The organism is Flavobacterium orientale (genome assembly GCF_014638005.1).
In the GTDB taxonomy this organism is placed as follows: domain Bacteria; phylum Bacteroidota; class Bacteroidia; order Flavobacteriales; family Flavobacteriaceae; genus Flavobacterium; species Flavobacterium orientale.
Genome location: NZ_BMFG01000001.1, coordinates 495,106 through 552,776 on the forward strand (window position 1 = coordinate 495,106; position 57,671 = coordinate 552,776).

Below are 57,671 nucleotides of genomic sequence, written 5' to 3' on the forward strand. Positions count from 1 at the left end.
ACACATGCCAGAGAAATACAATCGCAACGCTTTGAAAATTTGGAAAATCTTCATTACAATGCTCAAATGGGAAGCAAACACATCAGAGAATTTTGTGTGTTGGATGATGCTTCATTAAGCTTGTTAAAAACAGCTATGGAGCGGTTGAATTTATCAGCCAGAGCGTATGACCGAATTCTGAAAGTGGCACGAACTATTGCAGATTTAGAAGCTTCGGAGCCTATTAAACCGAATCATATTGCTGAAGCAATTCAATACAGGAGTTTGGATAGAGAAGGGTGGTTGGGGTAGTTTACTTTACATATTCATAATACCTTGCTCCAACCAAAACAGGATTATCTCTTTCAATCGATTTTAAAACAAATTCATTTTTTGGTTCTAAAACAGAATGTTGTACTTCTTTTTTATGCAGTTTTTCATAAGTTTCAAAATCTATAGAATGACATCGTTCTAAAGTTTCAAAAAAAAGAGTTTGGTTGATGACTGATTTCCAGTTTTCGCCCATTGTAGCTTCAAATACTTTTGATTTAGAACCGCTACCATAGGCTATGAAACCCACTTTTTTATTTGCAATATCATTATTTTGTTGATAATGATAGCATAAGGTTGAAAGTAATCCAATAAAAATGGAACCGGTATAACAATTGCCAATTTGACCCGAAGCTATTTCTGAAGGGTAGATTTTTTGGTTGATGAGTTCCAAATATTCAGGACTTTTAGTCAAGTTTTTTAATTTGTCTTTTATAGTTTCACCGATTTGATTGTTTAGCAATTCAGGATTTTCTTTAGCAAAAATTTCAATAAAAGTTCTTCTACCTTGAAAACAGTAAGGGAGATGCATCAGGATTGCTGCCCAGTTTTCATAAACTTTACCGGATTGTTGACTTTCTTTTTTAAAGTGATTGTAAGCTTCGGTAATTCGATTGATGTAACATTGGTTTGAATACTGTCCGTCAAAAACAGGTTGTTCTTTGTAGATTGAAACTTCATTTTCTAAAACACCAAACCATTCCGGGTTTTCGGTTGAATTGGTAATTTCAGCTTTTGAAAAAGTTCTTCTGGGTTTAAAAAAGTCAAAAACACCTTCTGTTGAAACACCAACGTTATTAGAAAAATTTAAAATTCTTGGATTTGAAGTAATTAACATGGCAACAGCACCGGCTCCTTGCGTATATTCTCCTGTTGATTCTAAATCATATTTGGCATTATCGGAAGCAATAACAATTGCCTTTTTGTTTGGGTTTAATCGAATATAATCCAAGCAATTTTGCAACGCATCCACACCACCAATACACGCAAAAGTTAAATCTACAACGTCACAATTTCGAAAAGAACCTTCACCTAATTTACTTTCCAATAACGATAAAACATAAGAGGCAATTGGTTTAGAACTATCCACGCCACTTTCTGAGCCAATATAAATTCGAGCAATTTCTGAAGGATTGATGTTTTCCTGTTGAATTAATTTCAGGCCTGCATTGGCAGCAAAAGTCACCACATCTTGGTACTTGTCGGGAAAACTCATTTTATGCAATCCCAAACCTTTAATTAATTTATCGGGTTCAATATTTCTATGGATTGCAAGTGTTGATATAGGTAAGTATATTTTAGGAATATCAAAAGAAATGCTATCGATGCCAACGTTCATTTTTTATGTTTTAGGAAAACAAATGTATAAAAGTGATCTCCAATATGATATGAACATTTCATAAAAAATCCCTCAAATAAAACGAATTATGAATGTTTTATAAAAGGGAACTTTTAATTTAAAAAAAGATATTTTTTTATTGAAATACTGAATTTAATTCAACGCTGCAAATGTATCACCTTGTCTGATGTCTCCGGTTTTGAAACCTTTTCCAAACCATTTTACACGTTGTTCTGAAGTCCCGTGTGTAAATGAATCCGGAACTACGTGACCTTGCATTTTCTTTTGAATCGCATCATCTCCAACAGCTTGAGCGGCACTTAAAGCTTCTTCAATGTCACCTTCTTCGAGATATTTACTGTTGTAATGCGTCCAAAGTCCGGCATAAAAATCAGCTTGTAATTCTAATGCTACTGAAAGTTTATTTCCTTCCGTTTTACTCAAATTTTGTTGTAACTGTCTTACTTTACCTGAAGTACCTAAAAGTGTTTGCACATGATGGCCAACTTCGTGAGCTATAACATAAGCAATAGCATAATCACCACCTTGAGCTCCAAAACGAGTCTGTAATTCATCAAAAAAATCTAAATCCATGTAAATTTTTTGATCTGCCGGACAATAGAATGGACCGGAAGCTGAAGTGGCTCCGCCACAAGCTGATTGAACAGAACCTCTAAATAAAACCATTGAAGGTTCTTTATAGGTCATTCCGTTTTCTTTAAAAATTTTATGCCAAACATCTTCGGTATCTGCTAAAACAGTGGCAACAAACATTCCCATTTTTTCATCTTCTTTGCTCAGAGGTTGAGCCGGAGCACTTGTAGATTGTTGCTGTTGTAATTGTTCTAATATAGGTGTTAAATTTTGAGCACTTTCTCCTCCAAAAAGATTCAGTAGAAGTACAATTATACCAATTAAACCACCGCCTGCTACAACTTTGCCTGTTGTTCCCATGCCTCTTCTGTCTTCCATATTGGAACTTTGTCTTCTACCTTCCCATTTCATAATTGAAGTTTTTAAGAATTGTTTTATAAAGATAATAAAAAAATTATTTTACCCAAGTAGAAATAATATGTTCTAACGAACCTTTTATGATTGGTTTAGACAAATAATCATTCATTCCCATTTCTAAACATTTTTCTTTCTCTCCAATTACGGTTCCTGCAGTTAGGGCAATTATGGGAACAGATTGATAATTTTCAATTTTTCTGATTTCCATTGTTGCTTCATAACCATTCATAACCGGCATTTGAATGTCCATGAAAATAATATCAAAAGTGTTATTTTGGCAATTTTCAATGGCTTCAATTCCGTTTGAAGCTACATGGATTTTGCTGTTTGGTATTATTTTTTTGATTAACGTTTTTGCAAGAAGTGCGTTAATGTTATTGTCTTCAACAATCAAAACGTTGGCATCTTTATCGGAAACAAAAATGATTTCTTCGCCTTCAACGATTCTAAAATTGATATCCGGATTGTCTTTTGAAGACGATTGCACTACTAAATCAAAAAAGAAAGTGCTTCCTTGATTTGGTAAACTTGTCAATTGTAGTTTACTGTTCATTAAAGCCAATATTTTATTGGAAATACTCAATCCCAAACCTGTTCCTCCAAATTGTCTTGTTGTTGAGCTGTCTTCTTGTGAAAATGCTTCAAATATTTTGGCTTGGTTTTCTTCTTTAATTCCAATTCCGGTATCAATTACTGAAAATCTTACTACCGATTGATGTGTGTCAATTTTATTTAAGGTAGTGATTTTTAATTTGATTTTTCCGGTAGCCGTAAATTTTACTGCATTTCCTAACAAGTTTATTAATACTTGTTTTATCCTGATAGGGTCAATCCAAATTCGAATAGGAACATCGGCATTAAGATGTAAATCTACGTCGAGTTTTTTCTGAATGGCTTCATATTTTACAGTATCAATCACTTCATTTGTTAAATCAGATAATTTTACTTCTTCAACATTTAGTTCAAGATTACCTGATTCAATTTTAGAAAAATCAAGAATATCGTTTATTAAACCCATCAGCGATTTTGCAGACTGGCTAACGGTTTTCATGTATTTGTTTTGTCGCTTATTCAATTCAGAATGCATCAAAAGCTCTGTAAATCCAATAATTCCGTTTAGTGGCGTTCTGATTTCATGACTCATGTTAGCTAAAAACTCAGATTTAGCTTTGTTTGCTGCAATCGCCATTTCCTTTTCTTTGATTGCATCTTCTTTGAGTTTTTGTTCTGTAATGTCAATAAAAATTCCTTCAATGAAATCAATTTCATCTCCTTTTTTAACGATGTCACCAAACTCTTCAACCCAAGCTATTTCTCCGTTTTTCTTTATGATTCTATATTCTTGATGAATTTTTTGACCTTTTTCTAACGCTCTTTTTTGGTCATAAATCACTTTTACTCTGTCATCAGGATGAATTAAATTTATAAATAGAATTTCATTACTTAGGAATTCCTCTTTAGAATAACCGGTTAAATTTTTAACTTCATCATTGATATAGAGTTTTGTCCATTTTTCATCGTTTTTTGATAAATAGACGGTTCCCGGAATGTTTTCTGCCAGCAATCTAAATCGTTCTTGACTTTCATGAATGATTGCTTCGTTTTGCATTCTTTCAATTGAAGATGAAATATAATTGACTAAGGTTTGTAAAATTGAAATTTCATCATCAGACCATACTCGTTCGGTTGTACAATCATCAAAACCAATAAATCCGATAGTTTTGTTTTGAACTTGGAGCGGAATTATCAAAACCGATAGTATATCTTGTGATTTTAATAATTCTTTATAGTCACATTCATAAATATCTTTAACTAGTTTTTTGTATAATTTTTTCGCTTTTAGAGGAACAATTATATCTAATACTAATTCATAAGGAACATTTTGTAAATTTTGATTGCCAATTTGAGGGGCGATGTTTTCATTTACCCATTCAAATTTTTGATTGGTTGTTCTGGTAGTTTCATTATTTTCAAAATAGTAAATTCTGTCAATGTTTGTGACTTTACCTATTGCTTCAAAAATGTCATCAAACTCATTGTAGATATTTTTTGAAATTAAAATTTTCTCAGAAATTTTACTAACTACAGTCAAGAATTCACTCTTGTATTTTAAATTAAATTCAATTTCTTTTCTTTTTAAAGTTTCAAGACCTATTGAGATTATTTCTGAGATGGAACGAGCAAAGTTAATATCTTCATTATCCCAAAAACGAATTGAATCTGTGATTTCCATACACAAAATACCATAGAGTTTTCCTTCAATAAAAACAGGATAATCTAATAAAGATTTAATGTTGTGCTTGTTGAAATAGGTTTTGCTAAATTCTATTGTTTCAAAGTGATTTATGGCATCTGAAGCAATAATCATTTTTTCTTTTTCAATACTCTCAAAATAGATAGGATAGTCCTTTTTATATATAATGGTTTCTTCTTGTTGTTGAATTAGATTTAAAGTATGCAAATGAATACACTTTAAATAATCATCATTATATTCCCAAAAACTGATTCGATTACAATTTGAAGATTTTGCTGCATTTTCTAAAACGATTTGAAGCAAAGTAAGCGTTGTATCAAATTTTGAAAATTTTAAAACCGATAATTTTGTAGTAACATCATTATATTTTTTAATTTTTTCCTGACGTTGAATATTTTCAATTTCAATTGTTTTTACCAAGGTAATATCTCGGCTGATTCCTGAGTATCCAATTATTTCATTATTGTCATTTCTTTTGACAGAAATTTTTTGAGAAATCCATACAATTTCCCCGTTTTTCTTATAAATTGGAAATTCAACGATTGATAGATTTTTCAGGTTTTTAATATCATCGGTATAGTAGGCAACAATTTTATTTTTATAATCTTCATGAATTAATTCGCCAAAATAAATCTCTTTTAATTCCTCAACTTCATAACCTAATAATTCACTGGTAAAACTATTTATGTATATAAATTTACCATCAGAATCTGTTTCAAAAATAATATCTCTGGCAGATTCAATCAGGTTTTGGTATTGATTTTCAAGATTGATTTTTTCGGTTACATCATGACCAATTCCAACAAATAAATTTTCACCAAATTGTTTGTCAACCCATTGAATGTATTTATAATCACCATTTTTACATTTTAATTTTCTGGTATACAATCGATCTCTGACAAATGTTGTATGATATGATTCTCCAATAAATTCAGGGTCTTCTGTTAATTCCCAAAATTTCATACCTAAAACTTCTTCACTTGTATAACCTAAAATTGAAGTAATTGTTTCGCTACAAAACACTACATTTCCTTTTTTTTCAGTAGCAATAATCAATGAATTTCCTTTATTTACAATTTCATTTGTAAACAAAAATTTATCTTTTCTTCTTATAGATGAAATAAATCGGGTGTAGTTAACAGACAGAATTACTAAACTAAAAACAACAAAGATAATGGTTACTTTTTGTGGTAAATAGTCTAAAAAATAACCCAAAATTATAGCTAAAGTTGCTAGAAAAACATAAACGAGATAATGGTAGAAATTTTTAAAAACGATGTATGCTAAAAATAATGTGGTAATGAATCCTGTAAAAGTTACCAATTCAAATTCTCTTAAAAATAGGTTTTTCAGAACTGATAAATTGAATAAAATGAAACCAAAAATAAATATTTCATAGATGTATTTATTAACCCAATTAACAGTTAAACTCAAGTAGTAAATTGATAAAAGAGCAATTCCCATTAAACAACTTTGAAAAAAAATAGAATGACTTCTTACTTCAAAAATCTCGAAGAAAAAATCAGCAAAGGGAATAATAATTCCCAAGAAGAGAAAGTATAATTTATAATGTTCTCTGTTTAAGTAATTCTCAGAATAATAACTTAAAATGGATTTGTTAAACGTAACAATTTTCAAATAAATTAAATAGAAAAACAAAGAGAAGAGAGCAAAGAGAATAAGTATCAACCACCATTTCTCTAAAAAGATGTTTAAGAACAGGGAAGCCAACCCGTTTTTAGAAACTAAAATTGTTTGAAAATTGTCTATCCTTAAATCATAATTTAATTGAAATACAACCCGTAAAATAAAATCGAATAAATGTTGCATTAATTGGTGTAATTGAGATGTGAGGTTTTTAGTTATATAAAAATATATTAATAGGATTGGATTTGGTTAATTGGATCTTCTTCTTCAGTCGAATCCGGTAAAATGGCATCATAAATCATATAAATCATCGAATAATAAAAGGGCAGTGTGAAAAATATACCAATACAAATAGCTATCAATCCTACCATGCTAAAAATTATTGAAACAATTAACAATCCTAGTATAATCAAGGGTTGTTTAATGACCAATTGTATGCTGTAATGAATGGCATCTGTGCCACTTAAATTAGAAAAAACAATGAGAGGAATGGTTAAAAAGGTGAAAAGACTTAATAATAATGAAAATATAGTTCCATAGATTTTAACTCCATTATACTCCAGTAAGGTAGTTACTCCAATGCCAATAAATGATAGTATAAAAGCAGCTGCAAAAAGTTGGAGAAAGTGATTTGTTTTGTAATAATCAAAAGCATTACCAATTGAAAAAGGCTTGTTTTTTTCTGCTAAATGAATAATTTTAAATAAACCTGCAGTTATTGGACTTGCTAATCCTGAAATTAGGCTGATTCCAAAAATATAAATAAGTATACTTATAGTAGATTCATATATAGGATTAGATTCTATTGTCATATTTTCAAGATCATCAAATTCAACGAACATAGACATAGTTGATAGAGCCGCAATAGCTGCAATAACTGTAATTATAATAAACAAAAAACCTCCGGTAACAGCAATTTTTTTATAATTTTCAAAAGCTTTTTCTATCAGCTTACCAAAATCAAGTTCGTAGCCATTTTCTAAAATTTTATCAATTGAATTTTTATGATTATACATGCTTTTATAGTGTGATTTTTAAGTAAGCCAAGATATAACTTTTTTAATAAAATTTGATTTTTTGTTATAAGGTGCATATCGTATCGGATTGTCACCCCAATTGGGTCGTTTTACTATGGTTTTTTTATGAGAAAAAGTGTCAAAACCTAACTTGCCATGGTAAGCTCCGATACCACTATTTCCAACTCCGCCAAAGGGTAATCTTTTATTGGCAAAGTGAACCATACAGTCGTTCACACATCCACCTCCAAATGAAAACTCAGTTATCATTTTTTCGGCAAATTTTTTATTATTTGAAAAAACGTAAAGAGCGAGTGGTTTTTCAAATTTATGGATAATTGATTGCAGTTCATGTTCGGTAGAATAAGAAATAATTGGCAATATCGGACCAAAAATTTCATCTTTCATCAACTCACTTCTCATCTCAGGTTCGTCAATAAGTGTTGGACTAATATACTTATCGTTTTCTATAGTAATTCCACCAAAAATCACTTTTGAAGGTTCAATTAAATCGGAAAGTCGTTTCCAATGTTTACTCGAAATTATTCGAGGAAAATCCTTTGATTCTTCTTGATTTTCGCCATAAGCTACGATGATTTCTTTTTTTACTAATTCTATAAAATCGTATTTTTCTTTCGCTTGAATTAAAATATAATCGGGAGCGATACAGGTTTGACCTGCATTGACAAATTTACCCCAAACTATTCGTTTTGCGGCGACTTCCAAATTAGCTCCTTCATCAATTATGCAAGGGTTTTTCCCACCTAGTTCTAAAGTTACGGGTGTTAAATGTTTGGCTGCAGCTTGTGCTACAATTTTACCAACGGCAACACTTCCTGTAAAAAAAATGTAGTCCCATTTCTTTTCAAGAAGCGATTGTGCGAATTCCGGACCGCCATGAACTACCACAGCTTCTTTAACATCAAAAACTTCTTCTACAATTTTTGTAATAATTTGAGAAGTTTGAAATGACAATTCAGAAGGTTTTAAAACAACCGTGTTTCCTGCAGAAATGGCAGCTATCAAAGGACTAAATGCCAATTGAAACGGGTAATTCCACGGAGCAATTATTAAAACTCTTCCATAAGGTTCAGAATAAATAAAATCTGACGAAGGAATTGTCATAATTGAAGGCCAAACACGTTTTGGTTTTGTCCATTTTTCTATGTTTGAAATGGCATATTTTAAATCGGATACCACATAGTTGAACTCTGTCAAAAAGGTTTCAAATGACGATTTTTTAAAATCTTTGTACAAGGCATCCGTTACTTCATTTTCATACTTTTTGAGGGTAATCAAAAGCTTTTTAAGTAGTAACTTTCTTTTATTTACAGGAATAATTGAGCTCATTTTTCTCGGCTTGAATGTATTCAAATGTAGTGAGAAAAATTAACTTTTTCCAATTCCAAATCGAAATCCAAAATAAAAATCGGCATGTTTACTATCGTTAATCAATGTAGTAATCACTGAACCAGAACCAACAAAGAATCCACCGGCTCTGAAACCGATACCGCCATTAAAACCTGAAATTTCATTTTGAGTCCATGGTGAAAAAACTTCAAAATTTTTGAGGGAAAATCGAGGTGTAACAGTAAATGTGTTTTGAGTGGTAACCTGATCATTCAAATTGTCATCATTCAATTTTTGTTGCCAAAAAAGCGAAACATAAAGGGTTGGAATAAGTCGAACATCAGCATATGCATTTAAAACAGTTGGCAATTTTACTTTAAAATCGCTATTTGAAGAGGTTGAAGTTAAAAACCCACTATCAATTAAAATTTGCTCCACTTCTTGTAAACTATCAACACCATCAAATTGGCCCAAGTCTAAACTTTCATTTCCTTGAATTACGAGAGCATAATTTGTAGAAGAATTGTTGTCATCTTTGAATGTCATGCTTCCAATATTTCTAACTGACAATCCGGAATTGAATTTATAACCTTTATCAGGATCACTATCTTTTATACTGAAATTAGCTCCAAAATCTACTCCAATTCCATTTAAACCACCAAAAACAGAATCACTATAACTATCAAAATCTGAAAAACTATTTCCTAAATTACCAGAATAAGCAATATTAAGAGTAGCATTTGTATTTGATAAATAGGAACTTCCGGCAACGGTTGTGATGGTTCCGTTCATTTGATCGGCACCAAAATTGGCATACGAACCAGGAAATAATAATTTAATTGTTGCCCCTCCGTTTAATTTGTAATTTTCAGTTTCCCAAAGATTTCTTCCTGCCGAAAAACCAAGTTCACCATAGGTTGTTCCGTTTAAACGTTGGTTGTAATTTCCGTTTAAAGTAGTAGAATTTAGCAATGAATTAAGTCCACCATTACTGATTGCATCTCCAATATTTACATCAATATCTACTAAGTTTAATTTCCCATAGGCTTTTGAACTTACGGCAAATCCCCAATTTTTATATCGAAAAGCGGCACTTGGACCCAAAATTTCCACATCAAGTCGAAGGTTTGCCGGTTCAGAACCCACAAAAATGAGTTCTTCGAGATTGGTGTCACCTGTTAAATCACTAAATCCAATTTTATTGTTAGCAACTGTTGTGCTTAATGCAAAAACGTGCACTTCAACTTTTGAAGTCAAATTTGCCAATTCTGCCGGATTGATTGTTCCATTTAATACCCCAATTCGTTTGGAAGTACTAATTCCTGAGAAATGATCTTGAGCAAAAAAAGCAGTAGAGTTCAGTAGTAAGAATAGAAAAATTATTTTTTTCATAATCATTGAGTTTTTAAGTAACAAGTGAAATGGTTTTTTACTTCAAATACATAAACGAAAATTATGTGATTTTAGTTTTTAAATAGAATTCCAAATTACATCATCGGGTAGTGGTGCAATCAAATTAATTTTTTCTTTAGAAACAGGATGTATGAATGCTAAATTTCTGGCATGTAAATGAATACCACCGTCGGGGTTACTTCTGTCAAATCCATATTTTAAATCGCCTTTGATAGGACAGCCGATAGCTTGTAATTGTGCTCTGATTTGATGGTGTCTTCCGGTATGTAACGCAACTTCTAGAACATAATAGGTGTTTAAAGTTGCAATTATTTTATAGTTTAAACTTGCTTTTTTGCTATCAGGAACTTCTTTACTATGAGCTTTGGAAGTGTTGTTTTGTTGGTTTCTTTTGATAAAATGAACTAATGTATCTTCTTCTTTAGGCGGTTTGTTTTTAACCACAGCCCAATAGGTTTTTTGCGTTTCACGTGAACTGAACAAATCGTTCATTCGAGTTAATGCTTTACTAGTTTTGGCAAAAACGACGATTCCAGTTGTAGGTCGGTCAAGCCGATGAACCACACCTAAAAAAACATCCCCGGGTTTGTTGTATTTTTCTTTGAGGTATTCCTTCACAATATCAGGCAGTGGTTTATCTCCGGAAGTATCGCCTTGTGCAATATCTCCAACTCTTTTGTTTACCACAATCAGATGATTATCCTCGTGAAGAATCTGTAAATTATCTTTAGTAGTAACTATTTTCATCTTCAAAATTGACTCATTGACTCATTGATAAATTGCCGCATTAATACTGTTCGTTCGCATTAGGAAAATCTACCGATTTTACATCCGTTACATATTGTCCGATGGCTTTGGTCATGTCTTCGTATAAATTCATGTATCGTCGCAAGAATCGAGGACTAAATTCGTGCGTCATTCCAATCATATCGTGTAAAACCAATACTTGACCATCAACTCCATTTCCGGCACCAATTCCAATTACCGGAATCGAAATACTTTCTGCCACTTTTTGAGCTAATTTGGCGGGAATTTTTTCTAAAACTAAGGCAAAACAGCCAATTCGTTCTAATAATTTGGCATCTTCTACTAATTTCTCAGCTTCAGCTTCTTCTTTGGCTCTAACTGTGTAGGTTCCAAATTTATAGATGGATTGTGGTGTTAATCCCAAATGTCCCATCACAGGAATTCCGGCATTCAATATTTTTTTAATCGAATCTTTAATTTCACTTCCGCCTTCTAATTTTACGGCATGTCCGCCACTTTCTTTCATAATTCGAATGGAAGAACGCAAGGCTTCTTTTGGATCGGATTGATAGGTTCCAAAGGGTAAATCAACCACAACCAAAGCACGTTCACAAGCTCGAACAACTCCACTGGCGTGATAAATCATTTGATCTAACGTTATAGGCAAGGTAGTTTCATGTCCGGCCATTACATTACTGGCAGAATCACCCACTAAAATGACATCAACACCAGAAGCATCAACAATTTTTGCCATAGTAAAATCATAAGCTGTAAGCATAGATATTTTCTCGCCATTGGCTTTCATATCAAAAAGTGACTTGGTTGTAATGCGTTTGTAATCTTTTTTTGCTGTTGACATAATTATAAATTTATTGGAACGAAATACAAATGTAAGCAATGTTTATTTGTGACTTAAAATATTTTGGATAAAGATGTTTTCGGTTACAAAAACTTACTACTTTAGCTAAGGATTTTTAATCTTATAGAAATGACTTCAATCCTTTTGGCTATTGCAATTTTAGGATATCTATCGATTATTTTTGAATCGCCAATCCGAATCAACAAAACAATTACATCCATTCTAACAGGTTCTTTGTGTTGGATTGTTTATGCATTATTGTACACGGGTGATAAAACTGATGTTTCAGAAAAATTAATTCTTCATTTTGGAGAAATTTCAGGATTGTTAATTTTCCTTTTGGGTGCGATGACAATTGTTGAATTAATTGATATTCACAAAGGTTTTTCAGTTATTACGAATCGTATTCGAACAAAATCTGTTTTAAAATTGTTGTGGATTGTAGGCGGAATTACCTTTTTTATGTCAGCGTTATTAGACAATTTAGCCACAGCAATTATAATGATTACGTTGTTGCGAAAATTGATGCCCAAAAGTGAAACTCGAATGATTTTAGCCGGAATTGTAGTCATTTCTGCCAATGCCGGTGGAGCTTTTAGTCCCATTGGAGATATTACCACCACTTTACTTTGGATTGGCGGACAAGTCAGTGCTTTTGGAATTGTGAAAGTGCTTTTTCTTCCTTCTGTGATGTGTATTTTGGTTCCACTAATAATTGCCAGTTATCGAATGAAAGGATTTACGATGCTAAGAGTTCAACTTTCTATGGATGAAGTGATTAAGGAAGAAAAAATGCGAGGCAGTTTAAGTGTGTTTTTAGCCGGTGTTTTTGGATTGGTAATGGTTCCGGTCATCAAATCAATTACAGGATTGCCACCGTTTATTGGTGTTTTAATGGCTTTGGCATTTGTTTCATTGGTTTCGATAATCTATCATCGTAATAAACCACAAGAAGTGAAAGAAAAATATTCGGTTGCGTATGCGTTGTCAAAAGTGGATGTGAGTTCGATCCTTTATTTTATGGGGATTTTACTTTTGGTTTACGTTTTGCAAGAAGTTCAAATTTTGAGTAAGTTATCTGTCTTTTTACAAGAAAGTTTACCTAATAATAATGTGATGGTTATTGCCATTGGCGTTTTATCGTCCATCGTTGATAATGGAAGTTTAGTTGCCGCTACGCAAGGAATGTTTTCACTTACCGATTATCCGATGGATGATTCACTTTGGGAATTCATCGCTCTTTGTGCAGGAACAGGTGGAAGTATGTTGATTATCGGTTCAGCGGCCGGAATTGCCATTATGGAAAAAGAAAAAATGACATTTTTGTGGTATTTAAAGAAAATCACACCGTTAGCCATTGCCGGATATGCGGCCGGAATTGTAACGTATTTGATTTTAAACCTACTAATTCATTAAACTATTGACTTATGAAAAAAGGTTTACTTTTCATTTTAGTATTATTTTCTCAAATTTCTTTCGCTCAAGAAAGTGAAATTCAAATGACAATTGGAAATTTTTTTAATGCTTTTCATCAACGAGATTCAATCGCTTTAAAGAAGGTCTGTTCCGAAAATTTGGTTTTACATTCTATTTCTGAATCGGAAAAAGGACCTAAATTTTCAATTCAAAAAGCGTCGGATTTTTATAAATCCATCGCAACAATTCCTTTATCTATGAAATTTGAAGAGAAAATTCTAACCTTCAAAGTTCAAATTGATGGTTCAATGGCTCACGTTTGGACACCGTACGAATTTTATGTGAATGATAAATTGAGTCATTCCGGAGTGAATTCTTTTCAATTATATAAAGACAATGAGGGTTGGAAAGTAGTTTATATCATTGATACGAGGCGGAAATAAATTTGTTGTTTATTTTTTCTAATTTTTTCGACTAAGAATTATAAAAATGAAGAAGATTTGGCAGTTTAGTTTACCGTTACTATTAGTTTTTTCTTTTACAGGAAAAGCCCAAACAATTGATTCATTGAAAATTGATTTTTCAGGATTTATAGAAAGTTACTATGCGTATGATTTTAATCAACCGTCAGAAAATCAGAAGATTCCTTTTCTATACAATTACAATCGACATAACGAATTCAACATCAATAATGCGTTGTTTCGTGTGAAGGCAAATTATGAAAATATCTATGCTTCTTTCGCTCTTCACGCTGGTTCATACGTTGAAGATAATTATGCTTCCGAAGATATAAAATTGATCAGTGAAGCCATTGTTGGAATTTATTTAGATGATAAAAGAAAGCACGCCATTGAAATGGGAATTATGCCAAGTTTCATCGGTTTTGAAACAGCTACTTCATCTTCCAATTTGACATTGACTCGATCGATGTTGGCTGAAAATTCACCTTATTTTATAACAGGGATAAAATACCAATTTCAACCTTCTGAAAAATGGACTTTCGCCACACTTTTAACCAATGGTTGGCAACGAATTTCTAAACCTGACAAATCAGCTCTTCCGGCTTTTGGTTCGCAAATTACATTTAAACCAACAGTAAATGCAACATTAAATTGGAGTACTTTTATTGGAGATGAACCAACTGAATTTGGTCTAAGAACACGTTATTTCAGTAATTTATATTTTGATTATCGTTGGAATGAAAGTTGGCGAACCATTGCCGGTTTTGATGTTGGAATGCAAAAATCAAGTGTTGGCGAAAATTATGAAAATTGGTTCAGCCCGGTTTTTATCGCTCAATATTCTTTCAATTCTAAATGGCAAACCGCTTTTCGAACAGAATATTATCAAGATGAAAATAATGTAATAATTAATGTAAATGATATGGCCTTCAAAACTTTTGGAAATTCGCTCAATGTAGATTTTTTACCTTCTGCTAAAGTAAAAATCCGAATGGAAGCTCGTTGGTTGAAATCGCAAGAACCTATTTTTATTAGAAACAATCAGTTGGTTGACGATAATTTCTTTATCACTGCAAGTATGAGTTTTGAGTTTTAATTAACAATCTGCCAAATTCACTCCAACCGCCAATCCACCTTCACTGGTTTCTTTGTATTTGGAGTTCATATCTTTGGCGGTTTCCCACATGGTGTTGATTACTTTATCTAACGGAACTTTTGCATTATTGGCGTCTGTTTCTAAGGCTAATTCTGCCGCATTAATTGCTTTTATCGCACCCATCGTATTGCGTTCGATACACGGAATTTGAACCAAACCTCCAATTGGGTCACACGTCATTCCTAAATGATGTTCCATCGCAATTTCGGCAGCCATCGTCACTTGAGCAGGAGTTCCGCCCATCAATTCACATAATGCTGCTGCAGCCATGGCACTTGATACGCCAATTTCGGCTTGACAACCACCCATTGCGGCAGAAATGGTAGCTCCTTTTTTGAAAATACTGCCAATTTCTCCTGCTACAAGTAAAAATTGTTTGATTTCTTTTTCACCAGCTTCGTGGTTTTCAATTACTAAATAATACATCAAAACAGCAGGAATAACACCGGCACTACCATTGGTTGGAGCAGTGACAACCCGACCTAAAGCGGCATTCACTTCATTGACGGCCAATGCAAAACAACTTACCCATTTTAGAATTTGACGAAACTTAACTTCTGTTTTTCTGATGGTTTCCAACCATTCCTGCGGATTGGAATAAGGAAGATTTCCTTTCAAACCTTCGTGCATATCAAATGCTCTTCGTCGAACGTTTAATCCGCCGGGCAAAATTCCTTCGGAATGACAACCGATATAAATGCATTCTAACATTGTATCCCAAATTCGCATCAACTCGTGGTTAATTTCTTCTTCGGAACGCATCGATTTTTCGTTTTCATACACAATTTCAGAAATCGATTTGTTTTCTTTTTTACAATAGTCTAATAATTCATCTGCTTTTTGAATAGGATAGGGGAAAGCACATTTTATTTCTAATTTCTTCTTCGCATTGGTTCGTTCTTCTTTTACCACAAATCCGCCACCAATAGAAAAATAGGTTTCACTAAATTCTTTATCAGATGTGAACAAAGTAAAAGTCAATCCATTAGCATGAAAAGGGAGGAAATTTCTATTGAAAACAATATCTTTTTCAAAATCAAAATCAACCAGGATTTCATTTCCTAAATTGATTTTATGAGAAGATTTTACGGTTTGAACAATCCCATCAATGTCAGCAATCGGAATAGTTTCCGGATCTTGTCCACTTAATCCTAATAATATTGCTAAGTCGGTGGCGTGTCCTTTTCCCGTTAAGGAAAGCGAACCATATAAGTCTGTTTTTATTCTAACAGCTTGATTCAGCATATTTCCTGCTCTACATTCGGCCAAAAAACGTTCGGCCGCCCTCCACGGTCCGAGCGTGTGCGAACTCGATGGTCCAACACCAATTTTAAGCATATCAAAAACAGAAATACATTCTTCCATAACGCAAACGATTTAGTAGAGCAAATATAGTATTTAGTTTGTACTAAAACTAAGGGATGTAAAGTTGAAATTACAAATCGCTTTAGTTCTATGGTTTAGAAAATACCTTATATTTGGGTTCTAAAATTTTAATTATGAATAGAATTCTGTCTATACTTTTGCTATTGGTTTGTACTTCAGTGTTTTCTCAATTGCAATCGCCAACAGATTATTTGCCAAATTATGGGAAGCAAGTAACTTTTTATCACCAAGTTGAAGATTATTTTACGCATTTAACTAAAAATTCAGATTGGATAAAACATCAAAAGTATGGTCAGACTACTCAAGAGCGTAATTTGAATGCCTATTTTATTTCTACTCCTGAAAATTTAAAGAATTTAGAAACCATTCGAAAAAATCATTTGAATGAAATAGGTTTGTTTCCTTCAAAATCATCCGGCTACAAAGAAGTTAATGTAATTTGGTTAAGTTTTAATGTTCATGGCAATGAAATCGGAGCTATTGAAAGTTCGCTTGCCATTGCATTCGAATTGATTAACCCAAATAATGCAACTACAAAAAAATGGTTAGAAGACACCGTTGTCATATTAGATCCGTGTTTGAATCCCGATGGTTTTTCGCGATATGCCAATTGGCTTCGTGATATTTCAGGTAAAAAAACACATCCCGGATTAACCGATCGTGAACATATGGAACCTTGGCCTGGCGGTCGACAAAATCATTATGTGTATGATTTAAATAGAGATTGGGCTTGGCAAACACAGTTAGAGACGCAATTGCGAATGAATTTGTATCACGAATGGATGCCAATGGTTCATGTTGATGTGCACGAAATGGGATTCAATGAGCCTTACTTTTTTCCACCGGCAGCCGAACCTTTTCATGAACAAATTACACCGTTTCAAAGAGATTTTCATAAAAAAATAGGGGAGTTGACTTCCAAAAAATTTGATAAAGAAGGCTGGATGTATTATTCCGGAGAACGATTTGATTTGTTTTATCCGAGTTATGGCGACACCTATCCAAGTTTTAACGGAGCCATCGGAATGACCTATGAACAAGGAGGTATTGGAGCAGGCAGAGCTGTTTCGCTTAAAAATGGCGATATTTTGACCATTCAAGATAGAATTGATCATCACAAAACAGCCATTTTAGCAGCAGTAGAGTTATCGTATGTATTGAAAGAAACGTTGCGAAAAGAATTTAGAAATTATTTTAAAGACAGTCGTTCAAAACCTAAAGGAAAATACCAAACCTATGTAATTAAAAATAATTCGAAGAATTATGAATTACTAACATTATTAAATAGAAACAGAATTGAAAGCACTTTTGCCGATGAAACCCGAAAAGTATCAGGTTATCATTATCAATCCAACAAAGAGAAAGCATTTACTATTGAGCCCAATGATATAATTGTTTCTGTAAATCAACCTCGTGCTGTTTTAACTCAAGTTTTGTTTGAACCACATCACAAATTGTCCGATAGTTTGTCGTATGATATTACCGCTTGGGCACTTCCTTTGGCATACGGAGTTGAGAGTTATGCATTAAAAACACCTTTGTCTTTAAAGACTAAAAGTAAGATTGATATAAAATCTAAAGAACCAAAAACTTCTGTTTATGCGTTTTATGTGCCATGGAATGATAGAATATCGGCTAGAGTTTTGAGTCAATTGCATCAAAATAAAATTAAAGTACGTTATGCCAAAAAAGACATTTTATTTGGAAATCAAAAAATTGAAAGAGGCGGACTAATTATTACCAAAGGCGATAATTCTAAAGTTGAAAATTTTGATAGTGTTGTTGCAAAATTAATACAAGAAAAATCAGATTATGCCTTGTTGGAAAGTGGTTTTGGAGAAAAAGGAGGTGACCTTGGAGGCGAAAATTATCCTTTGTTAAATGCACCGAAAGTTTTGGTTTTAGGAGGAACTGGTGTTAGCAATATTGATTTTGGACAAGTTTGGTTTTATATGGATCAAGTGGTGGAATATCCGTTGAGTATTGTTGAGGTAGCTAATTTTAATAGAATTAATTTAGCTGATTATACCACTTTAATTATGCCTGATGGTTGGTATAATTTAACAGATACTCAGAAAAAACGAATTGATGATTTTGTGGATAGAGGCGGCAAAGTAATTGCTATTGATGGAGCTTTGAACTTTTTTGAAGATAGAGAAGGTTATGGTTTGACGGCTTTTGCAACAGAGGATGAAAAAACAGCAGCTCAAAAAGCCAAAGAAGAGGAACAATTAAAAAACCGTTATTTAGATTTTGAAGGTTATGAAAGAAGGTCTATTTCTAGTTTTATTCCGGGTGCCATTATTGAAAACATATTGGATAAAACACATCCTTTGGCATTTGGATTAGGAGATAATTATTTTAGTTTGAAAACTTCCTATAGAAATTTCAAATTATTAAAAAATGCTCAAAATGTGATTTATGTTCCTAAAAACTACTTGAGTTTTGGTTTTATTGGAAACAAGCTAAAAAAATCGATTGAAGATTCAGTCACATTTGCCATTGATTATAAAGGTTCCGGAAAAGTAATTTATATGATAGACAATCCTTTGTTTAGAGGATTCTGGGAAAATGGAAATTTATTATTTAGTAATGCGTTGTTTTTAGTGGATTAATTTTAATCTAAAATTTATGAGAAAGAAAACACTATGTTCTTTAGGATGCTTTTTTTTGTTTTTATTCGGATTTTCGCAAACCGTTCAAGAGAGAATAGATCAAGGTGTTGCTCTGCACGAAGAAGGTAAATATAAAGAAGCCATACAAGTTTATGAGAGCATCTTAAAGGATGATTCCAAAAATGCTGATGCAAATTATGAAATAGCTTTAACTTATTCATCAATAAAAGAATATGAGAAAGCAATTAAACATTGTGATGTTGTTATAAAATCCAAGTCTGAAATAAGTCATTTAGCATATTTGGTTAAGGGAGCTTGTGAAGATTACCTCGGTAAACCGGAAAAAGCAATAAAAACTTTTCAACAAGGAATAAAGTTCAATTCTGATTATCATCAACTATATTATAGTTTAGCTCTGACATCCTATAACCTTCGAAAATTTGACGATGCGGAATTGGCATTAATAAGCGGAATAAAAGTAAATCCTTTTCATTCCAGTAGTCACATGTTACTGGGTTATTTGAAAAATGATCAAAAAGAAATAAGTACATCGTTACTTTCCTTATTTTACTTTTTGATTTTAGAGCCAACGGGTAATAGAGCTGAACAGGTATTTAAACTGATTAAACAACAACAAAATCGAACTATTCGCAGAGAAGACAGTAAAAACATTACTATAAATATCAATTCTAATTTTGATAAAAATGATTTTGGAACTGCAGAAATGATGTTGTCCTTATTAGAAGCAGCCAAAACAACAGAAGTCAATGAAAATAAGTCTGAATTTGAAATTTTTTCGGATTCAAATGCTTCTTTTTTTAAAATTTTAGGCGAGCAACGCAAAGATAAAAAAGGGTTCTATTGGGATTTTTATGTAGATTTTTTCTACGAGTTAGTTCAAGATAAACCGATGTATGAAGCATTTTCAAATCAAATTTATCAAACTAAAAATGATCCTGATAACAAACAATGGTTGATTGATAATCCAATTCAAATTGAAAAATTATATTTTTGGTTGAAAACATATAAAGTGAAGATTTGATTATTTGATTACTCGTTGAGTTGTCAATTTTTACATCCAAAAAAATGTCATAATGTCATATTTTTTCTGATGCGTCAGTTAAAATATGACATTTGTTTTTGATTTCCGTAGTTGGCACAATCCTTGTCGTTTAGCAAAACAAGTTGTAAAAAACGAATTAAAAAAAGACATCAAATAAAAAAATTATGAGTAAAATAATTGGAATCGATTTAGGAACTACCAACTCTTGTGTATCCGTTATGGAAGGTGGAGAACCGGTAGTAATTGCAAATGCTGAAGGTAAAAGAACAACCCCGTCAGTTATTGCATTTGTGGAAGGTGGCGAAATTAAAGTAGGAGATCCTGCAAAAAGACAAGCGGTGACTAATCCAACCAAAACCATTGCGTCTATCAAACGTTTTATGGGTAATAAATATTCTGAAAGTGCAAAAGAAGCCGGAAACGTTGCTTACAAAGTAGTTAAAGGTGACAATGATACACCACGTGTTGATATTGACGGCCGTTTGTATACGCCACAAGAATTGTCAGCCATGACACTTCAAAAAATGAAAAAAACAGCTGAGGATTATTTAGGTCAAACAGTAACCGAAGCGGTTATTACTGTTCCTGCTTATTTTAATGATGCTCAACGTCAAGCTACAAAAGAAGCAGGTGAAATTGCAGGCTTAAAAGTTATGCGTATTATCAACGAACCAACAGCTGCTGCGTTAGCTTATGGTTTGGATAAAGCTGGTAAAGATCAAAAAATTGCAGTTTACGATTTAGGTGGAGGTACATTTGATATTTCTGTACTTGAATTAGGTGATGGCGTTTTTGAAGTATTATCAACAAATGGAGATACTCATTTAGGTGGTGACGATTTTGACCAAGTAATCATCGATTGGTTGGCAAATGATTTCAACAGCGAAGAAGGTGTTGATTTACGTAAAGACCCAATGGCATTGCAACGTTTGAAAGAAGCAGCTGAAAAAGCTAAGATTGAATTATCATCTTCTACGCAAACAGAAATCAACTTGCCGTATGTTACGGCTACAGCAAGCGGACCAAAACACTTAGTAAAAACATTAACCAGAGCTAAATTTGAGCAATTGGCTGAAACTTTAGTAAGACGTTCTATGGAACCTGTTGCTAAAGCATTGAAAGATGCAGGTTTGTCAACATCAGATATTGATGAAGTAATCCTTGTAGGTGGTTCAACAAGAATGCCGGTTATTCAAGAACAAGTTGAAAAATTCTTCGGAAAAAAACCATCAAAAGGTGTAAATCCTGATGAGGTGGTTGCAGTTGGTGCAGCTATTCAAGGTGGTGTTTTAACCGGTGATGTAAAAGATGTATTGTTGTTAGACGTTACACCTTTATCATTAGGAATTGAAACAATGGGAAGTGTAATGACCAAATTAATTGAGTCGAATACAACTATTCCAACCAAAAAATCACAAGTTTTCTCTACAGCGGCTGATAACCAACCATCGGTTGAAATTCACGTGTTGCAAGGAGAAAGACCAATGGCAAATGACAACAAAACAATTGGTCGTTTCCATTTAGACGGAATTCCGCCAGCTCCAAGAGGTGTTCCGCAAATTGAAGTAACGTTTGACATTGATGCCAATGGTATCATCAAAGTTTCAGCAACAGACAAAGGAACCGGAAAATCACACGATATTCGTATTGAAGCTTCTTCAGGATTAACTCCGGAAGAAATCGAAAGAATGAAAAAAGAAGCGGAAATTAATGCAGAAGCAGATAAAATCGCTAAAGAAAAAGTGGATAAATTGAACGAAGCAGACGGAATGATTTTCCAAACTGAAAGTCAATTAAAAGAATACGGAGATAAATTGTCAGATGCTAACAAGCAATCAATCGAAGCAGCTTTAAACGAGTTGAAAGCAGCTTATGAGACAAAAGAAATTACCATGATTCAACCAGCTTTAGACAAAATCAACGAAGCTTGGAAAAATGCTTCAGAAGAAATTTATAAAACACAAGATGCTCAAGGAGCTCAGCAAGCTGAACCGGCAAATGCAGGTGGTGATCAAACACAAGATGTTGACTTCGAAGAAGTGAAATAATTTCTCTATTATAAAGACAAAAAAGCGAACTAATTTAGTTCGCTTTTTTTGTTTTTAAACATTGTCACAATCACCCAAACATGCGGAAAAGTGATGGCTGCTAAAATTGAAAAAAATAAAGCATCAAAAAAGTAGTCGTTTCTAAAAATAAAGTATAGTGTAAAAATTCCTGCAATTGAAATAATCCAATATACGAATGCAGACTTTAAATAGGCTTTAAAATTCTCAAATGAAAAAGAGCCATACAGAAAATCAATTTGATCTTTCATCGATGGAATGCTATGCCATAATATAAAGTACAACGTAAATCCCCAGATAAGTGTCGATGTTTTAAAAATGATAGCAAAAACTAATAAGAACAATAATTCTTGCAATATAGTCTTTTGAAATTTTTTTAAACTTATAAATTTCACAATGCATAGTGTTAGAAAGCAACCTAATGAAAAATAAAAAAAGCTTGTGATGAATTCATGAGGAATAGTTATGTTAGAAATAGCAGAAACAATTCTTTGGACTTCATTGATGTGAAAAATGAATAACATACTTAATATGAGTAATCCATAGAAAAGATGAAATAATAAGTTAATAGGTTTGTTCCCATCAGACAATTCAATTTGCCAATGTTGCTCTCCAAAATGATAACCACTAACTAAAATGAATAAGAGCAAAGCTATGATTGGGATAAAATAAAATAATAGGGCACCAATCAAAACTACAATTGCATAATATGACAAAATTTTATAGAAAGTAACACCATTATTTCTTGATTTTGATTTGTTAATAAGTAGTATGTCATTAGCTCCATGAAGTATCCCAAATGAAAAAATTAAAATAAATCCTATAATTATTTGAATTCGATTATCAAAAAATGAATTTATCCATAATCCCAAAAAGCTTGCAACAATTGAGAAATTAGTAATTTTTGACATAGTTATTAAATTTTGTTTAAAATTAATCAAAAAAAATTAAACAAAAAGTATTATTATTTGTTTAATGTTTTATAAATTTGTTTAAACAAAATTAAAAAACAAAATTCTATGAAAAATTTTATGTTAGTTGCGGACTTAGTTCCGAAGTTGGACCCTACTGATTATGTGGGCTTTACTTTTTTTGTTGGCTGTATGGCTATGATGGCTGCATCAGCTTTTTTCTTTCTGTCATTGAGTCAATTTGACAAAAAATGGCGTACTTCAGTTTTAGTTTCCGGCTTGATTACATTCATTGCCGCAGTTCATTATTTTTATATGAGAGATTATTGGGCAGCACACATGGAATCTCCTACATTTTTTAGATATGTAGATTGGGTGTTAACTGTGCCATTAATGTGTCTTGAGTTTTATTTAATTCTAAAAATTGCAGGAGCTAAACAATCTTTATTATGGCGAATGATTGGTTTTTCAATCATTATGTTAGTAACAGGTTATTTTGGTGAAGCAGTAGATAGAGACAATGCAGCTCTTTGGGGATTCATCTCAGGTGTGGCTTACTTTGTAATTGTATATGATATTTGGTTAGGTTCTGCTGCCAAATTAGCCAAAGAAGCCGGAGGAGATGTTTTAGCAGCTCATAAGATTTTATGTTGGTTTGTATTAGTAGGATGGTCTATTTATCCATTGGGATATATGCTAGGAACAGACGGTTGGTATAGCGGTTTACATGGTTTAAATTTAAATATTGATGTAGTTTACAACATTGCCGATGCCATCAATAAAATTGGTTTTGGTTTGGTAATTTATTCACTTGCAGTTAAATCAAGTAAGTAACTAACAATTTTATCGTTTGAAAAACCGAGTTATTCTGTAACTCGGTTTTTTTATTCCTATTTATTTTTAATATAATTATTAAAAATTTTATAACTTTATTGTGAAAAATAAAGGAAATGAATAAAGATAAAATCCTTTTACAACTTTTTTTGATTGTTGCTTTGATAGAAATCACAGCAGAATATTTTAGGATTTTACCTTTAATTTATATTTTCAAGCCTGCAATCTCTATTATCATAATTTTACTTTATTGGAAGAATTCTCAAAAAAGAGAACTACTCTTTTTTCTAACAATTGGAACTTCTTTAGTTACTAATGTGTTATTCATTCCCAATCAATACAATTTGATTTTTATAGCTTTAGTTGTTTTTGTGCTGCATCGAATAATTACTATTTATTACATCCTAAAAGTTAAAGCAATAAAAGATTATGTTCCAATTATTTTGGCATCAATACCTTTTATGTTTCTGTTTTTTTATATTTTTTTTGATACCGAATTAGTTTCTAAAAAAATATACATCATTCTCATAATTCACAATATTTTAATATCTCTTTTGGGAGGCATCGCTCTTGCTGATTATATTATGAATCATTCCACATTTAGTTATTGGTTGCTAATATGCGTTATTTCATTTGTAACGCTTCATTTTATTATATTTTTGGAGAAATTTTACATTGATCTTTTGATATTCAGGCCAATAGCTATGTCGTTGAATATCTTTGCTTATTTTGCTTTTTATAAATTTATTATTGATATAGAAAAATCAGAATCTATATATTTAAAAGGATAATATTTTGCCTAAAAAATCAAATAATTATTGATTTTCCATTACTGGTTTTCGTGTCGTTATTTAAATGAAAATCAATTCGTCCTAAATTGATTCCATAACAACCTACTTGATTTACCAGTACTTTTTCTCCATTTAAATTGTCAAAAACAGAAGGTTTGTCCAAAAATGTATGTGTATGGCCGCCAATAATTAAGTCAATATCTTTTGTTTTTTGAGCCAATAAAGCATCACAAATTTTATTGGGTTCATTTTTATATTGATAGCCAATATGAGAAAGGCAAATTACAATGTCGCACTTCTCTTGGTTTTTTAAAATGGAAACCATGTCTTGAGAAATTTCAACAGGATCATTATATATGGTTTCTTTGTATAGTTTTTTATCAACCAAACCTGCCAATTCCACTCCTAATCCAAAAACGCCTACTTTAATTCCGTTTTTATGAAACACGTGATAGGGTTTCACAAAACCGTCCATTATAGTGTTTTTAAAATCATAATTAGCAGAGATAAATTTAAAATTGGCATGCGGAACTTGAGCTGCTAAGCCTTCAATGCCATTGTCAAATTCGTGGTTGCCAATTGTTGTAGCATCATATCCCATCCGACTCATGAGTTTAAATTCTAATTCGCCACCAAAATAATTGTAGTAAGGTGTTCCTTGAAAACTATCACCGGCATCCAGTAACAATACATTCGGATTTTCTTTTCGGATGTTTTCAATCAAAGCAGATCTTCGGGCAACGCCACCCATATTCGGATTTTTAGGATGATCCGCCGGAAATGGATCGATGTGACTATGAACATCATTGGTGTGAAGTATAGTGAGGTGTTTCGATTTTAAAGAATCAAAACTGCATAAACTTGGTCCTGCAATACTAACCAATGCTGAACTTGCAATTGTGTTTTTTAGGAATGTTCTTCTTTTCATAGCCAATTTTAATTAATGATAATTCTGTTTTCAGATGAAACTTTAAGCGTGTCAACTTCTTTAAAATAATCAATCAAAATATTTCTGATTTTATAATCCAAGTCATAAACGTCTTCGTTTTTTTGAAAAAAGGCCATATTATCTCCACCATTAGATAAATAATCAGATGTTGCAACATAATAAATTGCGGATTTATCAAGAGGTTTATTTTGAATTAAAATTCGTTGTATCAAATTGTCTGAATCAATATAAATTTTGACTCCTGAAATGGGATGTGGTTTTTTTTCTGAAATAAAATAAGAAGCCATTTCTTCAATTTGCTCGCCTTTTAGAGCAATAACAACTATGCTGTTTTCAAAAGGCATTACTTCAAAAGCTGTTCTGGTTGTGATTTTTCCTTTTGGAATTATAGACCGAATGCCACCATGATTTAATAAACAGACATTCAGTTTTTTTTGATGTCTTTTTTCAAATAATAAGGCTGCTTTTTCAAAACAAATATCAGCCATAAAATTGCCAATATTGGTTTGCCATTGTCCTTTGCTTTTGTCTAAAGTTTCTGAAGAATAGGCCAAAACACTATCCAAATCTTTATTGATATGATCACGATAAGGTTTTATATAGTCGTCATAAGATGAAATAGTTGTAATTTTATCGTTGATTTCAATTTTGCTGCCTTCAATTTTTGAAACTTTATAAGAAGAAGAACTACAAGAAATTAGCACTATAAATGTTATAAATAACACAAAATGTTTTATTTTCATAGTATTGTTTTTTATTTTTACAGTCGAAAAACAAGTTAATTTAAATAAATTTGTAACCAAGTAAAGATACTATGTTTTTAAAGGATTTCAAGAATTTTTATGCAAAAAGAATCATTAAAAAAAGGCTAGATAATTGTGATTCGGAAGTTCCAAACACAAAAATTACTACCATTGGATTATTGGTTGATGAGACTGATTTTGCATTTAAAGATAACTTAATAAAAGCATTACTTAGTAAAGGATTTGAATCTCAAAACATTAAAGTGTTGTCTTTTAAAAACAGCTATAAAAAGAAAGAAGAAATTCAATATCCCCATTTTAGTAAAAAGGATATCAGCTGGATTGGTTCAGTCGAAAATAAAATTGTAAAAGAGTTTAAACAAGAGCCTTTTGATTTGTTGATTAGTTATTATGACCAAAAGAAAGCACCTTTGGTTGTGGTTTCTAATAATTCAAAAGCAAAATTCAAAGTTGGATTTTCAAATATAGATAAAAGATTATTTCATTTGATGATCGACACGCCAATGGAGAATTATGTTGTTTTTATTGATGAATTAGAAAAATACCTTAAAATACTTAATAAAATTTAAATATGCAGTCATTAATTGGAACCGGTGTTGCACTGGTTACTCCCTTTAAAAACGATTTTTCAGTTGATGTAGAAGCTCTGAAAAGAATTGTAAATTTTCAAATTGAAAACGGCATTGATTATCTTGTTGTTTTAGGAACAACAGGCGAACCGGCAACGTTAACTTCCGAAGAAAAAGAAGTAGTTATTGAAACTGTTATTACAACAAACAACGGCAGACTTCCACTGGTTCTTGGAGTAGGAGGGAACAATACACATCAAGTTGTTGAAGAATTAAAAACCAGAGATTTAACAGCATTTGCAGCAGTATTATCAGTTTCACCTTATTATAATAAACCTACGCAAGAAGGAATTTATCAGCATTTTAAAGCAATTGCTGAAGCTTCGCCGTTGCCAATCATATTATATAACGTTCCAGGAAGAACAGCTAGCAATATGTTGCCATCAACTGTAATTCGATTGGCTAATGATTTCAAAAACATTGTTGCCATTAAGGAAGCAGCAGGTGACATTGTTCAAGCCTTGACTATTATTCAAAACAAACCCAAAGACTTTTTGGTTATTTCAGGTGATGATATGGTAACATTACCAATGGTGTTGGCTGGTGGAGCAGGAGTTATTTCTGTAATTGGCGAAGGGTTTCCTAAACAATTTTCCACGATGGTTCGTTTGGGATTAGAACGTAAAGTTGATGAAGCGTATCAATTGCATTATCAATTGGCAGCTATTATTGATATGATTTTTGAACAAGGAAATCCAGCTGGAATTAAAGAAGTTTTCAAAGCATTAGGTTTAGCTGACAACAATGTAAGATTGCCATTGGTTGCTGTTAACGAAGATTTAGCAAATAGAATTAAAAAATTTGTAGATAAAATTGTAATTTAGCTGAATAATTCAGAAAATTTATACTATGTTATCAACAAAAGTTTTAGACGCGTTAAATAAGCAAATTCAAATGGAAGGCGATTCGTCGCAAGTATATTTAGCAATGGCTTCATGGGCAGAAGTTCAAGGTTATGAAGGAATATCTACCTTTATGTATAACCAATCTGATGAAGAAAGATTGCACATGTTAAAGTTAATTAAATATGTAAATCAAAGAGGCGGACAAGCAAAAGTTTCTGCAACTGTTGAACCTTCTTTAGATTTAACACATTATAAAACCTTGTTCAAACAATTGTTAGAACACGAAATTAAAGTATCAGAGAGTATCAATAATCTAGTTGGAATCACTTTAGATGAAAGAGATTTTGCAACACACAACTTCCTTCAGTGGTATGTTGCAGAGCAAATTGAGGAAGAAGCAAACGCCCGTTATATTTTAGATAAAGTAAATCTAATTGGAGATGATAAAGGCGGATTGTATCTTTTTGACAACGAAATGAAAAACTTTGTGAGTCCAATACCACAAGATAAATAATAAATGATGTTAATCATTACTTAAAAGATGCGAAGTTATTCGCATCTTTTTTGTTTTTTTGACCTAGAAATCGAACAATTCCCAAAAATGTTTTGTAGTCTGCTATTTATGACTAAATTTGCAGTTCGATTTTTAGAGAAATAATACCTTAAAAATCAGACAATCTGTAGAATAAAATGAATAGATTTATTGCGTTAGTATTACTTGTTTTTCTTGCTTCTTGTAGCGAATATCAAAAAGCATTAAAAAATGAAGATGTTGCTGTTAAATATCCAATGGCTGAAGCCAAATATGAAGCCGGAAAATATAACAAAGCAATTCGTTTATTTGAACAAATAGCTCCAAGTTACAGAGGTAAACCTCAAGCTGAAAAGATGTTTTATATGTATTCTCAAAGTTTATATAAAACAAAACAGTATTATTTGGCAGGCTATCAGTTTGAAAGTTTTACATCTTCTTATCCTAAAAGTGAAAAAGTTGAAGAAGCTGCATATCTAGGAGCATTTTGTTATGCACAATTATCTCCGGTTTACAGCTTAGATCAAACAGACACTAACAAAGCGATTGATAAATTACAGGCTTTTATTGATAATTATCCTAATTCTGACTATTTACCTAAAGCAAATGAATTGGCAAAAGAGTTAAGAGAAAAGTTAGAAAAAAAAGCATTTGAAGTAGCAAAACAATACAATACTATTCGTGATTATAAAGCTGCATTAGTAGTTTTGGAAAATTTTATTAATGATTATCCGGGTACGCCTTTTAAAGAAGATGCTTTGTACTACAAATTTGATTCAGCCTATTATTTGGCAATTAACAGTATCGAATCAAAAATGAAAGAACGCATTGAAGTGGCTAAAGAAGCTCATGATAAGTTGATGAAATTCAATAGTAATACAAAATATAAAAAAGAAGCCGACGAAATGTTGAGCCGATTAAATACTGATTTAACACAATTTTCAAAATAAAGAAGCGAACATGGATTTAAAGAAAACCAATGCAACTGTAAATACAATCACTTACGACAAAAGTGCAATTGAAGCTCCAACTGGAAATGTTTATGAAGCTATTACAATAATGGCAAAAAGAGCCAATCAAATTAATTCTGAAATTAAAAAAGAACTAATTGAAAAATTGGAAGAGTTTGCAACATATAACGATAGTTTAGAAGAAATTTTTGAAAATAAAGAACAAATCGAAGTTTCGAAATTCTACGAAAAATTACCAAAACCTCACGCTCTAGCGGTTCAAGAATGGATGGACGGTAAAATTTATTTTAGAGATACTACACAAGACTAAATTTATGTCAGTTTTAAAAGGGAAAAAAATACTACTAGGTGTTTCTGGTGGAATTGCCGCCTATAAAACTGCATTTTTAGTTCGATTGCTTATAAAATCAGAGGCAGAAGTCAAAGTAATAATGACTCCTGCCTCTAAAGATTTTGTAACACCCCTAACGTTGGCAACACTGTCAAAAAATCCTGTTCATTCTGAATTTTTAAATGAAGAAGAAGATGGAAATCCTTCCTGGAATAACCATGTGGATTTAGCTCTTTGGGCCGATTTAATGCTTATTGCTCCTGCAACTGCAAATACTTTGTCCAAAATGGCTAATGGTAATTGCGATAATTTGTTAATTGCAACTTATTTATCAGCAAAATGTCCGGTTTATTTTGCTCCTGCAATGGACTTGGATATGTACAAACATCCATCAACGCTTTCCAGTTTCTCTAAGTTGAAATTATTTGGAAATGCTATGATTCCTGCCGAATCAGGCGAATTGGCAAGTGGCTTATCAGGCGAAGGTAGAATGGCTGAACCTGAGAATATTGTTGCCTTTCTTGAAAAGGATTTGTCTGAAAAATTGCCATTGAAAGGAAAAAAAATACTAATTACTGCAGGTCCAACATACGAAGCAATAGATCCGGTGCGTTTTATAGGAAATCATGCAACCGGAAAAATGGGTTTTGATATTGCAAATGAAGCTTCAAAGTTAGGTGCTGAGGTTGTTTTGGTATCAGGACCAACATCGTTGAAGCCAAAGTATCAAAACATTAATTTGATAGCTGTGACTTCTTCATCTGAAATGTTTGAAGCTTCAAAAAAACATTTTGACAATTCAGATGTTTTTATTGCAGCTGCAGCGGTAGCAGATTATAAACCAAAAGTGGTAGCCAATCAAAAAATAAAAAAATCAGATGTTACTTTTGTTATTGAATTAGAAAAGACAACTGATATATTGGCAACTTTAAGTTTGAATAAGAAAAAGCAATTGGTAATTGGATTTGCATTAGAAACAGAAAATGAAATTGAAAATGCTAAATTGAAAATACAGAAAAAAAACTTAGATTTGATAGTTTTAAATTCGTTAAATGATGAAGGAGCCGGTTTTGGTAAGCCAACCAATAAAGTTACATTCATAGATAAGAATTTTACTATTGAGCCAATGCCACTCAAATCAAAAGAAGACGTTGCAAAAGATATTTTAAATAAAATAATACAATTGTTCTATGTATAAAGTTTTAGTAGTTTTTTTATGTACTTGTTTCATCGCAGTTTCTGCACAGGAATTGAATTGCGAAATAAAAGTTAATTCTGATAGAGTTACATCTGCCAATCAGCAGATTTTTAAAACTTTAGAAACTTCATTGAATGAATTTGTCAACAAAACAAAATGGACAAATTTAACGCTAAAGCAAAATGAACGTGTAGAATGCTCTATGTTTATAAATGTATCGGAATTTAATGCAAATTCATTTACTGCAACAATTCAAGTCCAAGCTTCGAGACCGGTTTACAACAGTTTGTATTCTACTCCAACTTTTAATTTTAATGATAAAGATTTTAGTTTTAGATATGTAGAATTTGAAAATTTATTTTTTAATCCCAATTCTTTTGATTCTAATTTAGTTTCTGTTTTGGCCTATTATGTTTATGTGATTTTAGGGATTGATGCTGATACCTATTCTTCAAAAGGAGGAACCAATTATTTTGAACAAGCCGAAGCAATTGTTACTGTTGCTCAGACAGGAGGTTACAAAGGCTGGAGTCAGTCGGATGGATTTCAAAACCGCTATTTTTTAGTTAATGATTTATTATCTAATACTTTTGATCCAATACGTGAATCAATGTTTCAGTATCACGTAAATGGATTAGACATAATGGCTGATAATTTAAAATCGGGTAAAGACGCTATAAAAGAGTCATTAATGAATTTAAATGAAATTCATAATGTTAGACCTAATGCGTTTTTGACACGTGTTTTCTTTGACACCAAATCAGATGAAATTGTTTCCGTTTTTTCGGGTGGTCCGAATGTTACAATCGCAGATTTGGTGGATAATTTAAATCGAATATCACCACTCAATTCTTCAAAATGGACCAATATCAAGTTTTAAAACTTGTTCATACAATCTTGATTTTTAAGTTATTTTTTTGATAGATTTTAAGTACATTGCATTTTATTTATTGAATAAAAAATGAAATGCTAAATGCTTTATCTATAAAGAATTATGCCTTAATTGAAAAATTAGCTATTGATTTTTCAAACGGATTTACTATTATCACCGGAGAAACCGGAGCAGGTAAGTCCATCCTTTTAGGAGCTTTAGGTTTAGTGTTAGGAAAACGTGCCGACTTAAATTCCCTTAAAAACAAAGAAGAGAAATGCATCATTGAGGCTAGTTTTCAAATTGAGAAGTATAATTTAGAAGCTTTTTTTGCTGAAAATGATATCGATTTTGAACAGCAAACTATTATAAGAAGAGAGATTCTACCAAATGGAAAATCGAGAGCTTTTATAAACGATAGTCCGGTTTCATTACAGCAAGTAACTGAATTGGGAATCTTTTTGATTGATATTCATTCGCAACATCAAACCCTTGAAATAACAGAGTCAAAATACCAATTTGAAATGATTGATGCGTTGTCTAATCAACGTGAAGCGGTTGCTGCGTTTTATTCAAAATTACAAGGATTAAAAAATCTGGAATCTACTTTAGAACAACTTAAATCATCACTTCAAAACCAAGTTAAAGAACAAGATTATACCACTTTTTTATATGAAGAATTAGTAGCTTCCAATCTTCAAATTGGCATTCAGGAAGAACTTGAAGAAGAGTTGTCCAAATTATCAAATGTTGAATTAATCAGAGAACAACTTGAAAAAGCAATAACGCTATCTGATAATGAACAATTCGGAATTTTACAAAATCTTAAAGAAGTAAAAAATCTTATTTTTAAAATTAGCACCATTTCAAATCAATATGCACAAATTCATGAACGCTTAGAATCCATTCAAATTGAATTTAAAGATATTTTAAACGAAATGAATGGATTGGCTGATACCCTTGTTTTTGAACCGGAACAATTAGAAGTAATCAATTCAAGATTACAAATCATTTATAATTTACAGAAAAAGCATCAAGTACTATCTATTGAAGAGTTATTGGATATTCAAAATTCATTAGAGGATAAAGTTGATTCTATTGTGAATATTGAAAATGAAATTGGCAAATTAGAAGTAGAAATTTCTAAACTCAACGAAGTTTTGACTTTAATGTCACAAGAATTTAGAGCCAATCGCTTGATGAATATTCCAAAACTCGAAACGCAATTAATTGAAGTTTTGAAACTTTTAGGAATGCCGGATGCACAAATCAAAATTGCTTTAAATCCAACTTCACTTTTCAATGCGTATGGTCAAGATGAAATTCAGTTTTTATTTTCGGCAAATAAAGGATCTGATTTAGGATTACTAAAAAAAGTGGCTTCGGGAGGCGAAATGTCGAGACTAATGTTAGCTGTTAAAGCAGTCTTGTCTAATTATTCTCAATTGCCAACCATACTCTTTGATGAAATTGACACTGGTGTTTCGGGTGAAATTGCTGATAAAATGGGCGAAATTATGAAAGATATGAGTAAAAACATGCAAGTTTTTTCCATTACTCATTTACCGCAAATTGCAGCAAAAGGAGACGAGCATTTTAAAGTGTTTAAAACAAATATAAACGAGGTGACTCAAACGCAAATTGAACAATTATCATCTGAAAATAGAATTATAGAAATTGCACAAATGTTATCGGGTTCTTCGGTTTCAGATTCTGCCATAAATCATGCAAAAGCATTATTAAATTAAAATAGTAAAATACAAAAAACCTTAAAAATTTATACAAATGATTATAGAACCAAGAATGCGAGGATTTATATGTTTAACAGCTCACCCGGATGGATGTGCTCAAAACATAAAAAATCAAATAGACTATGTAAAATCAAAAGGGAAAATAGAAGGAGCAAAACGAGTATTGGTTATTGGAGCATCAACCGGATTTGGTTTGGCTTCAAGAATAACCAGTGCATTTGGTTGTGACGCGGCAACTATTGGTGTATTTTTTGAAAAGGCACCGGCTCCGGGAAAAACTGCAACTCCGGGTTGGTATAATTCTGCTGCTTTTGAAAAAGAAGCACATCAAGTTGGATTGTATGCAAAAAGTATTAATGGCGATGCTTTTTCGGATGAAATTAAACAACAAACTTTGGATTTGATAAATGCAGATTTGGGTCAAATTGATTTAGTAATTTACAGTTTGGCTTCACCTGTTCGTTTGCACCCAAAAACTGGCGTGTTGCATCGTTCTGTTTTAAAACCAATTGGGCAAACATTTACTAACAAAACAGTAGATTTTCATACCGGAAATGTGACACAAGTTTCAATTGAACCGGCCAACCAAGATGATATAGATAATACGGTTGTAGTAATGGGTGGTGAAGATTGGGCAATGTGGATGGATGCTTTGGCAGAAGCAAATTTATTAGCTGAAGGAGCTACAACTTTAGCCTATTCTTACATTGGGCCATCAGTAACCGAAGCTGTTTATAGAAAAGGAACAATTGGTAGAGCAAAAGATGATTTAGAAGCTACTGCATTTAAAATTACTGAAAAGTTGAGTGCATTAAATGGAAAAGCTTATGTCTCTGTTAATAAAGCATTGGTGACGCAAGCAAGTTCGGCAATTCCTGTAATACCTTTATATATATCATTGTTATATAAAATCATGAAAGCCGAAGGTATTCACGAAGGTTGTATTGAGCAAATTCAACGTTTATATAGTGATAGATTATATCAAGGTAATGAAATTCCAACAGATGAACAAGGAAGAATCCGAATTGATGATTGGGAAATGCGTGAAGATGTTCAAAGTCAAATAGCAGCTTTGTGGGTAGAATCCACTACAGAAAATTTGACTGCCATAGGAGATCTTGCAGGATATAAACAAGATTTTTTGAATCTTTTTGGATTTGGATTTGATGGAGTAGATTATTTGAAAGATTCGGATGAAATGGTTTTGATTCCTAGTATAAAAGATTAGATTGCTTTCAAAACTGTAACAAACAGGACCTGTATTTATAGATATTGCTCTTTTTTGTAAAATTTATTAACAAAACTCACTTTTTTTAAGTGAGTTTTGTTGTTTATAATATTTTATTGATACATTTATGAGGTTATTTAAAATTATATAAATATGAAAAAAACTTACTTTTGTTTACTTTTCTTATTTGCGATAGTGCAAGTATTTTCTCAAACTACGTATTATTCTAAAAGTGCTGCAACAGATTTTAATGATGTAGCCACTTGGAGTGATACTAGTGATGGAACTGGAGCATCTCCAGCTTCAATTAGTAGTGCTGACAATTTTATTGTAGCCAATGGTTCTTTGCTTACTCTAACCAGTAATGCAAGTGTTAGAAACCTAACAATTAGTGCTGGGAGTTTAACAATTTCATCAAACCAATTAAATGTTGAAATTCCCTCTCAAAGAAATGCTTCTTTTGTAGTTAATACGGGTGGTTCATTTATTATTTCTAACGGTAACCTTAATGTTAATGGGAATGTATACTTTGCTGATTCCTCGAGTTTTACTCAAAGTGGGGGAATTATTACAGTTGATGGAAATGATACAGGGAATGCTGCAACGAGTGTTCCTGCGTCGTTGGACATTTTTGCTATTGGAAGAAATTCAACAAACCCATTTATCGGAACAGTAAATGTAACTGGTGGAACTATAATTATTGTTGACCCACACGTGCATACTGCTGTTGGAGGAGGTGCTACAAATTCAGGAACTACACCAGGCGGAAATGCATTTTACTATTTTGGTTCTGCACAAGTATCTTTTGGTGTTAACCATAATCTAAAATTTGGAGACGGAGTTTCAACAGACGCTGGTGGAAATGCGGCTTACGGTTTTAGTCATAATATTTTTCCTAGTGGAGGTAGATTGTTATGTGGAAATATAATTATTGATGCAGGAATAGGTACAAATAGATTTGTTAGACCCTTTTATACTGGGGGAGTTAGAGGCGATTTAAATATTATTTCAGGGGAATTTAGAATGCAAACCGCTTTTCATATTGCCGGTAATGTAATTAATAATGGATTATTGACCAATACAAGTACTTTAACATTAGGAACATTTGTAAATGCCATTGCAGGAACATCTTCTTCGGTACAATCTATTTCTGGTTCTGGTCAATTCAGTAATTCACTAACTTCAGCAACTGCAAATACAACCAGTTTGACCATAAATAATTCAAATCCTGCTGGCGTAAGTATTTCAGGTTATAGTTCAATTATACCACAGCCTAGTAATTCCTTTTCGGTTAGTGGTACTTTAACAATTACTAATGGAAGAGTTGCAATGGATTCAAATGCAACATTTGTAGTTGGAATTGCAACACCAACAGCAGGGACATTAAACATTACAAATGGTGGTTTTGTTAGTGGCACTACGTTAGCTAGATGGTGGACTAATGGTGGAACCGGAACCGCAACTACTGCTGGAACTGATCCATCAACACAAGCAGGTAGATATCCATTTTTAAATGCAGCGAATGAATTTAGAAATGCATTCTTGTTAAGAACAACACCTAGTGCCGGAGGCTTAATTGCAGTTACATATAATGAAACAGCTGGAACAAGTAATGTGTCATTTCTTGATGACGCTTATAACGTCAATTTAAGAACCAATGATAATTGGAGTGTTTCTGCGTTATCAGGAACACCTGCTGCTGCTTCACATGTGCTGTCTTTAATAGCCCCAAATGCTTTTGGTTTTCCTATTGCTAGTCCATCTAATGCTAGAATTGTTCGTGCTTCTTCAATTGTTGGCACACATCAACAAGGCACAACTACTCCTGGGGCTCAAAGAATTATAAGTTCATTTAGTGATTTAACCTCAGAACCTTTTTATTTAGGAATTAATGATAGTGAATTATTAACTGACTTGCCTGATTATGTTTCTTTACAATTCCCTTCTAATGGGACATTAGATTTTGGGGAAACTTTGACGGTTTATGGTCAAGTGTATGAAGCCGGGTTGACTGATGTGGCACCAAATATTGCTGGTCAAGCTCCTGGTATTCAAATGTGGGTAGGTTTAAGTCCTTTAGGTCAAAATACAAATCCAAATACATGGACGACATGGGTTCCCGCAACATGGAATTCAGGGCACGTAAGTAATAATGATGAATATCAAGCTCAAATTGGTTTTGCTCTTCCATCAGGCACCTATTATTATGCAACTCGTTTCAGTTTGAATGGTGGTAATTTTGTTTATGGAGGGATTGATTCAAATGGACAAGGTAATTTTTGGAATGGAACAACTTATATGAGTGGTGTTTTAACAGTTAATCCATTAGTAAATGATGAATGCTCTGGAGCTGTTGCATTGACCGTTAATTCAGATTTTAGTTGTACATCTATGACTCAAGGAACAATTGCAGGAGCAACCGCATCACCGGTTGATGCAGCTGCTTGTGGGGGAACTGAAAACGATGATGTTTGGTTTTCTTTTGTTGCAACGAATACAACTCATAAAATAGATTTGTTAAATATAACAGGAAGTACCACTGATTTGTATCACTCAGTTTGGACCGGTGCAGATTGTAATTCATTAACATTAGTTCCAGGCACTTGCTCTGATCCAAACACGAGTAATCCAACAGGATTAGTTCCAGGGCAAACTTATTATTTAAGAATTTATTCTTGGGCAAATGCTGTTCATAACAGTGTATTTGATGTTTGTATAGGTACTCCACCTCCACCACCTGCTAATGATGAGTGTTTAAATACAGTGTCATTATCTGTTGGGCAAACCGTAACATCAAATTTAGTATCTTCCACCAACTTAGGAGCTACCCTCAGTCCAGATACTCCTGCACCTTCTTGCGGTAGTTTAAATTTTACAACTACTGGTAAAGATGTTTGGTATAGTGTAGTAATACCTGCTTCTGGTAACGTAATAATTGAAACTTCAGCAATCATTGGAGGTCTTACAGATAGTGTTATGCAGGTTTATTCAGGTACCTGTGGCTCTTTAAGTGCCATAACTTGTAATGACGACATTGGAGGTGGAAATAATCTCTCAAGAGTAACTTTAACAGGAAGAACACCTGGAGAGATTGTGATAGTTAGAGTGTTTGGTTACAATGGTACACAAGGAAATTATAATATTTCTGCTTATGACTGTCCTTCAAACACACCAGCTCCAACAGGAGATGCAACACAAGAATTTTGTAATTCAGCAACAGTAGCAGATTTAGAAGCTACAGGAACAGCAATTAAATGGTATACTACTTCAGCTGGTGGTACTGCTTTATTAGCTACAGATGCTTTAGTTGATGGTCAAGTGTATCATGCTTCTCAAACTTTAACATGTGAGAGTTTTGCCAGATTAGCGGTAACAGTAACAATCACAAATACAGCAGCTCCAACCGGAGATGCTACACAAGATTTTTGTGATGATACTTTGGCTGATTTAGTTGTTGTTGGAACCAATGTAATATGGTATGATCTAGCAACTGGTGGAAATGTATTGCCTGATACTACCGCATTGGTAGATGGTACAACTTATTATGCTTCTCAAACAGTTGATGGTTGTGAAAGTACTTCAAGATTAGCAGTTACAGTTAATGAGGATTGTCCATTAGTTGGATGTTTAACAGGAACTTTATATCCATCTGCGACTTACACTCCAGCAACTTGTGACGGAGTAACATCAAACACTGTTGCACCAGATTCTTGGGCTGGAGAATATTCAAATATTTCTGTTATTTTAGGAGAAACATATACTTTCTCAAGCTCAGTCTCAACAGACTTTGTAACAATTTCTGATGCAACAGGAGTAACGGTATTGGCATCTGGAACTCAAGGTTTAACGTGGGTGTCAGATTTAACAGGAACGATAAGATTTTATCTACACACAGACAGTGCTTGTGGTACTCAAAATGTAAATCGAATAAAATCAATAATATGTGGTGTCGCTTCAACAGACGCACCTGATTATGTGAGCTTACAATGGCCACCGGTATTGAACATCGCTCAAGGAGGTTCAGGTACAGTTTACGGACAAGTTTATGAAGCCGGTCTAACAGATGTAGCACCAAATATTGTTGGTCAAGCACCTGGAATTACTGCATGGGTAGGTATTAGTCCGGTTGGACAAAACACCAATCCAAATACTTGGACAACTTGGGTTCCTGCAACATGGAATTCTGGACATGTGAGTAATAATGATGAATATGAAGCAACAATTGGAGCAACATTAGCACCAGGTACTTATTATTACGCTACACGTTTTAGATTAAATACAGGTCCATTTGTTTACGGAGGTATTGATTCAAACAATCAAGGTAATTTCTGGGATGGAACAGTTTATGTTAGCGGTGTATTAACAGTAAATCCACCACCAGCACCAGCTAATGATTTGTGTTCAGGAGCCGCATCATTAACAGTAGGAGTAGACTTTGCAGCAAATGCAACAGCTGGAACAATTTTGGGTGCAACTACAACATCAGGATTAACACCTAGTTGTCAGTCAAATTCTACTTTTGAGGTTTGGTATTCAGTTGTTGTGCCATCATCTGGTAATTTAACCATTGAAACAAGAAGTGCAACAGCAAATGGAATGACCGACTCTGTTGTAACAGTTTACACAGGAGCTTGTGGTACATTAACACAAATTGGTTGTGATGATGATGGTGGAAATGGATTCATGTCATTGTTGAATCTCACAGGATTAACGCCGGGAGATGTATTGTATATTGCAGTATGGAAATTTGGAGCAGCAGCTCCAACACCAACTGACAGTAACTTCTTAGTTGCTGCTTATGATGCAAATTTAAGTGTAGGTGGTTTTGATACTTCTAGTTTCAAATATTATCCTAATCCTGTTTCTGATGTATTGAATTTAAGTTATTCTCAAACAATTAATGAAGTAACAGTGTTCAATTTTTTAGGACAACAAATTATCACAAAACAAAATAATGATTTGCAAGCTCAGGTTTTAATGAGTGATCTTCCAAATGGAACCTATTTAGTTAAGGTTACTACCGAAAATGGAGAACATATTGTTAAAGTGGTAAAAAATTAATACATAATAAATACAGTTTTTAGTAACCGCTTGAGAAATCAAGCGGTTTTTTTTAACAAAAATTGTTTGAAATGTTGAATTATTTCAATTGTCGGGTTGTTTATTTTCTTACATTAGCATTCTAACACAAACTAAATATTTTATGAAAAAAATTACATTTTTTAAGGTAAAAAAGTGGTATTTGCTCTTTTTACTTGCAAGTATTTCTTATTTTTCTAATGGGCAATGTGTAAATACTATTCCCTATTTAACGGAAACTTCAAATAATTCTGGGAATGTTCAGAATATTTCAAGTTGTACTTATTCTACAGAATATAATACAATTAATGGATTAGTTATTGGCGAGAATTATATTTTTACAGCAACTTCAGATGGTGTTGATAAATATGTTTCGATAACAGATACAGATAATGTTACAATTGCACATGGTTCTTCACCATTAGTTGTTAATAGTATAACAGTAACAGCAGTGCGTTTGCATGTAACCAATAGTGCAGCTTGTGATGGTGGAAGTATTTGTCATGTCACTACAATTCAATTGTTAGCCGATTGTCCGGCACCTGTGTCTTTAGATGTGATTGGTTTGTCAACAACAGGAGCGACTTTGTTTTGGACACCTATCGGAACAGAAACAGCATGGGACTTACAATATGGTTTGACTGGATTTGATTTAGGAACTGGAACATTTCAAAATAATCTAGCTTCAGCTAATTTTGATGCTATAAACTTATTGCCAGGAACAACCTATCAGTTTTATGTTCGTGCAAAATGCTCAACTGAAGATAGTCTTTGGGCGGGTCCCTTTAGTTTTACAACGGTTTGTCTAGCTGTAACTGAGTTTGCAGAAAATTTTGATAGTAACCAAGGAGGCTTTAACAGTCAGTTACCTAACTGTTGGGAAAAAGGTGGAAATGGTACTATTTATTTAGAGAGTTTTGGAGTTAGTACCCCGTTTTCTGCTCCAAATGCCATATATATGTATTCTAGTGATTTTGATGGTCAATCATTTATTTCTTATGCGTTAATGCCATTAACCTCAAACTTACAAGCAAATACACATAGACTAAGATTTAAAGCTTACAGTACTACAGGAACAGATAGATTTTTGGAAGTAGGATATTTAACTAATGCATCAGATGTAGGTTCATTTGTTTCAATGGAAGAGATTTCGTTACCTGGAACTTCTCAAGCAAGTGCACAACAGTTTATTGTAATCCCTAACAATTTACCAGTTGGAGCTGTTAGATTAGCAATAATGAATTCTGGTTATCCTGGTAATTCAACAACAATTTTTATTGATGATGTATTCTGGGAAGCTATTCCAACATGTATAGAACCATCTGATGTTTCTGCTTCCAATGTTTTAGCAACAACTGCAACAATTAATTGGGATGCTGCATCAGTACCGCCAGCTAATGGATATGAGTACTATATTTCGGATAGTTCAACAGCACCAACAGGTGCAACAACTCCATCAGGATCGGTTGGTGCTGGAATAACTTCAGCTAATGTTATAAATCTAACTCCTGTTACTCAATACTTTGTTTGGGTAAGATCAGTTTGTGCCGTTGGAGATTACAGCTATTGGACATCAATAGCAACATTCACAACGCCATGTGCAGCATTTACACCGTACTATGGACAAGATTTTTCAACTTTTGATTTTAATCCTGATTCTTTACCTTGTTGGGAAAGATATGGTCAAGGTGATTTAACAACAGGTCCAACAGGTGATACGAATTCAGGTTCTTGGTTTTCTGACGGTTGGTTAAACAATGGGTTTTCAGGTGCTGCAAAAATAAATATTTTTTCTGATTTTATCAGGGGTTGGTTAGTGACACCGGTTTTTGATTTAACGATAGGTGGTTATCAGGTAAAATATGATGTAGGAGCAACGCAATGGGGACAAACAGGTCCAATTAGTGCAGGTGGTGTTCTAGGGTCAGATGACTTTGTTTACTTTGTCATGTCAACAGATGGAGGGACAACATGGACAACCTTAGAAACTTATAGTGCTACAAATACACCTTCAAATTTAGGGACCACAAAAGTGTATAATATTCCTGCTACAACTTCAGCTACAGTAAAATTTGCTTTTTACGGAACTAGCGGAGATGTAGCTGATGATGCAGATGTTGACTTTTTTGTAGATAATTTTATTGTTCAAGCTATTCCTCTAACTGCTCCGGATTGTGCAACAAATGTTGAAGCTGATATTGATTCAAGTTGTGGTAATTTTGAAACAGAGTTATCATGGGATGTTGTTTCAGGTAGTGATGGTTATAAATTAACTATTGGAACCACTTCAGGAGGTAACGAAATAGTAGATAACTTAATTTTAAACGCAACATCCTATAGTTTTGTCGGAAATTTTAATACTACTTATTATTTTAAAGTGGTTCCTTTTAATGCTATTGGTGATGCAGTAGGTTGTGCAGAAGTTTCTTTTACAACTGCGGTTAATGGTTGCTATTGTGTTCCGGAATACGAAACAGGAGTTGCTTTTAATGATTTAATGTCAAATTTTGTAATAAACGGAACTTCATTATCTCATAATTCCGGGACTAGTACGACAGCTCCTAGCTATAATTATTATACTGGACAACCTAATTTCACTGCGACTTTAGTGGAAGGAACAACCTACACAATTACTCCAACAGTTGGATTTAATAATCAAGCATTTTCTATTTGGATAGATTTTAATGATAATCTAACTTTTGAAGAATCAGAACGAGTAGGTTTTACTGCTTCTGACTCAAATATTAATACTACTGGCGGTGGTACATTTACAATAACAATTCCTTGTAACGCTGCTATTGGATTGCATAGAATGCGTGTAAGGATGGTTTATGCTGCTGATGGAAACACTATTGATCCTTGTAGTATCTATTTTTATGGTGAAGTAGAAGATTATGATATTACTATTGCTGAATTATCAGCTCCTACTGGCGATGCTGTTCAAACTATAAATGTTTCGTTGCCAGCAGAAGCAACCATAGAAGATTTAATTGTAATTGGAACAGGAATTAAATGGTTTGCTTCAGAAGCAGATGCTATAGCGAATATAAACCAATTACCTGTAGGGACTGCTTTGGTTGATGGAACAACTTATTATGCCGTAAGCTCTGCAGGCTCATGTAATAGTGATGCATTTGCTGTTACTGCTTTTGTAACGTTGAGTGTAGGTGGATTTGATTCATCCAACTTCAGTTACTATCCAAATCCTGTTAAAGATATCTTCTCTTTTTCATACAATAATGTAATATCTGATGTAAAAGTGTTTAATCTTTTAGGACAACAAGTGATTGACGCTATGATTAATGCAACTCAAGGTCAGATTGATGTGTCAGGATTGTCAAATGGAGCTTATTTGGTTAGATTTACTTGTGATAATCAAGTTAAAACAATAAAGATTATTAAAAATTAAATAGGTTTAGCTGATAAATTTATTAAAACCACCTGATTTTTCAGGTGGTTTTTTGTTATTTACTAATTTTAAAATTTTAATATATTCAATGTTAATTATCTGTTAATTAATCATAAGAATTAGTATATTTACTGCTTAATTTCCAAAATTATAACTTTATGAAAAAAATTACACTTCTATTGTTTTTGTTTACAATAGTATTTAGTTCAAAAGCCCAACTTGGGGTTTATGAATTTACGCAGTCTACAAGCACCTATACTGAAATTACAGGGGGTACCTTGCTTGGTACAGAGACTACTGATGATCAAAGGTTTCTTAATCCTGATGTTTTAGCTGGGGGTTTTGATTTAACGGGACCTGGTTTTCCTATTGGATTTGACTTTACATTTAACGGAGAGGTTTATGACCGATTTGCAGTAAATGCAAATGGTTGGATTTCGCTAGGTAAATCAGCTCTAACACCTTCTGTTAACAACGGTAGCTCAAGTGCTTACACACCAATTAACTCTGTAGCAGTTATTACACCGGAAGATTTAACAGCTAGGATAGCTGGCTTAGGGAAAGATATTCAAGCACAAGTGGGTGCAACTTTGCGTATTGAAACCATCGGAACTGCTCCTAATAGAGAATTAGTGGTTCAATGGAAAAATTACAAAAAATTTGGGACAAATGGTGAAGGCGATAATTTTAATTTTCAAATTCGTTTGATAGAAACTTCTAATGAAGTAAAAATTATTTACGGCTCATTTGTGAGTAACGCGAATCTCGCTCAAACTTTTCAAGTAGGATTACGTGGAGCTCCATCAAACTTAGCCACTAATTTTAATTCTCGATCTTCATCAACAGACTGGTCTGCCACAAATCAAAGTGTTGATGCCGCAGGTTCAATTTTGATGAATAATCTAATTTTTCCCTCTAATGGATTAACCTATACATTTTCAATTCCTGACTGTCCTCCGCCAAGTGGTCTTGTGACTACTAATTTAACTACAAATTCTGCTACAATTAATTGGAATCCATTAACACCCACACCAACTACGTATGAATATTTTGTTTCAACATCAAATGCAAGTCCGGTTGGTTCAGGAACAACTACAACGGATACCAATGCTGCAATCATTAGTTTATCTCAAAATACAACCTATTATGTGTTTTTAAGATCTAATTGTGCTTCAGAAACGAGTCAGTGGTACTTAGCAGGGACTTTTAAAACATTATGTGATGGGGTTGCTGATTACATTCAGACATTTGAAGGAATTCCGACTGGAGTTGGAACATTACCAGATTGTTGGTCAAGAGCAGGGACTTCGGCAAACGTTTACAATACAACTGCAAGTGTGGCTCCTATGTCGCCTCCTAATCGTTTGTATATGAATATATCTGCAACAACAACTGCTTATGCTATAGTTGCACCTTTCTCAAACTTACAGGCTGATACACACAGATTTAAATTTAAAGCTTATGCTACAGCAGCAGGTAAAATTCTTCAAGTAGGTTATTTTACCAATCCTGCTGATGTGTCTACATTTGTTTCTTTAGAAGATTATCAAATGCCAAGCACGACCGCAGCTACTGCAACAGAATTTACTTTAGTTCCCACCAACGTGCCGGTCGGAGTTTCACAATTGGTATTTACAATTTTCCCCGGAACTGCAACAACTATTTATATTGACGATATCAAATGGGAGGTTAATTCAACATGTGTTGAACCAACAGCATTAAGTGCTGTTTCAATATCAAATACAAGTGCTAATCTAACTTGGACTCCTGGGGGTTCTGAAACAAGTTGGGATATTCAATGGGGATTACAAAATTTTACATTAGGTTCAGGAACAATTGTTTCAGGTGTTTCAAATCCTCATACTCTAATTAATCTAACTGAGAATACGTCTTATAAATATTATGTAAGAGCAGTTTGTGATGGAAATGTTTTAAGCCCATGGGCAGGTCCATTCATTTTTAAAACACAATGTGATGATAAAACAGAATGGGAAGAAAATTTTGATAGCTATCCATCAGGAACTAATAGTTTACCAGACTGTTGGGCTAGAGGAGGTTCTTCAATTTTGACGTATGTTACTACAGGAAGTGTGCTTCCTGGATCTCCTGCAAATAGACTGTTTATGTCTGCAAATGGATCAGGTGCAACACCTACAGAAACATATGCTATGTTGCCTTTAGTTTCAAATTTACAAGCGAACACACATAGACTTAGATTTAAAGCATACAGTACATCTGGGACTGACCGTTTTGTTGAATTAGGTTATTTAACTGATCCTAGTGATGTAAATACGTTCTTCTTTTTAGAAGAGATTTCCTTACCTGGAAATACTGCAGCAAGTGCTCAGCAATTCATATACACTCCAACAGGAATTCCTGCCGGCGTAAAACGGTTAGCTCTTAAAAATCCGGGACACCCAAGCGGAACAACTGTAGCTTATATTGATGATGTTTTTTGGGAAGTAATTCCAACCTGTATCGAGCCATCTGCGGTTGTTGTAGGAAGTGTTTTAGCTGAATCTGCTTCAATTTCTTGGACAGCTCCTTCAACTGCACCCGCTGAAGGTTATGAATATTATTTATCAACAAGTAATGTACAGCCTGCAAATGATGCCTTTGCAACAGGTTCAGTTGGAGCAGGAGTTACTACCGCAAACTTAACTGGATTAAATCCAACGACAGTTTATTATGTTTGGGTTAGATCAGTTTGTAGTACTTCTGATAAAAGTAACTGGACTGTGATTGCTTCATTTACAACGCCATGTGCATCATTTACCCCATATTACATACAAAACTTTACAACCTATACAAATAATGCAGCCTTAGAAGCTCTTTGTTGGGCTAGATTTGGTACCGGTGATCAAACAACAGGGCCAACAGGAGGGACCAATTCAGGAAGTTGGACTTCAGATAGCTGGTTAAATGGGCCAGGATCTACTGGAGCTGCTCGTATTAATATCTACACAACAACAATTAGAGGTTGGTTAGTGACACCAATATTTGATTTAACTACAGGTGGCTATCAAGTGAAATATAAAGTGGGAGCAACTCAATTTGCAAGTACTGGTCCTATTTCGTCTGGCCCTACTTCAACTATGGGTTCTGATGATTTTGTTTATTTCATGATGTCAACAGATGGTGGAGGTACATGGACTATTTTAGAAACGTATAGTGCTACAAATACACCATCTCACCTAGGTGAATCTAAAACCTACAATATTCCTTCAGTAAATACTAATGCTGTTAAATTTGCATTTTATGGTACAAGTGGAACGGTAACTGAAAATCAAGATTTAGATTTCTTTATTGATGATTTTGAAGTGCAAACTATTCCGGTTTCTGCTCCCGATTGTGCTACTAATGTGACAGCAACCATAAATGCCAACTGTGGTAATGAAGGAACAACTATTTCATGGGATGCTTCTTCTGGTTCTGATGGGTATAAATTAAGTATTGGAACTACACCGGGCGGCTCAGAAGTTTTAGAAAATTTTGTTGTAGGTGGTCTTACCTACAATCATATTGGTAATTTTAATACAACCTACTATTTTAGAGTAGTACCATTTAATGCTAATGGTGATGCAATTGGTTGTGTGGATCAATCCTATACAACTGCAGTAAATGGCTGTTATTGTGTTTCTGCTCCTCCAAACAATGACGGACTTGGAATTACAAATGTACTGTTAGGAACTACAAATTTCCCAACCACAGATGTTACTTATTTTGATCATTCAGCTACCCAAGTTAACTTAATCCAAGGTTCTACAGCGAATTTACAAGTTACTTTTGCTACTGGTTATGCCTACAATACATTTGTTTGGATTGATTTTAATGATAACTTAACTTTTGATGCTAATGAATTGGTGTTTTCAGGAGTTTCTTTAGCTACCAACCCTACTGTATATGACGCATCTTTTTTAATACCTGCTGATGCAACTTTAGGTGTTCACAAAATGCGTATGTCTACAGGTGATGCTAATTTTAATACAACACCTAATCCATGCTATAATGGAAATTGGGGGGTTACTTTAGACTTTGCAGTGAACATTGAAGAAGACTTAAGTACTGGTTCTTTTGATTCATCAAATTTCAGTGCTTATCCTAATCCTGTAAAAGATGTATTCAATTTTGCATACAGCAACACGATTTCTGATTTAGTAATCTACAACCTTTTAGGTCAACAAGTTTTAGCTACAAAACCAAATACTACGCAAGGTCAAGTTAATATGTCAAGTTTACCTATTGGAACATATTTGGTTAAAGTAACATCAGAAAACCAAACGAAGACTATCAAAGTGATAAAAAATTAATTTAAAAATCACTTTTTCTTACAAAACCGCCAATAAAATGGGCGGTTTTTTTATATTCCTAACATTTTCAAGCAATTTTTTGATAATACTTCAAACAATATGGTTTGTGTTTTATAAACTTTACATTTACACTAATAATTAAACTATTTATTATGAAGAAAATTACTTTTTTAATCGCATTTTTATTGATGAGTGTCTCGTCAATACATGCTCAATTGTACTCAGTCCCAAGTTGTAGCACCTTAGGAAGCACCCTGTATGGACCAATGTACAGTGCGGCTTCTGCTAACGCTACAAATAGATATGCTGTGATTTATCCTGCATCGCAGTTGAGTGGTATTGCCGGTCAAATTGTAAGTGGAATGTATTTTAACAGATCTACAGCAACAGGAAGCATGGCAGGAACTCCAAACTTTAAGATTTATGTTAAAGAAATAGCGGCTATAGATTTTGGTGAAGGAGCTCTTGATTGGGCTACGGCAACTGTTGGTACAACATTAGTTTACGATTCGAATCCGGCAACAATTGTTGGAGATAGTGCTGGTTGGAAATTATTTCCTTTAGCTACAAATTTTACGTACTCGGGTACACAGAATTTAGCAGTATTTTTTGAATATACAAATTCAACAGCTTCTGCATCAATTTCTTGGTTTTATGAATATCTTGTGGCATGCATAGATACCGGAAATAGTAATACTTCAAAATATACAAATAATACTACTGGTACACTTCCAACTTCTTTAACTAGTTCAAATTTTAGAAGACCATTCATTGGATTCGATTATCTTGTAAGTTGTAATGCACCTAATTCAGTTATAGCTTCAGATGTAACCACAACAACTGCTACAATCAGCTGGGTTCCTTTTGCAACTGCTCCAAGTGAAGGTCATGAATATTTTTTATCTACTTCAGATACGCCTCCGGCTCCTACCGATACTCCTACAGGGACTATTCCAACAGGTAGTACATTAAATTTAACTGATTTGATTCCAAATACACAGTATTATATTTGGGTACGAGCAAATTGCGGAGTCGTTGATGGAGTTAGTGCTCTAGCATCTGGGTCTTTTAGGACTGGATGTATAGATGTGACTGAATTTACAGAAGTTTTTGAAGGATTACCTACTGGAGCATCTACTCCCATGCCGCCATGTTGGGCGAAAGCCGGGACAGGAGCCGTTTATGTAACAACAGGTAGTGTAGCCCCAATGTCTGGACCAAACAGATTATATATGACAGCTAGTGGAACTACACCTACTGAAAGCTATGCTATATTACCTTCCGTTTCTAATTTACAAGCCAATACGCATAGATTAAGATTCAAAGCTTATTCCACTTCCGGAACCGATCGAACTATGGAAATTGGTTATGTTACTAATCCGGAGGATATAGCTACCTATGTGTATTTGCAAGATATTAATCTACCGGGAACGGCAGCGGCAAGTGCACAAGAATTCATTATTTATCCGGGAGCATTACCTGCTGGAGTTAAAAATTTGGTATTTAAAAATCCGGGACATCCTGGAGGTGTTAATACTTTATACATTGATGATGTTATTTGGCAACAATCTCCATCTTGTTTGGAAGTTTCTAATGTTACCACAACTTTGATTACTGAAAATTCAGCTCAAATAAATTGGACAAATGTTGGCACCGAAACTGCTTGGGATATTGAATATGGAGTACCAGGATTTACACTTGGTGATGGTACTATGATTTCAGGTATAACTACAAATCCTTATGTTTTAACGAATTTAACTTCAAATACAAATTATCAATATTATATTAGAGCTTCTTGTTCAGTTTCTGATCAAAGTGCATGGATGGGGCCTTATGATTTTAAAACGCTTTGCAGTACAGTTACGGATTATATTGTAACTTTTGAAGGCTTGCCAACTGGTACTGGAAATTTACCTGATTGTTGGTCTAAATTAGGGACTTCTAATAACGTTTACACAACAACCGCAAGTGTAGCTCCTATGTCTCCACCTAATCGGTTATATATGAATATTTCTACAACCACTACTGCTTATGCTTTAATGACTCCGGTTTCTAATTTACAAGCTAATACCCATAAATTAAGATTTAAAGTCTATGCTACATCAGCTAATAAGATTTTGCAAGTGGGATATTTTACAGATCCAACGGATGTATCAACATTTGTGTCATTAGAAGATTATCAAATGCCTAGTACAACGGCTGCTACTGCACAAGAATTTCAATTGATACCAACAACAGTTCCGGCTGGTGTTACACAATTAGCTTTTGGTTTGGTTTCGGGCAGTACTACTACAGTTTATATTGATGATGTAATTTGGGAAGTAAACTCAACGTGCCAACAGCCTACCAGTTTAAATGCGAGCGATATTACTTTTGAAAGTGCAATTTTGAATTGGGCAAATGGAGGAGATGAAACTATTTGGGATATCGAATACGGTGTTCAAGGATTCCAATTAGGAACAGGAACACAAATTTTAGGTACTAATTCAAATCCATATTCTTTAACTGGATTGATACCTGCAACTAATTACCAATATTATGTAAGAGCAATTTGTACAGGGAATATACCAAGTGCTTGGTCAGGTCCGTTTGCGTTTAAAACTGCTTGTACCGATTTTGATGTGTATTCAACAGATTTTTCTGGTCTAGCTACCGGAACAGCTGCTCCTATGCCAGATTGTTGGAGTAAATTAGGAAATGGATCAGTGTATCCTACTACGGGAAGTGTGGCGCCAATGTCACCTACAATTCGTTTGTATATGTTTTCAAGTAGTACGGCTACTCCTACTACAGAAGGGTACGCAGTTTTACCTGCATTTTCTAATTTAAGTGCTAATACTCACCGTTTACGCTTTAAAGGTTATGCAACTTTAGCAGGTAGATTTTTAGAATTTGGATATTTTACAGATCCGTCTGATATAAGTACATTTGTATATTTACAAGAAATAAATTTGCCGGGTACAGTTGCTGCCTCTGCTTTAGAATTTGTAATTTCACCGGGAGCATTACCGGCTGGAGTAAAACATCTGGCACTTAAAAACCCAGGTTTTCCCGGAGGTAGTTCTACAGTATACCTAGATGACTTTATTTGGGAACCTATTCCTTCATGTTTAGAACCATCCAATTTATTTGCTTCGCAACTAGCTCAAACTTCTGTTTCTTTAAGTTGGAATGCTAGTGGTTCAAACGAAACTGTATGGGATATTGAATATGGTGCACCTGGCTTTACACCTGGTGATGGAACTTTAATTTCCGGAGTTACAACTAATCCTTATACATTAGGTGGTTTAACTGAAAATACTTCCTATGAATTTTATGTTAGAGCGGTATGTGGTGTGTCTGATTCTAGTGTTTGGATTGGGCCACATGCGTTTAAAACATTGTGTTCACCGGTTACTGAATATACAATGAACTTTGAAGGCCAAACTACTGGTGTAGGCAATTTACCGGATTGTTGGTCAAGAGCAGGATCTTCAAATAATGTTTATACAGCAACGTCTAGTGTTGCTCCAATGTCTCCGCCAAATCGTTTGTACATGAATAGTGCTACAACAACCGAAGCGTATGCAGTGCTACCTCCGTTCTCAAATATACAAGCAAATACGCACCGTTTAAAATTTAAGGCTTATGCTACCTCAGTAAATAAAGTATTACAAGTAGGATATTTTACAAATACTCCTGATGTAAATACATTTGTGGCTATTGATGATATTCAATTACCATCAACTGCTGCTTCAACTGCTCTTGAATTTGTTGTGGTTCCTAACAACGTTCCAGTCGGTGTTTCTCAACTTGTATTAAAGCTTGTACAAACAACAACAGCAACGACAGCTTATATGGATGATTTTGTTTGGGAACCTATTCCAACCGTCGTTCCATCATGTGCTACAAATATAGTAGCTGTTCCTGATGCAGCGTGTGGTAACTTTGCTACCCAAATTACATGGACCGCTGCAGCTGATGCAGATGCTTATAGAATGACAATGGGAACTACCCCAGGAGGTACAGATGTTTTAGATAATGTTAATGTTGGTCCAGTCACAACTTATTCACATATAGGGAATCCAAATACAACATATTATTATACAATCACACCTTATAATACATTTGCTCCTGCTGTTGGTTGTGTGGAACAATCTTTTACTACAGCTGTAAATCCTTGTGCATGTACACCAGTTTATACAACAGGTGTAGGTTCAAATGATATGATGTCTAATGTTGTAATAATTGGAACTACACTTTCAAATAATACTGGTAATAGTACTACAGCTCCATCATATAATTATTATTCTGGACAACCAAATTATACTGCAACATTAGTTGAGGCAACAAATTATAATATGGATGTGACAGTTGGTAGTGGTGGTGCGCAAGGTGTTTCTGTTTGGATTGATTTTAATGACAACTTAACTTTTGAAGAATCTGAAAAAGTTGGATTTACAACTACTAATATTGCTGCCAGTACAACTGGTACTATTCAATTGGTAATTCCTTGTAATGCTAATCCAGGTTTACATAGAATGCGTGTTAGAAACGTATATAACACCGCTGGAAACACTATAGATCCTTGTTCAAGTTACACTTGGGGAGAAGCAGAAGACTATGATATAACAATTGCTGAAATTGCAATACCAACAGGTGATGCAATCCAAACCGTTAACGTTCCAACTGCTTCTGATGCTACAATTCAAAATTTAGTTGTTGCCGGTTCTGGTATTAAATGGTTTGCTTCTGAAGCGGATGCTTTGGCTAATGTGAATGAGTTACCTGTTGGCACAATTATTACGGATGGAACTACTTATTATGCCGTAAGTTCTGTTGGCACATGTAATAGTGAAGCATTAGCTGTAACAGTGGTTGTTACTTTGGGTGTAAATGGATTTGATTCTTCAAATTTCAAGTACTATCCTAACCCGGTAACTAATAGTTTGACAATTTCATATACTTATTCTATTTCTGAAGTAGTTGTTTCAAATTTATTAGGACAACAAATTAGTGCAGTTAAACCTAATGTAACTCAAACAGACATTGATATGTCTTCATTGCCAAATGGAACCTATTTGGTAAAAGTTACATCCGATAACCAATCGAAAACTATTAAAGTAATTAAACAATAAGTAACCCATTTGTTTTGTTCGAAAAGCCACGCTTCATGCGTGGCTTTTTGTTTTTGAAAATGTATCTTTGTTAAAAAATAAGTAATGCTTTTTTCAATAATTATACCTGTTTATAATAGACCTGATGAAGTTCATGAATTACTGGAAAGTCTTTCAGTTCAAGATTTCAATCAATCTTTTGAAATAGTTATTGTTGAGGATGGATCGACTATTTCATGCAAAACCATTGTTGATTTGTATACTGACAAACTGGATATATCCTATTTTTTTAAAGAAAACTCAGGTCCGGGAGATTCTAGAAATTTTGGAATGAGAAATGCAAAAGGTAATTATTATTTGATTTTTGATTCCGATTGTATTATTCCCAGTCACTATTTAACAACTGTTTATCAATCTTTACATCTTGATTTTACAGATTGTTTTGGCGGACCCGATAAAGCTTTGGATTCTTTTTCTTCCATTCAAAAGGCTATTAATTTTTCTATGACTTCTTTTTTAACGACAGGAGGAATTAGAGGTGGTTCTGAAAAAATTAATCAATTTCAACCTCGAAGTTTCAACATGGGACTTTCCAAAAAAGCTTTTGAAGCCAGTGGTGGATTTGGAACTATTCACCCGGGAGAAGATCCGGATTTGACAATTCGGTTATGGAAATTGGGATTCAAAACGAAACTTATTTCTGAAGCTTTTGTATACCATAAAAGAAGAATCGATTGGAATAAGTTTTATACTCAAGTGAATAAATTTGGAAAAGCACGACCAATTCTAAACAGTTGGCATCCTGAATATGCCAAACCTTCTTATTTGTTTCCGACCTTGTTTATTATAGGTTTAGATTGTGCAATTGTGCTACTAATTTTTGGAATTTATTCCCCAATTTTACTCTATGTAATTTATTTTATGTTACTTTTTATATTTTCAATTTTTAGTAACAAAAGTGTTAAAATAGCGTCTTTATCAATAGTGGCAACAGTGATTCAATTCTATGGTTATGGATTGGGCTTTCTGAAATCATTTATTGCAATTCAAGTATTGAAGAAAGATCCAAAAAAACAATTTCCTGAATTATTCTTTAAATTAAAATGACAAAATTAATTGGATTAACGGGTGGAATTGGAAGCGGAAAAACAACGCTTGCCAATTATATTGCCTCCAAAGGAATTCCGGTTTATATTGCTGATATGGAAGCAAAGAAATTATTAGAAAAGCCAAAAGTGGTGGCCGAGCTAATTGCATCTTTTGGTGAAACAATAAAAGATGAAAATGGAATCAGCAAAGAAAAATTATCAAAATTAGTATTTGATTTTCCGGAAAAATTAAAACAATTGAACGCAATCATCCATCCAAAAGTAGCTAAACATTTTAAAAAATGGTTGAGTTCAAATCAAAACCATCCCATTGTAGTAAAGGAAGCTGCCATTCTATTTGAATCGGGAGCTTATAAAGATTGTGATATAATTATAACCATAATTGCACCTGAAAAAATTAGAATTCAACGAGTTATTGAGAGAGATAAAACTTCGGAAGAGTTAGTGAAAAGTCGAATAAAAAACCAATGGAGTGACGAACAGAAAATGGCTTTAAGTACTTATGTGGTTTTGAATGAAAACTTAATCGAAGCTAAAAAGCACATCGATGAAATTTTAGTTGAAATTATAGAATCATAAAATGAATTTCATGTTAATTTTTGGTTAATCTAGCAACAGAACAAATGTTAAAATGTTAAATTTGTATCGATGAATAAATTGCTATTTAGGTTGCTCGTCGTATTAATGAGCATTTCACTTATCGGTATTATTGTTGTTCAAGTTTATTGGTTTAACTCATCGTTACAAAACAATCAAGAACAGTTTGGGTTTCATGTTAAACAAGTTATTGGCAATGTTGCTGCTAAATTGAAAGAACAGGAAATCATGTCTTTTGTTGAAAAAATTAATCAATATAAAGACAGCACAGGGAGTGATAAAGTGGATACAGATTTTTTGGAATTTGGCTATTACCAACGTAATTCCCAAACCAATGAAACCATAATTTACTCCAATAGCATTATTTCGGATGATTTTAGTATATCACCTTCGTTCTTTGATACAAATTATGACAGTTTACGTGTAAAAAGTTTTTCTTCAAAAAGCAAAACAGAAGTTTACTCAAGAGGATTAGATAGAAATAATTTACAACACAAAACCCTGCCCGATTTAAAAATCGAAAAATCAGGAAAATTGGATGTATTAAAAAAATTGCAATATGAAATATCGTATAATGATATTGCATTAACCTATCCAATTCAGAGAAGAATTTCTGTAGAAAAACTACAAGAATTATTGAATAAAGAACTCAAAGAATACGGTGTAGGAACCCCATTTGAATTTGGAATTTACAGCAACGGTTTTGCAACAAAAGTTCGTTCAGAGCAGTTTAAATTTGATAAAGATAATACCTATAGTGTTCCAATTTTTACAGACAATGAAGGAGTTAGTAAATACCAGTTAATGCTTAGTTTTCCTGAGAAAAAGAAATTTTTATTCTCAAATTTAATAGGAATTACACTATTATCACTGGTTTTTACGTTAATAATAGTAATAGCATACACAAGTGCACTTAATCAATTAATAAAGCAACGTCAGATTTCTGAAATTAAAACGGATTTCATTAACAATATGACGCACGAATTCAAAACTCCAATTGCAACAATCAATTTGGCACTTGATGCAATTAAGAATCCGAAAGTAATTGATGATTCAGAAAAAGTGAAGCGTTATTTACAAATGATTCGAGATGAAAATAAACGAATGCACGCTCAAGTTGAAAATGTTTTGAGAATTTCAAAACTGGAAAAGAAAGAATTAGAAATAAACAAAGAAGCATTAGATATTAATGAGATTATCAATGATGCCATTGAACACGTTAGCTTAATAATTGAAAACAGAGAAGGAACGATTGAAACACATTTTGATGCAAAAAGAACCAATGTGTTGTTGAATGATGTACATTTTACCAATGTATTTGTAAATATTTTAGACAATGCCATAAAATATTCACCCGAAAAACCGGTGATTAAAATTTTTACAGAAAACATTAAAGATTTTATAATAATTAAAATAAAAGATCAAGGTGCCGGAATGAGTAAAGTAGCTCAAAAAAGAATTTTTGAAAAATTTTATAGAGAACACACCGGAGATATTCACAATGTAAAAGGACACGGATTGGGCTTGGCCTACGTAAAAAGAATTGTAGAAGAGCACAATGGCGAGATTTTTGTAGAAAGTGAAAAAGGAAAAGGAAGTACGTTTAGTATAAAGATACCACTAATCAATTAAATACCACTAAAATTAATTAACCTATGGAAGTAGAAAACAAAAAAATTCTTTTAGTTGAAGATGATCCAAATTTTGGAGCCATACTAAAAGATTACTTAATGCTAAATGATTTTGATGTCGTTTTGGCAAAAAATGGAATGGAAGGATTTGAAAAATTCAAAAAAGACACTTATGATTTGTGTATTTTGGATGTCATGATGCCTTATAAAGATGGTTACACTTTGGCGAAAGAAATTCGTGAAAAAAATAAAGAAGTGCCTTTGATTTTCCTGACGGCAAAATCAATGAAAGAAGATGTTTTAAAAGGTTACAAAGTAGGAGCAGACGATTATCTTAACAAACCTTTTGATTCAGAAGTGTTATTGATGAAGATCAAAGCAATCATGCAACGCAAACAATCGGAATCGAAAACGGATAACTTAAAATTTGAATTCCAAATTGGTAGATTTCATTTAAATTCTAAATTGCGATTCTTAACCTTTGGAAGTGATGAACCAATAAAATTATCTCCAAAAGAAAATGAATTATTGAAAATGTTAGCTCTTCATGAAAACGATTTAATGCCGCGTGAATTAGCTTTAACAAAAATATGGAGAGATGATAATTATTTTACATCTAGAAGTATGGATGTTTATATTGCCAAACTACGTAAATATTTGAAATTGGATGAGGATGTAGAAATTCTTAATATCCACGGAGAAGGTTTCCGTTTGGTAGTTAAAAATAAAGTAGTTTAAAATTAAAAAGTCTCAGAAATGAGACTTTTTTTTTGAAAAATAATTATTCTAATTCAAGTGCAAAGCAAATTTTTCCGTTTTTTATAACGGTAAATTGTTTCGGATTTTCTAGTGTAGAGGCATTTATAGAAATTTGATCTTGCCAATGCAATTCTCGCAAATAATTCATTTCAAAAGCTTTGATTTTATTTTTTAAGATTAGGTTTGGATCAACACAATCCAAGCACCACTCCAAATATTTTACATTATTAGCGTGGTTGACAATATCCAAATCAGAAAGTAAGACGGTTTTGTTTTTTAAAAATACCATTTCTGTATTCAAATTTATTTTTTCAAATAATTTTGAAGTGGGAAGTTTATTAGGAAACAATTCAAAATGATCAAATGGCAAAGCCAAGGTTTGTGGTTTTCTTAGTTGGGTATTTAAAACAACCCAAAAGGTGAGAGCTCCTACTAATTTTTTATCCCCAACATAAAGTTCTAAAGCTCGTATTGACTTAGAATCTTTCATTTCAACAATCCAGGTTTTAACGGTTACAACATCACGCCATTTTGGTAAACCTGAAACTTCAACACGCATTCTACTCAATACCCAAGCTTGATGGAATTCTTGCATATCGCTAAAACTCAATCCACCCAATTCGGCATGAAAACCTGCGGTTAATTGCAAAAGATTACATAATTCTGTATATTTCAATTGACCGTTTGGATAGCATTGAATAAAGCTAATTTCCCATTCTTGGGAATAAATTGAGGTGAAATTTGGAGTTATTGGCATTGCTTTTCAATTTCAGATTTCAAATAATTGATGATAGTGTCGCTTTCTGTTTCATAATCAAACCATGCAACATTTTCTGTTCGTTTAAACCAAGTTAATTGACGCTTTGCAAAACGACGCGTATTTTTTTTGATTTCTTCAACAGCAAAATCTAAAGTTGTTTTTTTGTCAAAATAATCAAATAGTTCACGATAACCAACCGTTTGCAGAG

40 protein-coding genes (2 of these 40 only partly in view) are annotated in these 57,671 nt (G+C 33.2%); 26 read left to right on the forward strand and 14 right to left on the reverse strand.

Going from position 1 to position 57,671, the window contains the following annotated elements:
* Positions 1–291 carry the 3' portion of a YifB family Mg chelatase-like AAA ATPase gene (locus tag IEV15_RS02150; RefSeq protein WP_188360846.1) on the forward strand. It extends 1,245 nt beyond the left edge of the window, so only the last 291 of its 1,536 coding nucleotides appear in the window; its start codon lies off the left edge, out of view; its stop codon occupies positions 289–291.
* Between the two features lies 1 nt (position 292).
* On the opposite strand, the gene IEV15_RS02155 is transcribed toward IEV15_RS02150, so the two are convergent.
* The 8 genes from IEV15_RS02155 to panB form a co-directional block, all read right to left on the reverse strand.
* Positions 293–1,648 (reverse strand): hydroxymethylglutaryl-CoA synthase family protein, encoded by a 1,356-nt coding sequence (locus IEV15_RS02155; RefSeq protein ID WP_188360847.1) that lies wholly within the window; start codon positions 1,646–1,648, stop codon positions 293–295.
* 153 nt (positions 1,649–1,801) lie between these two features.
* The gene (gene ypfJ, locus IEV15_RS02160) at positions 1,802–2,653 is read right to left on the reverse strand and encodes a KPN_02809 family neutral zinc metallopeptidase (protein ID WP_188360848.1); all 852 of its coding nucleotides are present in this window, start codon (positions 2,651–2,653) and stop codon (positions 1,802–1,804) included.
* A gap of 43 nt (positions 2,654–2,696) precedes the next feature.
* Positions 2,697–6,743: a PAS domain S-box protein gene (locus tag IEV15_RS02165; protein ID WP_188360849.1), complete on the reverse strand. Its 4,047-nt coding sequence runs from the start codon at positions 6,741–6,743 to the stop codon at positions 2,697–2,699.
* A gap of 47 nt (positions 6,744–6,790) precedes the next feature.
* A complete protein-coding gene (locus tag IEV15_RS02170; protein WP_188360850.1) occupies positions 6,791–7,576 on the reverse strand; it encodes a hypothetical protein in 786 nt (261 codons plus the stop codon).
* 18 nt (positions 7,577–7,594) lie between these two features.
* Positions 7,595–8,926, reverse strand: coding sequence for an aldehyde dehydrogenase (locus IEV15_RS02175; protein ID WP_188360851.1), 1,332 nt, complete (start codon positions 8,924–8,926; stop codon positions 7,595–7,597).
* A gap of 39 nt (positions 8,927–8,965) precedes the next feature.
* Positions 8,966–10,318, reverse strand: a complete 1,353-nt coding sequence (locus IEV15_RS02180; RefSeq protein WP_188360852.1) for a hypothetical protein — start codon at positions 10,316–10,318, stop codon at positions 8,966–8,968.
* Positions 10,319–10,396: 78 nt separating this feature from the next.
* Positions 10,397–11,086 carry an RluA family pseudouridine synthase gene (locus tag IEV15_RS02185; RefSeq protein WP_188360853.1) on the reverse strand — a complete coding sequence of 230 codons (690 nt, stop codon included), beginning with the start codon at positions 11,084–11,086 and terminating at the stop codon, positions 10,397–10,399.
* A 40-nt stretch (positions 11,087–11,126) separates the two neighbouring features.
* Positions 11,127–11,945 carry a 3-methyl-2-oxobutanoate hydroxymethyltransferase gene (panB, locus tag IEV15_RS02190; RefSeq protein ID WP_188360854.1) on the reverse strand — a complete coding sequence of 273 codons (819 nt, stop codon included), beginning with the start codon at positions 11,943–11,945 and terminating at the stop codon, positions 11,127–11,129.
* A 129-nt stretch (positions 11,946–12,074) separates the two neighbouring features.
* On the opposite strand from panB, the gene nhaD reads away from it, so the two are divergent.
* From nhaD to IEV15_RS02205, 3 genes are read left to right on the forward strand one after another with little or no spacing between them, the layout of a single operon-like run.
* Positions 12,075–13,361: a sodium:proton antiporter NhaD gene (gene nhaD, locus IEV15_RS02195; RefSeq protein WP_188360855.1), complete on the forward strand. Its 1,287-nt coding sequence runs from the start codon at positions 12,075–12,077 to the stop codon at positions 13,359–13,361.
* An 11-nt stretch (positions 13,362–13,372) separates the two neighbouring features.
* Positions 13,373–13,804, forward strand: coding sequence for a nuclear transport factor 2 family protein (locus IEV15_RS02200; RefSeq protein WP_188360856.1), 432 nt, complete (start codon positions 13,373–13,375; stop codon positions 13,802–13,804).
* 46 nt (positions 13,805–13,850) lie between these two features.
* Positions 13,851–14,918, forward strand: coding sequence for a porin (locus IEV15_RS02205; protein WP_188360857.1), 1,068 nt, complete (start codon positions 13,851–13,853; stop codon positions 14,916–14,918).
* Here the strand turns inward: IEV15_RS02205 and IEV15_RS02210 are convergent, their stop codons facing one another.
* On the reverse strand, positions 14,919–16,343 hold the full coding sequence (locus tag IEV15_RS02210; protein WP_188360858.1) for an L-serine ammonia-lyase: 1,425 nt from the start codon (positions 16,341–16,343) through the stop codon (positions 14,919–14,921).
* A 134-nt stretch (positions 16,344–16,477) separates the two neighbouring features.
* Between IEV15_RS02210 and IEV15_RS02215 the strand changes: the two genes are divergently transcribed.
* From IEV15_RS02215 to dnaK, 3 genes are all read left to right on the forward strand, one after another.
* Entirely contained in the window at positions 16,478–18,979 is a 2,502-nt protein-coding gene (locus IEV15_RS02215) for a M14 family zinc carboxypeptidase (protein ID WP_188360859.1), read from the forward strand.
* Between the two features lie 16 nt (positions 18,980–18,995).
* Complete coding sequence (locus IEV15_RS02220; RefSeq protein WP_188360860.1) at positions 18,996–20,021, forward strand: tetratricopeptide repeat protein; 1,026 nt, start codon at positions 18,996–18,998, stop codon at positions 20,019–20,021.
* Positions 20,022–20,206: 185 nt separating this feature from the next.
* Positions 20,207–22,090, forward strand: a complete 1,884-nt coding sequence (gene dnaK, locus IEV15_RS02225; protein ID WP_188360861.1) for a molecular chaperone DnaK — start codon at positions 20,207–20,209, stop codon at positions 22,088–22,090.
* Positions 22,091–22,119: 29 nt separating this feature from the next.
* Here the strand turns inward: dnaK and IEV15_RS02230 are convergent, their stop codons facing one another.
* Positions 22,120–23,019 carry a Brp/Blh family beta-carotene 15,15'-dioxygenase gene (locus IEV15_RS02230; RefSeq protein WP_188360862.1) on the reverse strand — a complete coding sequence of 300 codons (900 nt, stop codon included), beginning with the start codon at positions 23,017–23,019 and terminating at the stop codon, positions 22,120–22,122.
* A 108-nt stretch (positions 23,020–23,127) separates the two neighbouring features.
* Here IEV15_RS02230 and IEV15_RS02235 point away from each other — a divergent pair, with 108 nt between their 5' ends.
* Both IEV15_RS02235 and IEV15_RS02240 read left to right on the forward strand, forming a co-directional pair.
* Positions 23,128–23,853, forward strand: a complete 726-nt coding sequence (locus IEV15_RS02235; protein ID WP_188360863.1) for a bacteriorhodopsin-like — start codon at positions 23,128–23,130, stop codon at positions 23,851–23,853.
* A gap of 116 nt (positions 23,854–23,969) precedes the next feature.
* The gene (locus IEV15_RS02240) at positions 23,970–24,644 is read left to right on the forward strand and encodes a hypothetical protein (protein ID WP_188360864.1); all 675 of its coding nucleotides are present in this window, start codon (positions 23,970–23,972) and stop codon (positions 24,642–24,644) included.
* A gap of 16 nt (positions 24,645–24,660) precedes the next feature.
* On the opposite strand, the gene IEV15_RS02245 is transcribed toward IEV15_RS02240, so the two are convergent.
* Together IEV15_RS02245 and IEV15_RS02250 are read right to left on the reverse strand one after the other, a co-directional pair.
* On the reverse strand, positions 24,661–25,572 hold the full coding sequence (locus tag IEV15_RS02245; protein WP_188360865.1) for a bifunctional metallophosphatase/5'-nucleotidase: 912 nt from the start codon (positions 25,570–25,572) through the stop codon (positions 24,661–24,663).
* Between the two features lie 8 nt (positions 25,573–25,580).
* Positions 25,581–26,336: a 5'-nucleotidase C-terminal domain-containing protein gene (locus tag IEV15_RS02250; protein ID WP_188360866.1), complete on the reverse strand. Its 756-nt coding sequence runs from the start codon at positions 26,334–26,336 to the stop codon at positions 25,581–25,583.
* 71 nt (positions 26,337–26,407) lie between these two features.
* Here IEV15_RS02250 and IEV15_RS02255 point away from each other — a divergent pair, with 71 nt between their 5' ends.
* From IEV15_RS02255 to IEV15_RS02335, 17 genes are all read left to right on the forward strand, one after another.
* Positions 26,408–26,926 (forward strand): DUF6913 domain-containing protein, encoded by a 519-nt coding sequence (locus tag IEV15_RS02255; RefSeq protein WP_188360867.1) that lies wholly within the window; start codon positions 26,408–26,410, stop codon positions 26,924–26,926.
* 2 nt (positions 26,927–26,928) lie between these two features.
* On the forward strand, positions 26,929–27,810 hold the full coding sequence (gene dapA, locus IEV15_RS02260; protein ID WP_188360868.1) for a 4-hydroxy-tetrahydrodipicolinate synthase: 882 nt from the start codon (positions 26,929–26,931) through the stop codon (positions 27,808–27,810).
* Between the two features lie 25 nt (positions 27,811–27,835).
* On the forward strand, positions 27,836–28,345 hold the full coding sequence (locus IEV15_RS02265; protein ID WP_188360869.1) for a ferritin: 510 nt from the start codon (positions 27,836–27,838) through the stop codon (positions 28,343–28,345).
* A gap of 176 nt (positions 28,346–28,521) precedes the next feature.
* Entirely contained in the window at positions 28,522–29,313 is a 792-nt protein-coding gene (locus tag IEV15_RS02270) for an outer membrane protein assembly factor BamD (protein WP_188360870.1), read from the forward strand.
* A gap of 10 nt (positions 29,314–29,323) precedes the next feature.
* On the forward strand, positions 29,324–29,644 hold the full coding sequence (locus IEV15_RS02275) for a DNA-directed RNA polymerase subunit omega (RefSeq protein WP_188360871.1): 321 nt from the start codon (positions 29,324–29,326) through the stop codon (positions 29,642–29,644).
* A 4-nt stretch (positions 29,645–29,648) separates the two neighbouring features.
* Entirely contained in the window at positions 29,649–30,863 is a 1,215-nt protein-coding gene (gene coaBC, locus IEV15_RS02280) for a bifunctional phosphopantothenoylcysteine decarboxylase/phosphopantothenate--cysteine ligase CoaBC (RefSeq protein ID WP_188360872.1), read from the forward strand.
* Positions 30,856–31,743: a type IX secretion system protein PorD gene (gene porD, locus IEV15_RS02285; protein ID WP_188360873.1), complete on the forward strand. Its 888-nt coding sequence runs from the start codon at positions 30,856–30,858 to the stop codon at positions 31,741–31,743. The genes coaBC and porD overlap by 8 nt, the downstream gene beginning before the upstream one ends.
* Positions 31,744–31,829: 86 nt before the next feature.
* Positions 31,830–33,482 (forward strand): DNA repair protein RecN, encoded by a 1,653-nt coding sequence (recN, locus tag IEV15_RS02290; RefSeq protein WP_188360874.1) that lies wholly within the window; start codon positions 31,830–31,832, stop codon positions 33,480–33,482.
* Positions 33,483–33,519: 37 nt separating this feature from the next.
* Positions 33,520–34,713, forward strand: coding sequence for an enoyl-ACP reductase FabV (gene fabV, locus IEV15_RS02295; RefSeq protein WP_188360875.1), 1,194 nt, complete (start codon positions 33,520–33,522; stop codon positions 34,711–34,713).
* A gap of 153 nt (positions 34,714–34,866) precedes the next feature.
* Positions 34,867–39,774 (forward strand): T9SS type A sorting domain-containing protein, encoded by a 4,908-nt coding sequence (locus IEV15_RS02300; RefSeq protein WP_188360876.1) that lies wholly within the window; start codon positions 34,867–34,869, stop codon positions 39,772–39,774.
* 142 nt (positions 39,775–39,916) lie between these two features.
* A complete protein-coding gene (locus tag IEV15_RS02305; RefSeq protein WP_188360877.1) occupies positions 39,917–43,201 on the forward strand; it encodes a GEVED domain-containing protein in 3,285 nt (1,094 codons plus the stop codon).
* 158 nt (positions 43,202–43,359) lie between these two features.
* Complete coding sequence (locus tag IEV15_RS02310; RefSeq protein ID WP_188360878.1) at positions 43,360–47,511, forward strand: NIDO-like domain-containing protein; 4,152 nt, start codon at positions 43,360–43,362, stop codon at positions 47,509–47,511.
* 152 nt (positions 47,512–47,663) lie between these two features.
* A complete protein-coding gene (locus IEV15_RS02315; protein WP_188360879.1) occupies positions 47,664–52,628 on the forward strand; it encodes a fibronectin type III domain-containing protein in 4,965 nt (1,654 codons plus the stop codon).
* Positions 52,629–52,712: 84 nt separating this feature from the next.
* Positions 52,713–53,714 (forward strand): glycosyltransferase family 2 protein, encoded by a 1,002-nt coding sequence (locus IEV15_RS02320; protein ID WP_188360880.1) that lies wholly within the window; start codon positions 52,713–52,715, stop codon positions 53,712–53,714.
* A complete protein-coding gene (coaE, locus tag IEV15_RS02325; protein ID WP_188360881.1) occupies positions 53,711–54,295 on the forward strand; it encodes a dephospho-CoA kinase in 585 nt (194 codons plus the stop codon). The genes IEV15_RS02320 and coaE overlap by 4 nt, the downstream gene beginning before the upstream one ends.
* A gap of 69 nt (positions 54,296–54,364) precedes the next feature.
* Positions 54,365–55,945, forward strand: a complete 1,581-nt coding sequence (locus IEV15_RS02330; protein WP_188360882.1) for a sensor histidine kinase — start codon at positions 54,365–54,367, stop codon at positions 55,943–55,945.
* Positions 55,946–55,968: 23 nt separating this feature from the next.
* Complete coding sequence (locus IEV15_RS02335; protein ID WP_188360883.1) at positions 55,969–56,682, forward strand: response regulator transcription factor; 714 nt, start codon at positions 55,969–55,971, stop codon at positions 56,680–56,682.
* A gap of 43 nt (positions 56,683–56,725) precedes the next feature.
* Here the strand turns inward: IEV15_RS02335 and IEV15_RS02340 are convergent, their stop codons facing one another.
* Both IEV15_RS02340 and miaA read right to left on the reverse strand, forming a co-directional pair.
* Positions 56,726–57,460, reverse strand: coding sequence for an acyl-[acyl-carrier-protein] thioesterase (locus tag IEV15_RS02340; protein WP_188360884.1), 735 nt, complete (start codon positions 57,458–57,460; stop codon positions 56,726–56,728).
* Positions 57,451–57,671: the 3' portion of a tRNA (adenosine(37)-N6)-dimethylallyltransferase MiaA gene (gene miaA / locus IEV15_RS02345; protein ID WP_188360885.1), read on the reverse strand. 721 nt of this gene lie beyond the right edge of the window; only the last 221 of its 942 coding nucleotides appear in the window; its start codon lies beyond the right edge, outside the window; its stop codon occupies positions 57,451–57,453. The genes IEV15_RS02340 and miaA overlap by 10 nt, the downstream gene beginning before the upstream one ends.

Excerpts from the sequence above, each read along its gene's own strand:
- IEV15_RS02270 (WP_188360870.1), top strand. The coding sequence starts at position 28,522 with ATGAATAGATTTATTGCGTTAGTATTACTTGTTTTTCTTGCTTCTTGT.
- IEV15_RS02310 (WP_188360878.1), top strand. The coding sequence starts at position 43,360 with ATGAAAAAAATTACACTTCTATTGTTTTTGTTTACAATAGTATTTAGT.
- IEV15_RS02200 (WP_188360856.1), top strand. The coding sequence starts at position 13,373 with ATGAAAAAAGGTTTACTTTTCATTTTAGTATTATTTTCTCAAATTTCT.
- IEV15_RS02300 (WP_188360876.1), top strand. The coding sequence starts at position 34,867 with ATGAAAAAAACTTACTTTTGTTTACTTTTCTTATTTGCGATAGTGCAA.
- IEV15_RS02340 (WP_188360884.1), bottom strand. The coding sequence starts at position 57,460 with ATGCCAATAACTCCAAATTTCACCTCAATTTATTCCCAAGAATGGGAA.
- IEV15_RS02205 (WP_188360857.1), top strand. The coding sequence starts at position 13,851 with ATGAAGAAGATTTGGCAGTTTAGTTTACCGTTACTATTAGTTTTTTCT.
- IEV15_RS02220 (WP_188360860.1), top strand. The coding sequence starts at position 18,996 with ATGAGAAAGAAAACACTATGTTCTTTAGGATGCTTTTTTTTGTTTTTA.
- IEV15_RS02215 (WP_188360859.1), top strand. The coding sequence starts at position 16,478 with ATGAATAGAATTCTGTCTATACTTTTGCTATTGGTTTGTACTTCAGTG.
- IEV15_RS02305 (WP_188360877.1), top strand. The coding sequence starts at position 39,917 with ATGAAAAAAATTACATTTTTTAAGGTAAAAAAGTGGTATTTGCTCTTT.
- IEV15_RS02320 (WP_188360880.1), top strand. The coding sequence starts at position 52,713 with ATGCTTTTTTCAATAATTATACCTGTTTATAATAGACCTGATGAAGTT.
- IEV15_RS02170 (WP_188360850.1), bottom strand. The coding sequence starts at position 7,576 with ATGTATAATCATAAAAATTCAATTGATAAAATTTTAGAAAATGGCTAC.
- IEV15_RS02180 (WP_188360852.1), bottom strand. The coding sequence starts at position 10,318 with ATGAAAAAAATAATTTTTCTATTCTTACTACTGAACTCTACTGCTTTT.
- IEV15_RS02175 (WP_188360851.1), bottom strand. The coding sequence starts at position 8,926 with ATGAGCTCAATTATTCCTGTAAATAAAAGAAAGTTACTACTTAAAAAG.
- IEV15_RS02185 (WP_188360853.1), bottom strand. The coding sequence starts at position 11,086 with ATGAAAATAGTTACTACTAAAGATAATTTACAGATTCTTCACGAGGAT.
- IEV15_RS02210 (WP_188360858.1), bottom strand. The coding sequence starts at position 16,343 with ATGGAAGAATGTATTTCTGTTTTTGATATGCTTAAAATTGGTGTTGGA.
- IEV15_RS02165 (WP_188360849.1), bottom strand. The coding sequence starts at position 6,743 with ATGCAACATTTATTCGATTTTATTTTACGGGTTGTATTTCAATTAAAT.
- porD (WP_188360873.1), top strand. The coding sequence starts at position 30,856 with ATGTATAAAGTTTTAGTAGTTTTTTTATGTACTTGTTTCATCGCAGTT.
- dapA (WP_188360868.1), top strand. The coding sequence starts at position 26,929 with ATGCAGTCATTAATTGGAACCGGTGTTGCACTGGTTACTCCCTTTAAA.
- coaBC (WP_188360872.1), top strand. The coding sequence starts at position 29,649 with ATGTCAGTTTTAAAAGGGAAAAAAATACTACTAGGTGTTTCTGGTGGA.
- IEV15_RS02250 (WP_188360866.1), bottom strand. The coding sequence starts at position 26,336 with ATGAAAATAAAACATTTTGTGTTATTTATAACATTTATAGTGCTAATT.
- panB (WP_188360854.1), bottom strand. The coding sequence starts at position 11,945 with ATGTCAACAGCAAAAAAAGATTACAAACGCATTACAACCAAGTCACTT.
- ypfJ (WP_188360848.1), bottom strand. The coding sequence starts at position 2,653 with ATGAAATGGGAAGGTAGAAGACAAAGTTCCAATATGGAAGACAGAAGA.
- coaE (WP_188360881.1), top strand. The coding sequence starts at position 53,711 with ATGACAAAATTAATTGGATTAACGGGTGGAATTGGAAGCGGAAAAACA.
- IEV15_RS02155 (WP_188360847.1), bottom strand. The coding sequence starts at position 1,648 with ATGAACGTTGGCATCGATAGCATTTCTTTTGATATTCCTAAAATATAC.
- IEV15_RS02245 (WP_188360865.1), bottom strand. The coding sequence starts at position 25,572 with ATGAAAAGAAGAACATTCCTAAAAAACACAATTGCAAGTTCAGCATTG.
- IEV15_RS02265 (WP_188360869.1), top strand. The coding sequence starts at position 27,836 with ATGTTATCAACAAAAGTTTTAGACGCGTTAAATAAGCAAATTCAAATG.
- fabV (WP_188360875.1), top strand. The coding sequence starts at position 33,520 with ATGATTATAGAACCAAGAATGCGAGGATTTATATGTTTAACAGCTCAC.
- IEV15_RS02240 (WP_188360864.1), top strand. The coding sequence starts at position 23,970 with ATGAATAAAGATAAAATCCTTTTACAACTTTTTTTGATTGTTGCTTTG.
- IEV15_RS02255 (WP_188360867.1), top strand. The coding sequence starts at position 26,408 with ATGTTTTTAAAGGATTTCAAGAATTTTTATGCAAAAAGAATCATTAAA.
- IEV15_RS02230 (WP_188360862.1), bottom strand. The coding sequence starts at position 23,019 with ATGTCAAAAATTACTAATTTCTCAATTGTTGCAAGCTTTTTGGGATTA.
- recN (WP_188360874.1), top strand. The coding sequence starts at position 31,830 with ATGCTAAATGCTTTATCTATAAAGAATTATGCCTTAATTGAAAAATTA.
- IEV15_RS02275 (WP_188360871.1), top strand. The coding sequence starts at position 29,324 with ATGGATTTAAAGAAAACCAATGCAACTGTAAATACAATCACTTACGAC.
- IEV15_RS02235 (WP_188360863.1), top strand. The coding sequence starts at position 23,128 with ATGAAAAATTTTATGTTAGTTGCGGACTTAGTTCCGAAGTTGGACCCT.
- IEV15_RS02335 (WP_188360883.1), top strand. The coding sequence starts at position 55,969 with ATGGAAGTAGAAAACAAAAAAATTCTTTTAGTTGAAGATGATCCAAAT.
- IEV15_RS02315 (WP_188360879.1), top strand. The coding sequence starts at position 47,664 with ATGAAGAAAATTACTTTTTTAATCGCATTTTTATTGATGAGTGTCTCG.
- nhaD (WP_188360855.1), top strand. The coding sequence starts at position 12,075 with ATGACTTCAATCCTTTTGGCTATTGCAATTTTAGGATATCTATCGATT.
- dnaK (WP_188360861.1), top strand. The coding sequence starts at position 20,207 with ATGAGTAAAATAATTGGAATCGATTTAGGAACTACCAACTCTTGTGTA.
- IEV15_RS02330 (WP_188360882.1), top strand. The coding sequence starts at position 54,365 with ATGAATAAATTGCTATTTAGGTTGCTCGTCGTATTAATGAGCATTTCA.